Origin of the sequence: Colwellia sp. C2M11 (genome assembly GCF_018860915.1) — a bacterium.
In the GTDB taxonomy this organism is placed as follows: domain Bacteria; phylum Pseudomonadota; class Gammaproteobacteria; order Enterobacterales; family Alteromonadaceae; genus Colwellia.
Window position 1 is genome coordinate 1 of the sequence record NZ_JAHKQD010000053.1, and the last position, 57671, is coordinate 57671.

Sequence of the window (57671 nt, forward strand, 5' to 3'; positions counted from 1 at the left end):
CGAAATTGGTTACGGGAGCCCATATCTTGTGAAAGCGAACTGACGAGCTTAGTTTTATGCTTACTTAGTTTTTACTTAAATGAAATTGGTTGCGGGAGCCCATAGCTTATGAAAGCGAACTGACGACCTTAGTTTTTACTAAATAGATTGGTTGCGGGAGCCAGATTTGAACTGACGACCTTCGGGTTATGAGCCCGACGAGCTACCAGGCTGCTCCATCCCGCGTCCGAATGAACTTCTTAAGAAATAAGAAGAAAGCCTCAATAGTTTTAATTCATATTGAAAGAATGTATTACATGATTCAAACTAACTATTATAATCTTCAAGCAATAAACTCAGAGACTACAAAGTATCTTCATCTAGTAATAGAAGTAGACCATTAACATTATATTTTTAATAATAAAAATTGGTTGCGGGAGCCAGATTTGAACTGACGACCTTCGGGTTATGAGCCCGACGAGCTACCAGGCTGCTCCATCCCGCGTCCGAATGAACTTCTTAAGAAATAAGAAGAAAGCCTCAACAGTTTTAATTCATATTGAAAGAATATAATTTTACATACTCTTTATACTTGAGTAAAGTTGGTTGCGGGAGCCAGATTTGAACTGACGACCTTCGGGTTATGAGCCCGACGAGCTACCAGGCTGCTCCATCCCGCGTCCGAATGACCTTTTCTTTAATAAGATTAGGTAAGCCACAATAGTTTTACTTCATACTGCAAGAAGCTATCAGGATGTTCTCCCTGAATTCGATGCGTATAGTAAGGATCACTCGCCAATAAAGCAAGTGATTTTTTTACAAATCAGCTAAAAATCATCTGTTAGCTTAATTGTTCTTCGTTATGTCCTAATTATAAGCTATTTCGTCACATTAACTGAACTTTTGTTTATGTGTGACTGTACATTCGTTATAATCGCGTCATCGTTTTTTCTGGAACCACACTATGACAGTGCCTATGCAACAATTTTTAGCCCTAACCTCCCCAGGTATCGAGGTATTACTCGCCGATGAAGTAAAAAACCTTGGTGCTGAACAAGTTATTCAAAAGCCAGAAGGTGTCTATTTCTCAGCATCCATGGAGCTTGGCTATAAAATTTGTTTATGGACTCGTTTGGCTACACGCGTCATGTTAAAACTTGGCGAAGGTGAAGCCAAAGACAAAGATGAACTATTTAAAGCTGCAAGCTCTATAAATTGGCTAGAACACTTTAACAGTAATACAACCTTTTCAATTGACTTCGTAGGTTATAGTGAAGAAATTCGAAATAGCCAATTTGGTGGATTAACCATTAAAGATGCGATTGTTGATCAATTTAGAGAGCAAGGTTTTGAACGTCCTGATGTTGATAAAAAATCACCTCAAATCAGTTTTCAAGCGCGACTACTAAAAGATCATGTCAGCATTTATTTAGATTTTTCTGGTCGAGGGTTATTTCAACGTGGTTACCGTGAACATTCAGGTGCAGCGCCATTAAAAGAAAACTTAGCTGCGGCCTTAATTATTCGCTCTAACTGGTTAGACGATACAAGTAAGCCGCTAGTAGATCCTATGTGTGGCTCTGGCACAATATTGATTGAAGCCGTAGCAATGGCAACCAAACAAGCACCTGGAATTCAACGTGCTTCTTGGGGATTTGATGCTTGGTTAAAACACGACGACACTATTTGGCAAGAGCAGCTAAATGATGCAATTGATAGTTCTGAGAATTCATTAGAAAAAGCACAAATCAGTAGTTTAAAAGTATTTGGTATTGATATTGATCCTCGTGTTATTAATACCGCTCAACAAAATTCACGTAATGCAAAAGTACAGCGTTTTATTGAGTTTAAATGTCAAAACACCAATAACATGAATAATGTTTATGGCTCTAGCGCTAAAGGTGTTGCTGGTACTATTTTATTTAATCCTCCTTATGGAGAGCGCATTGGTGAGATACCGGAATTAGTAGAAAACTTTGTATTATTCGGTCAAAAGCTCAAGGCACAATTTATTAATTGGCGAATCGCGATTTTAACCGCCAATATTGAATTACTTGCGATGCTTAAGTTATCAAGCTTTAAACGTTATAAATTTAAAAACGGTCCATTAGATTGTCAACTAGCGCTTTATAATGTTGATGAGAAACAATTAGAAAAAGATGCTGTAAACCCTCAATCATCTTTTGCTGAAGAAGATAGTGATTTTGCTAACCGCTTAAAGAAAAACCGTAAAGGATTAAAAGGCTGGCTTAAATCAAATCAAATTGACTGCTATCGCCTTTATGATGCCGATATTCCTGAATATAATGTTGCCATTGATGTTTATGGTGATTATTTAGTTATTCAAGAATATGCAGCGCCAAAAACAGTTGACGCCGACAAAGCTAAAAGACGCTTACAAGAAGTTATTTATTGGGCCCCTAAAGTATTAGAAGTTCCTACTGATAAAGTCGTACTAAAAACACGTGCTAAACAAAAAGGCAGTAATCAATACCAACGCGTTGATAAATCAAAACAATCAATCACCATTAATGAACATGGCGCACTGCTTAAAATTAATTTATGGGATTATCTTGATACCGGTCTATTTTTAGATCACCGAAAAACACGACAAATTGTTGCTAAAAAAGCGAAAGACAAAACCTTGTTAAATTTATTCGCTTATACTGGTTCTGTGTCATTACAAGCAGCGTTACATGGTGCTAGATCAATTACCACGGTAGATATGTCAAATACTTACCTTAATTGGGCACAAGACAATTTTTCGTTAAACAAACTCAACAGTCATAAATATCAATTTATACAAGCAGACTGCCTTGATTGGCTGAAAAAGAACACAGATAAATATGACTTAATCTTTATTGATCCGCCTACTTTTTCAAACTCAAAACGCATGGAAGATAGTTTCGACGTACAACGAGACCATGTTGCCCTCCTCGCTGATGCCTTAAAATCACTTAACCGTGGTGGGGAAATATTCTTTACTAATAATAAGCGTAATTTCAAAATGGACTTTGAAGGTTTAGAAGCACTAGGATTACAAGCTAAAAATATGTCTGATATTACCAGAGACCAAGATTTTGCTCGTAATAAACATATCCATAATAGTTGGTCAGTTACCCGAAAAGGCTAGCATAGAAAAATATAAGAGCGAATAATGACAATATATAATTTATATGGCAGCGAAGGTTGTCATTTATGTGAAGAAGCTTTAGCACTGTCCTTATCAGTAATACCTAAGGCGCAATTGAATCAAGTAGATATTGTTGACCAAGAAACCGTCGCTCATGAAAGTAAAACGTTAGTAGAATTATACGGTGTACATATTCCCGTATTAGAAAAACTAAACCCAGCGGGTAAAGCTGATAACCAAAAACTATTTTGGCCCTTTACAGCAGAACAAATTATCCAGCTATTAGATTGATAGATAACAGTAAGTGCTCACTAATTAATAAGTGCTGCTGTTTAACAATAAAGAGTTAAAAACTGATGGAATTATTAAGAATAGCTAATGGCGAACTCGCTTTTGGTGAAGACAAAATTTTAAATAAAGCAGACTTAAGTGTTCAAACCGGTGAACGTATTTGTTTAGTTGGCCGTAACGGTGCTGGTAAATCAACATTAATGAAAATATTAATGGGTTTACAAAACTTAGACGATGGCCAAATATTAAAATCTAGCACAATGCAATTAGCAATGTTGGAACAAGATCCACCAGAGTCGTCTGACTTAAGTGTGTTTAGTTATGTTGCGCAAGGCGTTAGTGAAAATGCAGACCTACTGAGTCGCTATCACAAATTAATTCACTTGATTGGCGAAGATCCAAGTGAAAAAAATCTTAATAAGCTATCAAAAGTACAGGATGAACTTGAACAAGCTGGTGCATGGCAAGACGAACAACGCATTGAACAAGCCATGAGTACGTTATCATTAAATCCTGATGCTAAAATTAGTGACTTATCTGGAGGTTGGTTACGTAAATTAGCCCTAGCTAAAGCATTAGTAACTAACCCTGATATTTTATTACTTGATGAGCCAACCAACCATTTAGATATAGAAAGTGTGTTATGGCTTGAGAAATTTTTAAAAGATTTTGGCGGTACCATTATTTTTATCAGCCATGATAGAGCATTTATTCGAGGTTTATCGACTCGAATTCTAGACTTAGACCGTGGCAAGCTAACAAGTTACCCAGGTGATTACGATTTATATATAGAACAAAAACAACATGATTTACAAGTAGAAGAACAACAAAATGCCCTATTTGATAAAAAGTTAGCTGAAGAAGAAGTTTGGATTCGTCAAGGTGTTAAAGCTCGACGTACCCGTAATGAAGGGCGTGTTCGTTCCTTAGAAAAACTCCGTTTAGAGCGTAAAGCGCGTAGAGAAGTACGTAATCAAAGCACAATGAACATTACCCAAGGTGATCGTTCAGGTAAACTCGTATTTGAAGCTGAAGATGTTACTGTAGCTTTTGGTGATAAAGTTATCATTGAAAACCTTAACTTACTTATTACACGTAACGACCGATTAGCCTTCATTGGCGCAAACGGTACAGGCAAATCGACCTTAATAAAGCTTATTATGGAGAAGTTAAAGGCCACTAGCGGTAAAATGCGCTCAGGTGTTAATTTAGAAATTGCTTATTTTGATCAACATCGTGAAGCGCTTGATGTAAACAAAACCGTGCAAGAAATCGTAGGCGAAGGAAAACAAGAAGTCGAAGTTAACGGAAAATCTCGCCATGTACTTGGTTACCTTCAAGATTTTCTATTTAGCCCTAAACGTGCTCGTACGCCAGTTCGCGCTTTGTCCGGTGGAGAGAAGAACCGTTTATTACTCGCTCGACTTTTTTTACGCCCGAGTAATTTACTAATTCTCGATGAGCCTACTAACGACTTAGACATTGAAACGTTAGAGTTATTAGAAGAAGTTGTTGCAAATTATGCAGGAACCGTTATTTTAGTTAGCCATGATCGTGATTTTGTGAATAACTGTGTCAGTAGCTGTCTTTATTTTGATGGTACAGGCCGAATTAATCAAATCGTAGGTGGTTATGATGATGTTGATAGCTATCTAGCGTTAAAAGAAGAAGAGCGCCAACGCCACTTATCAACAATTAATAAAAAAGAAGCAAAGCAAAAGGCAACACCCGCAGTACAAAAAGAAACACCACCAGCGGTGAAAAAGAAGCTTTCTTTTAAAGAAACTAAAGAGCTTGAAGAGCTACCAAAAATAATCGACGAGTTAGAAAATGAAATTACTGATTTACAAGAACAAGTCAATCAAAGTGATTTTTTTAGCCAAGATGAAAAACATACAAAAAAAATATTGAACCAGCTTAGCGAAAAAGAGTCCAAACTCGACACTGCCTATTCAAGATGGCAAGCGTTAGATGAACTTTAACCCCTGCAGTCTGGGATTTATTCCTACAATAAATAAAAGAGTTAAGTAGTAGAATGAGAAAAATAGCAAAGAATATTATCGCCCTAAGCATTAGTAGTGCACTAAGTGTAAGTTTTTTAAATACAGTAAATGCCGCCACATATCAAATTGTTGATGAAAGTGAATCGAGCCAAGCAAAGTATACTTATGCTCAACAACAAAACACTAATGGTGATATGGTTATATCAGGTACTAGTTTGTATGACTTTCCTGTGCAATTTGATTACCTTGATGACTCTGATTTTACTGCCATTCAACTATTTGCAGCCATAAATCACGAAAGTGTTCATGCCTTAAATGACCTTGAAGATATCGATGCTTTAAGAGCTGGAAATCCAACTGCCAATGATTTATCTTGGGTAGTGAGATGGTTACAAGATACATCATCAGGAAAAGGTAATGATATTGAATACCAAAAAGTCGGTGATAGCATCGCCATCACAACCGTTGGCGGTCTACAGCAAGAATATACCTTATTAGACACAAACTTCGACGGAACTGAACAACTAACGCGCTCAACGGTTGATATTGTCGCTGGAATTACTGATACCGGTATTTCCTATGGTAGTGCTACTGCGCCTTATTTACCAAGTGAAACCTTTACTGACGATGAGAATGTCGATCATGTATATTGGCTTAGAGAGCATGGCATGAGAGGCTTCTATTCTTATAATCAAGGTAGTCAAATTCATGAAATAGTTCCTTTAGAAGCAAACTATGGCGGAGGTTTCTCTGCACTAATGGATGTAAATGAAGTCGGTGTTGCTGTAGGGTTTAGTAGTTACAAACTAGTACCAAGTTATTCTGACTTTATTGAAAACGAAGATGGCGGTTGTGCTGATCCAGATGTTGTTCCAGCGGCGATGACACTAGACGCTTGTATTGCACAAGTACAAACTGGTTCAACATCTGCCACATATGACTCTATGGCAATTAAAGCCACATTAAACCCTGATGGTTTACCTATTATTGAAGAGCTAGGTTTATTAGTAACGCCACATGAAGACGATGAACGCTCTTATTCAAGTTACGCTTTAGCAATCAATAGTAACGGCGTCGCAGTTGGTTATGCTGATGGTTTTTATGATCAAGATATAATTACACCAACAGTCGATCAAAGAAGGTTTTATCAATATGCTGTAGCCTATAAAAATGGCAGCGTGATAGATATTAGTGGTGATCATAGCATTAGAGGTACATCTGTTGCTTATGATATTAATGATGCAGGTACTGCCGTAGGTTATGTCACTAATAGTAGCGGCGTACGTAAGTTTTTCTATGTAGACACTAATGCACCTTTAGAAGAAATTGACCTAGTCACTCCTAATGATTTTTTCTCTGGCTCAGACAGCACAGCTAGAGCAATCAATAATAGTGATCTAATCGTTGGTGAAGGCGAAATTGAAACGCATAACGAAAGCACAAGCAACCCGCGTAGAACCGCTGGTTTTGTTTATGATATGAACAATGATGTTTTCACTAACCTCAACTTAGCTATTCCATGTGCTTTACGCTCAACCTATAATATTATCGAAGCACAAGACATTAATGACGATGGTATAATTTCAGCAACAGCAACCATAAAAGTAGAACGTCGTGATGCTTATGGTGAAATAATGTTAGATGATTTTGGTTCACCATTAACAGAAGATGTTTTACGTGCAATCACTCTAGAGCCAACACCTGACACTGGTGAAGTTTGTACATCAGCAGAAGAAGATAAAGTAGTTCGTCAAGGCGCTAGTATAAACGTAGCTGGGCTTTTATCTATCATGGCATTATTTGGCTTACGACGTAAGTTCTTTAGTTAAACATACATCTAACTATTTACAATGTTTACAGCGTTTACAGCGTTTACAGCGTTTATTAAATAATAACAGAGATCTTCGTGATAAGTATCAGTCCTTGTGACTACTAGTAGTCACAAATAAAAAGCACCTAAAGGTGCTTTTTTCATTCATACCAGTTTCATTAATTAAGTGAACAATTTTATACGTAGAAAAAATTGCCAAATACAAGGCATGTATTTCAATAACTAGTTGTTCTAATTATTAAATAAATAACGATGTCGTTGGTGATTTTAGCAAGTAACAATGATCACATAGTTAGTGAGATTGGTATTAGTAACTAAACTCAATATTACCGCGAATCAATGATTTAATTTATTATCGTAAAAACACACCTAATAATATTGCTTTTTCACAGAAGCTTAACTAAATTTGAAAGTGAAGGTAAGAGTGTTCCTATATCAATGATAATAAAGGAGTGTGCATTTATGATGAGAAGGCCAAAACGAGACCACCAATACAGGGCTCATACAGGTAAAAACTTAACAAGTATCTCCTAACGTTCTAAGAACAATGCCCTTACCAATGTACTAGAGTAGACAAGTACAAAAGTACAATATCAATGGTTCAGTGGTTGGCGTGCAGCCATAGAAATAAATAGTAAGGCTTGTATAAATAATCAACTCAGTGATTTATTGTAAATCAAGTTTTAAAAAATGTTTCAGCTCCACCAAAAAGCCCAGCATCTGCTGGGCTTACTTTTAAGCTTCTAGATGTTTATTTATCTTCTTTTTTCGCTAAAGGGTTAACTCTACCACCGGTTGTTTTATCTGCGCGGCCTTCAAGTTTTGCCTTTTCAGCCCTGCGCTTTCTTACTTCTTTAGGGTCGGCAATTAAAGGTCGATAAATCTCAATTCGGTCAAAATCTTCCAAAACTGTTGATAACTTAACCGCTTTATTCCAAATGCCAACTTTATTTTCAGTTAAATCAATCTCAGGGAAAAGCTCAATAATACCCGACTGTTCAATGGCTTCCTCAACAGTTGTTCCTTGCTTAAATGTCAAAGATAACAACTTCTGTGTATGTGCAAGACCGTAAACGACTTCAACTTGAATTTCTTGACTTGAGTTTTCCATATTAAGCTGCTGCTCCGTAAATATCTTTAGCTCGTTGAGTAAATGCTTGTACCATATTGTTAGTTAAATGATTAAATATTCGACCAAAAGCCAAATCAAACATTTTATTAGAAAACTCATATTCAAGCTCTAAACTAACTTTACAAGCATCATCAGACAAAGCAGTTAAAAGCCAACGGCCATATAACTTATTAAACGGCCCATCAACTAACTCTAATTGCACTTGCTGATTGGAAATAAATGTATTCTTCGTTGTAAACCACTTATTCAACCCCGCTTTAGAAACCAATAAAGCAGCGGTAACTGAATTATCATCTTCCGTAATAATTTTACTATTGCTACAATCAGGTAAAAATTGAGGGTAAGCAAGCACATCATTTATTAATTGAAACATTTGATCAACACTGTACATAACCAGTGCACTTCTACTTATGGATGGCATTCTTATTTTGACCCTTACGCTAACTTAGCGATATCATACCAAAACACACAAACAAGCGCATTATTACTTGAATATAAGCAATGAATTTTTACTAAAAAGAAATTTGTTCTATCAAGTCTCTTATTTGTAGGTATAATCATCGCCGATAATAATGGAATTCAAAATGGCAAAGAAAAGTTCAAAAAATAAATCTAACAGTAACACTATCGCTTTAAATAAAAAGGCTAGGCATAACTATACCCTATCCGATAAATTTGAAGGTGGTATGAGTTTACAAGGTTGGGAAATAAAAAGTATTCGCAGTGGTAAAGTAAACATTTCTGACTGTTATGTTCATATAAAAGACAGAGAAGCTTACTTATTAGGCGCAGAAATAATGCCGCTTAAAGAAGCCTCAACACACGTGGTATGTGATCCAAATCGTGATCGCAAGTTACTACTTAACCGCAGAGAGCTTGACGTTTTAGCTGGCGCTGTTGACCGTGAAGGTTACTCAATTATAGCTACAGCTATGTACTGGCGTAAAAACTGGGTAAAACTTGAGTTTTATTTAGGTAAAGGTAAAAAAGATCATGATAAGCGTGCAGATATTAAAGACAGAGAATGGGCTGTTGATAAAGGACGCATACTGAAAAACAAAAATTTGAACAAAGAATAAATAGCGATATTAAAGTAGATACCGTTAAGTTGAACAAAGACTAAGCAATCTATTCAAAATTTATCGATATTTAGCATAATTCAAATTTAGTTACGTTGTGTATCTATCAAATGCGCTGTATACTTCGGTTATAAGCGAAGCTCATTCCCTGTAATGAACTTGTTTATAAAGTAAAAAGAGAAAAAGAAAAAACTTGGGGCTGATTCAGGATTCGACGAGATTCACGAAACCCAAGGTGCATGCCGAGGGGCGGTTGGCCTCGTAAAAAGCCGCAAAACTATAATTGCTAACGACGAAACGTTCGCACTAGCCGCTTAGGCTAGCCATCGCCTCAAAAATTCTTCTGTTGTTTAGAGGATCGATGGTCACATTAAACAGAATAGCGAGGGAAGCATGCTTAAGGCTGAACCGCGAAATAGTATTAAGCTCACCATGACGAAGCCTGTCGATTGGCGTCTAATTGGTTAAATAAATAATCGACTAAGCATGTAGTACCGAGGATGTAGGTTTTTCGGACGCGGGTTCAAATCCCGCCAGCTCCACCAATTTGATAATTAAAGCCGCTTTTTAGCGGCTTTTTTTATGCCTGAAATTTAATAAATAGTAGTGATTAACCTTACTTATACTAAACAAATTAACTAAGACACTCACTTATAAACCTTAACTAAGAAGTTTATGTTGTTCAAGTTGGAGCGACTATCCCTGTTAATTATAAGTCTGAGTTAAAAAGCTTATCTTGTTAATACGACACTAGACATACCTATTCTTCGACCATATTAACTGAAAACAGACCTATAGCATGGGTAGCGAAGCAACTTGACCATGGTGATATAGGTATGACATTAAGTACATATGTTTGATGGATATCATAAATATATTTGATAAGTTAAAATATATCTTGAATTAAAACTCAATAAAACATAGTCTAAGGTAAGGAAAATATAAACAGTAGGATGTTGAATGATATGAAAAAAATAGACTTTCATATACACACAGTAGTAACTCCTAGCGATCAATTTTTTGAATTTTCAATTAATACTTTACAAAATTATATCGAGGTTATGCAACTCGATGCTATAGCTATCACAAATCATAATATATTTGATTTAGAGCAATATAATAATATAACTCAAGATGTAAGCATTCCTGTTTTCCCTGGGATAGAGATTGATGTAGAAAATACTCATATTCTTCTAGTAACAACCAGTGATGATATATACGACTTTAAAATAAAATGTGATACTGTCTCCTCTTTAATTCCTGATAACACAACTTATATCTCAGTTAATAAATTCCAAGAGATATTCCCAGATTTATCAAAATATATAGTAATTCCACACTACAAAAAGAGTCCTGTCATAAGCTCAGGTACTCTCAGTAAACTTAGCTCTTATATCACAGCCGGTGAAGTGAATTCACCCAGAAAATTCCTCGAATCACTAATGACTGATGCAGATCTAGTCCCCGTTTTATTTAGTGATTTAAGAATAAAGCAAAACTTAAAAACCTTCCCTACACGCCAGACATTTTTTGATATTGGAGAAATATCCCTCTCAAGTATCAAGAGTGCTCTAGCCGATAAAAATAAAGTTAGTTTATCTGAAGCTGATGGGAATAAGTTGTTTCCTATACTCAGCTCAGGTCTGAAAGTATCTACTGGATTAAATGTCATTTTAGGTGAGAGATCTAGCGGGAAATCTCACACTTTAAATTTGATCCAACAACGAGATAATGAAGATGAACGAATTAAATATATTAAACAATTCTCACTATTAGGGGATGACGAGAGTTATCATAGTGAAGAAATAAGTAAGAGCTTAAGCCTCAAAGCTGACGAACACTTAAAGGAGTTTAAAACTGTATTAGAAGATATTGCAAATATTGATCTGGAAGTAGATGAACGAAAAGTACAATCATATTTAGATTCATTATTAAGTAACGCAAAAGAACATGCTAGGAGTGATGCTTACTCGAAGTCCAAACTCTATAATGAAACCGCGTTTCCTTTAAAACAATTACAAACCCTAGAGAAACTAATAACCTCTGTTCAGTTACTTATTGAGAACAAGGATTATAAAAACATCATTGAAGCAAGCATTGCTAATTCTCAGTTAAAAGGTTTGATCTTAAATTTAATTAGAGAATATAGAAGTGAATACTTTATAAATCTAAAACTAACAAAAGTGAACCAGATAGTTACCTCTGTAAAAAAAGATTTAAATGCTCGCTCCGTAAGTACTCAAATTGAAGATATCAATTTTTATGATTTACAAATGAATAGAAGAAAAATAGATAAATTTGAAAGTATAGCAACATCCCTTAAAGTAGAAAAAGAATTTTATAGCCATAGCATTCAAGGTTTTAGACGGGTAGCAACTAGAAAAGCCTTTTTTAGAGCAAAAGAACTTAAAGCAACAATAAGAACCACAGCAGCACTAACACCTGCTTTTAATGTCTACTCTAAACCATATGAATACTTAATAAAGCTTAGGGAAATTCAAATAATACCCGCCACTGATTACTATAAGTTATTCACAGAAATAAAATTTCAGATCTTAAATTCTCATGGTTGTGAGGTTTCTGGAGGAGAACGTTCTGAGTATAGGTTATTACAACAAATTAATGACTCAAAAAATTACGATATGCTGCTAATTGATGAACCGGAATCATCTTTTGACAATGTTTTCTTATTGAATAAAGTCAACACACTAATCAAGGATATCTCCCAAGTGTTACCTGTTATTTTAGTTACGCATAATAGTACCGTTGGGGCATCTATTAAACCTAATTATATTATTTACACTCAAAAAAATATTATAGATGGTAAAGCAATATTTGAAACATTCACAGGATTCCCTTCAGATAAAAATCTTGTAGGGCTTTCAGGAAGTAGTGTTGAAAATAGAGTCATTCAGATGAACACGCTTGAAGCCGGAGAGGACTCTTATTTAGATAGAGGGAAAGCATATGAAAATCTTAAAAATTGATAGCGATAAAGGGTATTTTTCAACTGATGGTAAAAATTGGATTGCAATAGATGAAATAACCAAAGAAGGTATTTTATCTCTACTTAATAATATTATAGAAAATGATGTTGAACTAGATGAGTACAATGAATGTTTACTAAAAAATCCCGCTCATAGGATTATTTATGAGAATATTTACAAAAACTTTGAGCCTATCTTAAACAATAAAAGTACTTTCGAGGACGATTGTGCTAATTTGTATAAAGATGCTTTTATTAAGTACCAAGAGCAATCCTAGGTAAAAGGAATTAACAAGGACACTCGCTTATAAACAATAATTGAAAAGTCTGTATATTCCATTAAAGACTGTTCGACAGTGGAATATGAACCGTAGGCAGCGTGAAAAACGTGTCCATTTAAACGGGGTAAAATCATAAAAACTCAAATTATTGAATGAAATATAACCCAATAAAACCTAATGCATTATATTTAAAGCATAAGACCATAATGAATTAAATTTAATGCAAAAAGAAATCAATAAAATTAACGAGGACACTCGCTTATAAAACAATAATTGAAAAGTCTGTATATTCCATTAAAGACTGTTCGCCAGTGGAATATGAACCGTAGGCAGCGTGAAAAAACGTGTCCATTTTAACGGGGTAAAATCATAAAAACTCAAATTATTGAATTAAATGTAACGCAATAAAACCTAATGCCTTATATTTAAAGTATAAAAATTTGAGTGACTGTCCTTTATAATTATTTTTAGGACAACAAATCATACAAAGGATTTATTTTTGAAAAAGTTATTAACAATCATGATCATGTTCACTGTAGGTTTTACTCACGCAGAATCATATATTTCTTTAAAAAGTGACCAAGGAGAATTCATTGGTTCTGGGCAAGAGCATGAATTAACAGGTGACTTTAGTGTTTCCATTGGAGAAAGTCAGATATCAATAAACCATTCAAGTGGGTTTAACTTTTTATTTATTCCTCCAATTGATCGAGATTTAGAACGAGGTGTTTATCTATCAGCAGAAAGAGCCCCTTTTAGAGGGCCTTTAAACCCAAGGATGTCTGTAGGCTCATCAGGTAGAGTTTGTAATACAATTGCAGGTGAGTTTTATATTTATGAGTTGGATTACAGCGGTGATACCCAAATACTTGCAATGGACTTTATCCAATATTGTGATTCTAATTCAGTAAAACTAACGGGTAGCATACGCATAAATTCGGATATTCAAACCCCATATCCGCTACCATTTCCTATTATTTCCAGCAATTCAACTTCTGTCCTTGAAGGAAATAGTTTTGTAATAACAGGCGAAAAATCGGTCTCTAAAGCAAGTAAAATTGAAAGTTACTATTGGGAACAGGTAAGTGGTCCAAAAATCAACATCGCTAGCGTTGTTAACGAAAGCACTGAGGTCGAGGTATTAAATGGCATCGAGCTTGGTGGAGAAGAAATTGTTTTAAAGCTAACCGTGAACGATAATCTGGGGCAATCTGAGTCTATTAAACATACCATTAATGCTAAGAGTAAAAGTGATCCTCGCACATATTTTACTATGGACAGTGAAGCTGGAGACTACATCGGTGCTGATCAAGATTGGTTTTATGATCTTTCAACAAGCTCAATTACAATGTCGAAAAATTATGACAACGGTATCTCTGTTTCAATATCTGGCAGCGAACATTGGTCAGCTCAGTTTGCTGCTCCTGACGAAGTACAATTACAAGTTGGAGAGTATGACTATGCTGAAAGGTTTCCTTTTCAAGATGCTGGTGCTGCAGGTCTAACTATTTCAGGTAACGGCAGAGGGTGTAATAGAAATTACGGCCGCTTCAACGTCACCAAATTAGTGTGGGAAAACGATCAGCCCAAAGCATTCAAAGCGAGCTTTGAGCAGCACTGTGAACAAATGTCGGCACCTTTGTTGTCTGGTGAAGTAGCCGTGAATGCGGTACATGATAGTGTTCCTTATGCAAATGCAGGTGTTGATATTGAAATAAATGAACACGAAGTCGTTAACCTTAATGGATCTGATTCTTTCGACCCTTTAGGTAATATAGTCATTTATAAGTGGAGTACAGCCAATGAAACTGTGACTATAAATAATCCTGGGGAATCACGCGCTAATTTCATAGCTCCTTCATTACCAGATAAAGCTGAAAGTAACGATGTACAAGTATCGTTATTGGTGACAGATGATGAAGGATACAAAGCCATTGATAGTGTTAATGTAAGAGTATTGGCTAACAATAGCTCACCTGTAAGCGTCGATGATTATTTTGAAGTGTTGATTGGTGGAATTGTGCAATTAACACCATTAAATAATGATGATGATAGCGACGGTCAAATAATAATTGATTCCATAGAAGTGATTCAAGAGCCTGCACATGGAACTTTAATTATTAATTCTCAAGGGATTATTGAATATTCACATACAGGAAGTTCTACTACCGAAGATACTATTACGTATTCGGTAAAAGACAATGATGGTGCTATTTCAAATGAAGCTACGATAAAAATACAAATCAAAGAGCAAATCAATGTTCCTGAGCCAGAAGCAAAACAATCATCAGGTGGAGGAACCATGAATTTCTGGCTAATTCTATTTATTTTTGTCTCTTTTGGATATAGGCTAAAGGCGAATCGAATGTTGTCTTAACAAGTCATCAAAGCAGGACAAAAAACAGTTGGTTTTACTTCTTCGTCGTTTATTTTAACCAACTATTATTTGCCTCTTAGCAAGGCATTGAGGCTGTAGAATTTCTCCCAAAAGAGCATTTTATGGTCTTTTTTCAATTAAACTCATTTGTATGAAAAACGTACTTGTACGTGACGTTCGTCTGTGATCTAATAGTTATTATTCGCTCAAAGATAAATATGATGGCTAACTACAAACCTGATTTATCCTGTCAAAGTAAGTTCATTCCGATTGATTTCTCACAGCAAATTATCCCCGGTACATTTGAATACGCACTTTCCCATATTGTTGATAATCACCTTGATTTATCGGGCTTCGAACAGTGGTATCAAAACGACAATGGCGGCGCAGCTGCCTATTCACCGTCTGTGATGTTAAAAATAATTCTCTTTGGTTATTCTCGTGGTTTTATCACTAGTCGCCGCATTGCTAATGCGTGTGAAACTAACATTACCTTTATGAGTTTATCGGGAGATGTGCAACCGCATTACACCTCAATAGCTTCGTTCGTTGCTCGAATGAAAGACCAAATAGCGCCTCTCTTTACGCAAGTTTTAATGATATGTGACAAAGAAGGTTTAATTGGTCGCAATATGTTTGCCATTGATGGCTGTAAGCTAAAATCAAATGCGAGTAAAGAATGGAGCGGCACATTCGACGAGTTAGGTCGTAAAAAAGCAAAGCTAGAGCGCGCGAGTAAACGAATTATAGAACGCCACCAATCTCAAGATGGCCTAAATGAAGCGTTAATAACACAAGACTTAAAACAAAAAGAAAAACTGGATAAAAGTGCAGAGAAAATCACTGAATTTTTAGCCACACATCAAGAAAAAACAGGCAGTAAAGGCAAACCGGTTAAAAGTAATATCACCGACCCAGACAGTGCGAAAATGACAACATCAAAAGGCACAATCCAAGGTTACAATGGTATCGCGATTAATGACGATAAACACCAAATTATACTGCAAGCACAAGCGTGGGGCTCAGTAGGAGAGCAACAAACCTTACAGCCAGCCGTTGCACAATTAAAAAAACAACTTGTTAAACTCAATACAAAAAAAGAAGTAGATAAACACACTATCAAATTCACCGCAGACAGCGGATTTAACAGTGAAGTGAATCTTGAGTTTATGGCACAAAGTGGCTTTGATACTTATATTGCAGATAACCAATTTAGAAAAAGAAATCCGCTATTTAAAGAAAGTGAAACATACGAAACAGCGCAAGAAAAGCGCCGACTAAAACGCAGTAAAGGCAAGCCACGGCTATTTACCTCAGACGATTTTCATTATGATGAAGTAACGCAAACATGTCGATGCCCAGCAGGTAACGACATGTGGCGAAGCGGTATAAATGTAAAAAGTCACAATCAACAATACACGCGATTCTGTGGTTACTTAAAAGACTGCAAAAGTTGCCCACTGCAACAACAATGTATGAGAAAGCGGCCAATAAAAACAGGGCGGCAAGTTCAGTTTAAAAATGATGAATCGTGTAAACAGCTAAGCTATATTGACAAAATGAAGGTTAAAATAGACAGCCCAATCGGTCGACGACAATACAGTAAGCGATTAGGTGCTATCGAGCCAGTGTTTGGCAATATTACCGTCAACAAAGGCATGAATAAATTGACCTTACGCGGGAAGGAAAAAGTAAACAGCCAATGGCAAATGTATTGCCTTGTTCATAATATTGAAAAGTTAAGAAACAACCTGCATTAAGGGTTAAAAGCCCAACTCCACATCATACAAATCGTTATAACACTGAATTATCAGACGTTAATCCACTATTTCGTTAAGTTAACGAAGTAAAAATAAAATCGTCAAAAACGTAAACGTTTTTGATTGTTAAAAGAAAACAATCCGGTTAGAGTATTTTGATTAATAAATAATATAAAAACGAGTTATTCTACAAGCTCATTAGGTTTCTTTTCAGAATGGAGTTATAAATAACATAGAAGCAAATATCAAAATCAGTACCATTATGCGTATTTTAGGAGGGTTAGTTTCAACACTATTTTTAGTCATGGTGCTATTTTCATTCTTTTCTAATGAACCAATACCTATAGATGTTGTAATTTCAGGTTTTTTTTTATTTTATTTGTTGCTCCTATATGCATTTATGGTTACATATCAGGTAAAGCCCTAGATAAGTTACCAACTATCTTAGTAAGTGCTATTAAAGGCCAATCTCTAAAAGGTTAGGAGTCTCAAACCTAATAAGAAATTCAACAGGGCTAAAAAAGCGAGCTGTTCGCTTTGCTCCATTTTAGCCCTCTATTTTTAACCTGTTAATAGGGCCATTAAGGGTTAAAAGCTCAACTCCACATAATACAAATCGTTATAACACTGAATTATCAGACATTAATCCACTATTTCGTTAAGTTAACGATGTAAGAATAAAATCGCCAAAAACGTAAACGTTTTTGATTGTTAAAAAAAACAATCCGGTTAGAGTATTTTGATTAATAAATAATATGAAAACGAGTTATTCTACAAGCTCGTTATTCCTTCCCACTTAATTATGTCTAGCAGTGCCCCATCGCTTTTCTGCTCGTCATTTGTAGAATCCCGAAAAGACCAACCATGACAGCAACAGCGCTAGCTACCAAAACCCCACCGATGGTCGTAATCCATACTCCTGAGATAATTAGCCCTACTGATCCTATTACCCAAATATAATCGCCTGTTGAAAAATACAATATCAATTCTTTTTGTGGCAGAGGAACCCTTGACGCCCAAAGCAGATGAAGGCCATTCAGTATCAATAGAATGCCCAAAATCAGAATGTATGATTGAGGGGCTGGTGACGCGCCACCTAAGAAATTTGCCACTAGGATGGGTTGTAGAGCAAAGAGCATCCCAAAAACTATACAGCTAGTAGCGTTTGCACGCATAATATTTTTTAAACTTAACATAATAGGCCCTCCTATGTATAATTGGTTGACATAGAGCATAAGTGGTGAGGATTTAAATGTCAACTAGGTTTACACATAAGGGAATTCCAATGGTTGAATCTCAGTCGTTGCAGCTCATCCAAAGTGCCCAAAGGCTAAACGATGTGATTACCCAATATATCTCTCAGCGCCTAGTAGAAAAGGGTTATAAGTCGCTAACGCCCTCCCTCCTTTCTTTTCTCAGTGTTCTCGAATGCGGTGTGAACTATGGTTCAGAAATAGCAAGAAATTTGAACGTGACGAGACAGATGGTCGCGAAAACAGTGAAACAGCTCTGCCAGTTAGGATATCTTGAGCAAATAAATGGCGCTGGGAAGCAGAAAGAAATTTGTTTTACAGGGACTGGAGAATACCTAATGTCAGATGCCAGACAATTACTAGCAGAGTTGGATGAAATCCTATTTAAGAATACAAATACTAAAACGCCACAAGCAATTATAGGCGAGCTTAATATAATGATTTGTGCAGTTAATGATCGCCAACACACATAACAAGTTACTGCACTCGGAAAATAAATGACCAAGGAAGAAAATAAAAAAGAAAACACTCTGGCTGACTCTGTGGCAGCAGTCTGCGCTGCTGGATTGACTATTGTGGCAATGGCATTTTTAGGATTATCTAATCCACCCGAGGAAACAGGCTTTTTTCTTCCTCAGGCGCTACTTTACGGGTGCATTTTTACGGTTTTCAATTTCTTTACTTCTAGATTTTTCAAATGGCTATATTCTTAATTTGTTAGGCTAAGAGTTTGATAGAATAATGACACATAACAAGCCAAGTCAGCGGGCATTTTACTCGCTGAAAAACACTCATAAAATCCCCTTCTTGGGGCGTTATATTACTAAAAAAAGTAGAGTTTATTGCAATCATGAAAGTTAAACTATTTACTAAATCATTAAAACCAAAATTAAACTTTTGGATGAAACCTATTGGAAATCAAGATGGTGGATTAGAGGCAAAAATTAACCTTTGGCTTGCATCAAATCCTGATATTGAAATAAAAAATATTACTCAAACTCAAAGTGGCGGTTCATGGATGCCAGCGACAGTTGTGATAACTGTTTGGTACCAGTAGTAACATAACAAGCTAATAAACAAGGGCAAAAAACAGTTTGCTATTTTTTGCCCTTGTTTATTATGGGGTTAAGTCTCTTAAGGAGTTTCGTGTCAACGGAAATAGAATTCCTAAATGATGACTTTGATAGGGCTGATTACCTTCAGAGTATAGTTTTAACAAAAGCTACAGGTGGTGAGCTTGAAAAACAGCATTATAGTCAAATGCGTAATCACTTTATGGTTAACCCTACTTATTCAAAATTGATACACAAGTTTAAAATTTAAAAATAGTAACAGAAAAATTAACAAGGAAATATGACTAAAGAGACGCTTGCAATGAGTGGTTGAATTCAATAAAGGATAATAATGACGATAACTTGCACGTCAACAGAATAAGAGCTAAAGCTATTTTTAGTTAATTACAAACGCAAACAACTGATAGCGCCTACACAAAAAATGATCATAGTTATTTGAGCTATTATTTACTTTTTATGATTTTATAGCCTCGTTTATCACTATAAGTTAGTTTGAATACCTGTTTAACAGGATCATTATATTGAATATGACTAGCAACAATTTCATAACCTGATTTTTTACAGTTTATTTCCTCCATGAACCAGTTATCATCGAGCAATTCCGTGATAAGAATTTCTCCGTTGATACTTAACTCATGAATTATATGCTTAAAACCTTTTGCCTCAAGCACCAAATGATAATCAAGGTACTTACAATCAAACCTGCTTGTTGAGGCAGAAGAATAAAAAGAAACGAATAATAACGTAAATAATAAAGCAGACCGTAAAATTTTCATACAAACTCCAATCATATAGAATTTTATTAATAAGTCATCAATGGTTGATTTAAGTGAATAGTAAAGCTAAAAAATCAACCATTTATTGTTCGTCAAAGCGTCGAGTTAACTATTTAGCATTAATATGCAACTTTAGCCTTATTCTTTAACTTATCTTTAAAAACAGGATAAAGGTTATAAGTTGGATAAAATTCCACGGTAAAAGCTTTCCAAGCGCTTTGCTCTACTGCCAAGTTAACCTCTCTAAGCTTGTGTGCAGGTACTTCTAATGTAACTACCTGGCCAATGCCCATCATCACATACCAGCTTACAACCGTTACTCCTTTGGGCGGGAATTTATCAAAGAATTTCTGCTCTTCTAAAATTTTTTGATACTCTTCAAAACTATTGCTTTGGTCATGTTTTAACAAAACGGTAAGGAGTATTGAGTCTTCCGGCTGTGTCTCAGCTACAGGCGCAGCGATAGACATCAGGCTAGTTAAAAGCAGTACAAAAACTATATATAATTTAAACATAAAATTTCCCAATTGTTAGGCGAATTAACACTTAACAACTTACGATGGTGATTTATTTATAACATCCATGCATTCATAGACCTTATTTAAAATAACTTTTCTATGACGGTACTAATCCGCCATACGTTTTTCCAAGCCACTGACAAATAGCACGTCCGTCATTAATATAAGCTCTGTTAGTTTTTTCTGATAAGTTAATATTTTTCGGTTGCTCACCTTCAGGAAATATCAGTGCGGGACTATTCTGTAGGTCTTCACCAAGTAGTTTAACCAAGTCATGACGTGGTCTATCAAAATCAATTAATTTAATATCAACATGTTCACGCATTTGTGGTTGATAATCAAAGTATCCCATGACCAAGGCGCAGTCAGGACAAAATTGATCCGCGGCTTTACCATAGCCTGGCTTTAGTAAAAATAGTTGTGGTTTTTTCATGATATTCATCCCAATTTTATATAATTATTATTTTAAAATTCAAAAGATTACGTTTTTAACAAAGAATAATTAAAACAACTAAATCAATGCTAAATACTTAGCGAGTTAGTTTTTTAATCCTTCTATGATTCAACACATATCCAAGTAATATAACACTTTGAATGACGATGGCATAGAAACTATACCGGAGTCATTATCTCTAATACAATATCGCTAACGGACTTCACCCAAAACATTGTTTTATATGTATTTATTTGATAGTTGAAATGAGTTTGAATAAACATCATCAATAACGGTAGTAAATTAATTTTAGGTGTTAGTTAATAATACGCTGGTTTGATAAAAACCAGCGTATTCACTCATTTTAGAAACTAGCTTTAAGACCAGTAAAGATATATCTACCTTGTGCATCGTAGATTTGTGGATATGTATTTCCTCGACCAGATGTTTCTGAACCGCCAAAACCTGCAATAGAAGTTAATGGTGGATCTTGATCAAGAATATTATTTATACCAAACCTTAATTCAATGTTATCGTTAATTCTATAGTTTGCAGATAAATCAACGTAACTTGTTGCCTCTAACTCATCAATAATAGGACTAGTATTACTACCATATTGTTTAACAGTTCCTATATGACGCCATGTTAGCGTCATCGCTAACGCATCTTGGTTCCAACCAATAGACGCCCAGTGTCTATATTCTGGTCTTGGTGTTCCACAAGAGCCGCCATAATAACCTGCGCAATCGAATGCATCTTCACCAGGTAAAGACTCTTCTTCGAATTCATTAAGCAACGTGGCAAGGTAATTTAGTTTTAATGAACCATATGAACCGATATCGATTGAGTATTCTGCTCCTAAATCAATACCTTTAGTAGAAAGGCTACCTGTATTGATGTTGGTTGCTTGAATATAACTTTCATCGTCAGTTAGCCAAAGAGTACCTGCTTCATCACGATTTATTAAACCACAAAAGAATGAGTCTCCACTATCCAAGCATTTCGTCAAAGCAAGCTCAGGAGGAACAGTACCAACAAAACCTTCTACTGTAATATCAAAATAGTCAACGGTAATACTTAAGTCAGGAATCGCTTCAGGTGTAATAACAATACCTACCGTAACAGTATCAGACTTTTCAGGTTGAAGGTTTACATTACCCCCTGTTAAAGTTGAATATTCACCAGTAGAGCTATTTAATATTTGTCCATAAGTATCTGCTGTAACACCCGTTAGCATACATTCCGCAAGTTCTCTAGCTGGCTCTGGCGTTGATGTTGCAGGCTCAAAGTCACCGGCACAAGGGTCAGTTAAGCCATTCGTACCTGCAGACATAGAAAATCGACCATTCGCTTGTGAGCTGAACAATTCTACTGGGTTAGGTGAACGCGTAGCACGTTGGTACTGTGCACGAATAAGTACATCTGATGTAGGTACCCAGGTTAAGCCTGAAGAATAAGTATCCTGTGAACCTGTGGTATCGTAATCAGAGTAACGGTATGCACCATTTAATACTAATTCCTTAAACCCCTTTTTGCCTTCAACTAATGGAATTTGAAATTCAGTAAAAAATTCGGTTACCGAAACTTCGCCCTCCACAGGCTCTCTAACAACTGTTGTGCTACTGCTTGTGTCTGGTGTTAGTTCAAGCGAGTCTTTACGGTATTCGAAACCGAAGACTATTTGCATTGCACTATCAGCTGCTGGGCTCATCAAACCAAAACGCTCTAAATCACCGGAAATACTAGCGCCAAGTACTTGCTGTGTTGTTGAGCCAGTTCGTATGCTTGGTGCGGTTAAAAAATCAGTAGCTGCAGGATCAATTGCACCGGGCTGGAATATATTCCAAGGTAGGCAGTCAGGCTCTTCACCCGACAACGCTGAACGACAAATAGGCTCGCCTGTTGCAGGGTCGGTAACAACATCAATAGCTAATTCTGCTTTCTCTGACAATACATCATTGACCAGTATTTCCGTATAATCAACATTTGAGTACTGACCAAAAATTTCATAATCAAAATCTTCAAATACAACGCCTCTTACACCTGTAATCATACGGTTTGTAATCAAGGTTGACTCTGTAGCACGAGCGCCACCTTCAATATTACGTCGTCCAATAGTAAGCGGTGCTCTTAATACACCATCCGCATCGGTATAGGTAACACTTGAATCACAAAAAACAGCGTTTTGATCATCACTTAGTAATGGATTATCACAATTTATACTTGTCGTTCTGCCTAATGATAAACCCCCTGGCGCAATTTGAGCTGTCGTATTATTTCGTGTGAAGGAATAATCCATAAACCATTCAGCTTCCGATGAAATGTCGTAACGTACAAAAGTACCAAAGGTTTGACGCTCGCGTGGGCGTTGTAAATAATTTCCACCAACATAATTGTAGGCATCAGTTTCACCAGAGTAATTTCGTAGTAAACCCGTTTGTTGATCAACAGCAAGGTTAAAAGCACCTTCACCAATTCGGCTAAATACAGTATTCTCTGGCTGAGTTCCTGATCCTGCACAACTAAATTCAGTGCCGCTATTAGTTAGTCCTAATGGACACGAAGAAATATCTCTATCTTCCCAACGCACTTCTCTGTCTCGTGAGTAACCCGCATAGGCAGTAATATTACCTTTACCATTATTTAAATCACCACCTGCAATGATATTAAAGTCGACACTTGCCCCATCAAACTTTGAGCCAGGATTAGGCTCATCGTAGCTTTCTAATAACTGCCCCATTGCACTATTATCATTTTCAGCATAATAAGTGCTCGCTTGAGTGTTAATTTCAACCCCTTCAAAGTCCCGCTTCATAACAAAGTTAACAACGCCAGCAATAGCATCGGCACCATAAACGGCTGAAGCTCCACCTGTTAATACTTCTACACGCTCAATTAGTTGTGAAGGAATTTGATTAAGATCTGCGGCAACAGAGGTTGGAGAGCCAAAAGGCAGACGTTTACCATCTACTAATACTAATGTTCGATCAGCACCTAAACCTCGTAGGTTTACCGTTGCTGTCCCCGTGCCTATTCCCGATGAAGAGCTTTGTGCTGATAATGCTTGCGGAAGGGTGTTAATTAAATCTTCGGCTCGAGTAATACCACGAATTTGTACTTCTTCACTACCAACAACCGTCACAGGGCTGCTTGATGTTAGGTTTGTATTTTTAATTCTAGAGCCAGTAATAACAATTTTTTCTACCGCAGTAGCTTGAGATACCTGACTATCATCTTCTGGAACACTTTGTGCTCCGGCATTAACGCTAACAGCAGCGACTAATGCACTCAACACACCGTTACGAACAGCAATGTTTTTTTTATTTTTCATGTCTTCTATTTCCTCATTATTATTTTTTTGATGGCTATTAACAGGAACATAAATTTTAATAGCACCATTTTTGGTATAGCTACTCGCTAAGCCAGAGTCTTTTAGAAGGATCGTAATTGCTTGCTCTAACAGGTAATTGCCAACCACAGCATTCGCCTGTACAGCTTTTGTTTCTTTGTAGGGAAATAACAAGACAGTACCTGTCTGAAATACTAACTCGTTCAGCGCATCAGCAGCATTCATTGCTGGAACATTGATACTGAAAACTTGCTCACTTGAATTAGCACCAATCACAGTAGTTGAGCAACAAATAGCGACAACACTTATCAAGTTCCTTACAAAGCTCAATACGACCACTTTAACGCTAACTAGCACTGTAGCCTCCAATTAATGAAGACAAAATAATGTGGCAAAACCGGACTTTTTATTTTATTTATTTTATTTATTTTTTTTATTAAGATAAATAAAGCAGATACTTTCATTAAAACTCCTCAGGAGCGCTAACAACCTGTACATGGTTATAATTTAAGTGCTTTATTTTCAACCCCAAATTAGCTTCCAAAGCTTTGAACATTGAGTCAGTATCCCCCACTTTTATCTGCCCTCCAATTTGTATGTGACGTAATTCAGGGTTAACTATTTCAATTGAGACTGGAATGTAACGGCTAATTTCTTCTATAACTTCTTCAAGTGACTCCCCAGAAAATATTAATAAACCCTTGCGCCATGCAAGTTGCTTTCTTTTCTTATCATTTTCGCCAATGGGTACTAACTTAATTAACGGCTTTTTATTTGATAAATCATTAACATCGCTAGAGGATACTGTATCAAGTTTTTTCATCGTAACCCCCTCTCCTGCTGTTACTACTCCTAAGCCATTAACAGCACTAGCATTATCTCTATTACTGTCAGACATTCTCTTTGCTGGTCTACCAATGGTTGGAGGCGCTTGGTTTAAGTCATCATAGCTTAAATCATTTTGCTTATTACTTTGCGAAAGGTTTAGTGAGATAGGTAGAATAGAGGCAAGTTCGACACTTCCTTCAGTAACAAGTACATCAACATCGCCTTTATTAATATAAACATTAAAAGCTGTACCTACTGCTTGTACACGCCCATTACCAGCATAAACTCTAAAAGGTTTTTGTTTATCTTTAGCGACTTCAAAGTGGACTTCGCCTTGCAACAAACGAATATCACGAAATTCATCACTATAATTGACTTGAATTTGACTATTGGTATTTAGTTGTACTCGCGAACCATCTGCAAGCATAATCATTTCTTGTTGGCCGACAGCAGTCGAATATAATCCATTACTATTGGTAATATTTTGATAACTAAACCAATAACTAAAGACAACACTCAATACGACTATCATAGCCATAATCTGAGCTTTATAACGAATAGAGTGTTCAATATAAGATAACAGGCGATTTCTACAAAGTTGTGTAATGCTTTTAGGCTTAGCCAGCTTGCCTAAAACATTACAATGTGTCCAAAAAGCATTCAAACTTTTAAGCGCTTCTCGATGTACTGGGCTTCGTGCTAACCATTCTTCTAATGCCAGCTCTTCTTGTTCACTTAAAGGCTTATCACTGTCTAACCTAACGAGCCAAACTAATGCTTCTTCATCGATAATTTCGCGATCGGGAAATTCTATAATATTTTTCATCATATCACCTAGCTTGCGATCCTTTCTTTACTGAGCTTTGTTCCGTTTGATTATCTGGCTGATTAGCCTGACGAATATAATCTCGGCAACTCCTTGTGCCATTACGTAAGTGTTTTTCAACGGCACTGATAGTGATGCCAAGATGTTCAGCTATTTCCTTATGGCTCATACCATTAACCTTACGTAATAAAAATACCCGACGACACTTATTTGGCAATGCATTAGCAGCTTTATAATATAACATCACTGATTGCTGAGCTTCTAGCTCATCTTCAAGCGTATCTTTACCATCGACAGGAATCGAGGCAAGTCTATCTTCAATGTAAACTGTCATCTGCCTAGATTTTCGATTTAGTTCATTAAGTGCTACATTTTTAGCGACTCTGAATAAATAAGCTTTAGGATTATTAATACTACTTTTATTTTCAATGTTAACAGCTTTTAAATAAGCCTCTTGAGTCACATCCTCAATATCTTCATCTTTGGATAAAAACCGTTTTAAGAAATTCTTTAAAAAATCTATATTCTCGATAAAAGTACTAGAGACTCCTGTATTTTTCGAGCTCTGCGTCCGATATTCATTTTTTACAGAAGAATCTCGTTTAATTTTTGTCATTATAAAACACCTGTTCCGCAACTAATTGCTGAATTGATAAAACCTCGTAATTAAAAGTTCAAAACTTAGACATAATTTTCAATAAATTATATTTATTACAGATACACATAGATAAAAAAGCATAAAAATCGAGTTTACTTTATTTTCTATTAGCCCCTAGCTATATGCTTTATTCTTTTCATCAATTATTAACCCTTATAACAACCAAATTAATACCCGTTTGAAAACACAGTTCATTAAAGATATGTGTATTGATGTAAAAAGGTTATACGTTGGATAATTTTGATACATTTCAAAACTATTGTTTTGGTTATACTTTAATAAAATAGTAAGAAGTATTCAGTCTTCCGGATGTGTCTCATTTATCCAGGATACTCGTTTATAAAACATCTTAAAATAATAATACAAGTTAAATTGTGACTAAAAACAAGTAGAATAATAACTTATCTACCTGATTCAAATCATTTACGAAGTAATTAATTTAAAAGAAGAGGTGTTTTTATATGTGCAAAGTATTAACTATGGTAGTAAGTATATATTCACGATAAAAATTAGCCTAACTTATTATCGTGAATGAGAAAAGTTATATCGATTAATCACTAATAATATTTAAGCTCACAACGGATTTATCACTGTTTTTAGCCTGTGAACGTTTAATTAAATCATATAAATTATGCTGCGAACTTAACATACAATAAATAGCTTTAAAGTAATCTCTTTTATACAGCTCTTGTACTTGTTCAGGTTGAAGGTTATTCAATACATCTTCATTAATCGCATATATACCTCCAGCCTGATGTTTTTCACCTGTAGCAAAGACAAACTCAAATTTTATCGCTTTAATTAAGTTTTGCTGCGTAAGAAAGTCAATAAAACTCACCGTTGCTGCTTTTTGTTGTGAATTGCTCACTAATTCTTTCGTGATGGTATTAAATAGTTCGCTCGGTTTACCTAATGTGAATAATGCATCGCCTTCGGTTTCACTTAAGTAATCACTTGTTGTATCTGCTGCTACATGCCACTTTTTTTTCTCTGGATCAGTAACAACTAATGAAAAAGGCCAAGTTCTCATCGCTAAAGGAACATAAGAAGCTTGCCACTCTTGGGGGGAATAATACAAATTTTCATTTTGTATCAAACCAAACAATGCAATAGAAAACAATTGACCATTATTTTTATTTTTTATAAAGAATAATGGAAAACAACTACTTGCAGCAGGGAATTCATGCATATTAATCGGTACTAATTGTTCAGATTGAACATGAGGGAAGTGATGGTTTTTTATTTTTTTTAAATCACCATGTACTTCAATAGTTAACTTTTCGATAGATGTGTTCATCTTAAATCCTTGAGAATCCATATTGCTTAATGCGATTAATCAATGCGCGATGTTGAGGTAAATTAGTACATAAATTGTCTTGTTCTTTCATTTTCATTGCTATCACTTTATCTGCTCTACTTGTCTCATTATACAAATGACCACTATTCGTAAAATCAGTTTGAAAGCCCATGCCATATAGTACATATTGATAACTCGCTGCACGAAAAACGTCAAATTGACTTGGAAAATCATAGTCAGACGGGGCTTCATATTGCCACGCTTCAAGGCGATTTTTAAGTGATGTTGACATAGAGTTCGGAGCACGATTATCAACCCAAAAAGGTTCATCCCTTTTGCTTAATACATAATGTAATTTTATAAAGTCGATCACGCCGTTCCAGCGTTCAATAAATGCGTTGTTAAAACGTTGAGCCGTATTTTTTATTGCATTATTATTTGCAGGAAATTGATCCGCTAACATTGCTGCCGATGTTTCAATAAACATTAATGCTGAAGCTTCTAATGGCTCAATAAAGCCCGCAGCTAGACCTATGGCAACACAATTTTTTTTCCAAAAAATTTCTCTGTGTCCGGTTTTAAACGTAATTTTTCTTGGTGTTAATTTTTCAGACTGCTCACCTAAATAATGGTTTAACGTTTTTTCTGCTATAGAGTCCGTTGTATGGTGGCTAGAAAATACATAACCAATACCACGTCTATTAGATAAACCGATATCCCAAATCCAACCACTTTCTTGAGCAGTAGATTGCGTATAACAAGGAATAGGACTATCTGGATCAGAATAAGGTTTTTGTAACACTAAGGCACTATCACAAAATATTTGATTACTTTTATCTACAAAATCAACATCCATAGCTTTACCCAGTAAAAGGCTATTGAAACCACTACAATCAACAAAAAAATCACCTTTAATTTCACCTGACTCATAACACAGTAAACTTTGAATATTACCCGTATTATCTTTAATAACGTCTTTCATATCATCTTGAATATACCGAACGTTCAAATTTTCAGTACAGTGTTTTTTTAGCAAAGCACAGAATTTTTTTGCATCGAGGTGATAACCATAATTGGCTATATCTTTGTATTCGGCTGTATTTAATGTTTTTGGCGCGAGTCCATGCTCACATACAGCCTCTTGACAGCTTACAGTAGATGAAAATGATTTTTCACTCCACTTTTCTGACTGCCAGTAAGGAGCTAAATTAATGTGGGGGTAAGCTTTTGGTGTGTTAAATGGGTGGTAATAGAAATCTTGGTTTGAATTATTTGTCCAAGAAACAAATTTGCTAGCTTGCTTAAATGTAGCATCACATTGGGTAATAAGATCGTTTTCACTTATCCCTATTTTCTTCAAGGTTGCCCGCATAGTTGGCCATGTGCCTTCACCTACGCCTATGGTGCCAACCGCTTTTGATTCAATAAGCGTTATAGTGTTACTTGTCGATGATGGACTAAGTTTATTTGCTAATACCCCTGCACTTATCCACCCCGCGGCACCGCCACCAAGAATCACTATATCTTTAATAGCTTTTGGCATTTGTTGTTCCCCACTTACTTCGCTATTAATAGTTAACCTCAACTCAATTTATTTAAACTCAGTTCAACTAATGTAAGCTTTAATAAGTTTATTCTTGAAAATTGAGTTGAGGTTGGTTAGCTTCAAAGCGCACATCACGCTTTGAAGCTATGCCCACTAAAACGTATAACGAGCGCCAAATTTAATGGTACGGCCATAAATTTGAATTGAACCTGGTAAATCACTACGACCTTGGAAAGTGCGATTTTGCTCATTTAACAGGTTATTACCTTCAAGGAACAATTGAGCATTATCACTTAGGTTATAATTAAACGATGCAGTTACCATAGAAACGGCTTCTCCAGTCGTTTGATAATCATCACCTAATGGACTATAAGGGTCAACAACATAATCACCCGTATAATCTAGTGCAATTTGTGTACTAATTTTGTCTTTTTCATAAATTAATGATAATGAATAAGACGTATCAGCAACACCCGTTAATGGACCCGCTTTTTCACCGTTAACAATAGTACTCGAATCAGTGTACGCATAACTTGCTGTAACACCAAAACCATTCTCGAAGAATTTTTGTATTGCTATCTCAATCCCTTCCACTTCTGCTGAATCACCATTAATTGGCTGTGTAACAGTAAAAGATTCACCTGCGATTGTGACATTGGTCGTATTTGATGTAATAAAACCATCTAAATCTTTTCTAAATGCTGATGCACTCAATAAACTATTTTCGGCAAAGTACCACTCAATCGCGATATCAAACTGATCAGCAAAAACAGGTTCTATATTAGCATTACCACTTATGTCCATTGTAAATAGACCTGATTGCGCATTATCAGTAGTAAGTGGAGCCATTTGATCCAGTGTTGGACGAGACAATGATTGCCCAGCACCAAGCCTCAACAGTAAGTCTTCTTGAAGGTAGATACCAAAGTTGGCAGCTGGCAATAATTTACTATAATCACCTTTAGCTAATTGAGCTGCACTATCTGAATACTCAACATCCCATGAAGGGTTAGCTGCATTTGGATCCACGATTTGAATAGATAATATTTCGTTATATGAATAACCCGCTGATACATCAGTACTTATATACCTAACACCAACATTACCAAACCAACCTTCGCCTTCAAAGTTAGCTTGGAAGTAAGCTGCGGTTGTGTTTTCTTCAATATCATATGAATTTACAGGATTAATTACTGGCTCCCATAATGCAGATTCATTCTCACCAAAGGTTCGTGTGTTACCAGCATAATCAGTAATCGTTTGACCGTCAGATGCAGCTAAACCAGCAGCATAATCAGGGATACTAAAAATAGGGAAAGAGCGTGGTATATCAGCACTGTCACCTTCAAAAAAATTATCAAAAGGAAAATCTCGTACTACATCAGCCCCTACCTCACCAAATGTGAAAGGATAACCACAATAGTTACAAGCACCTGTTTCATAGTTATTATATGCTGTGTTAGTTTTATTTCTGCTGGTGTAAGCTGCACCAAAATCAACACTAGTCAGGTACTCACCATCGAGTTCCCATTCAGCATCCATAGTATAACCAGTTACGGTATCTTCAATGTCACTACCGTCACGAGCAGCCCAATGTGGAGAAAAGTCGTCATTACCAAAATCATCAGAAGTACGACCTTCTGTCCAATTTGGAATATAATCAGGTAGTCCTCCTTCATTTAATTGATATCGTCCTGAATGAGCCCCTGGTGAACCCGCTACCACGAATGTATTTTTACCACCTGAATCACGAGAGGAGTTTGAACGATATACATCGGCTTTTATCGTCAATTCATCTGTTAACAGGTATTCTGCATTTAACGCATACATACTAGTATCTACGGTACGATGCTCATCTAATGTAACGACTTCCATGGTTACATCAGCAATATCCATCCCTGTTACTACATTGCCATCTAATGTGATATTAGATAAGCGATCTTGTGCTTCACTCTCATCAACCATATAAAATGATTGAGCAAAACCCGTTTTATCAGCTTCTAACTTTGTAATTAAAATATCAGCTGTTAACGATAAACGATCGGTTGGTCGCCATTGTAGAGTAGAAGTAATACCATTACGTTTAAAGTCAGTTTCATATGCACCTATGCCATAGGAGCCTGGCATAACCAAATTTTGTTCATTTTCCGTAATAACACCATCTTCATTAACATCGTATTCAATACCATCGTTAACACCGAAAATATAATTATCAAACATATCATCAGATCTTTCTGTGCCTGAAGACGAACTGAAGCCAACAATAAAGCCAAAGGTTTCATCATCGTTGGTATTACTGAACACGCCATTAAATTTTTTACCAATCTCTTCTGAAAAATCGTTATAATCTCCAGTAATAGATACCGCACCATGCATGCCTGGGTTAGTAAACGGTCGTGCTGACTTAAGGTTAACAGCGCCACCAATACTACCTTCAAGGTTCTTACCTTGAACTGTCTTCCATACATCGGCACCACTTATCATTTCAGATGGGATAACATCAAAAGCAAAGTTTCTGCCTCCATCATCTGTTGCCAGAATACGGTTATTTAAAGTAACGATAGTAAACTCAGGGCCTAAACCTCGAATATTAACATATTGAGCTTCCCCACCTCTTGTTCTACTAACCGTAATACCTGGAATATGCGATAAAGAATCAGCTACGTTATCATCAGGAAAACGACCTAATTCTTCCGCAGCAATTGAATCAACAAGTGAATTTGCATCTTTTTTATTAGCCAGTGATTCAGCTAAACTACTTCTTACACCGGTAACAACAATAACTTCAGATTCTTCATCTGCAGTTTCTTGTGCACTAACATTAGCTGTCGCAAGTATTGCTGCGACAGCTATAGACAGCGTTGTTTTAGTAAATTGATTTTCTTTTTTATTTTTCATGACGTGTACCTTCCCTACTATTATGTTTTTTTTATAGTTCACTTAATGTTAATTCCGCCCTAACACCGAAGCAAAACGAAATCAACATCAAAGCTTACAAAAACAATACTGAAGTAAAATGAAACCACTGTCAAGCATGAATACGCACAATAAGAAAGGCAATGAAAGCAATCAAAGATAAATATTCGTAATAATAAGTCAGTGACTATTATTATGTGATATAGATTAAGTAATGAAGCAGAAAACTTGCGGTAATTGAATTAACGAAATGATATGGCTTTGCCATTAATTTAGAATAATAAATCAATAGCAAAGCCAGTAATAAGACCCCTACTCCAGTTATACATTTTATGTTCAGAAAATACAGCTCTGCTATAGACGCATGAACTTGGTACAACTTATTCTGCCTTAGAATAAAAATTAAATCATGATTTACGCAATCAGTTACCCTTACAACACTAACAGCAGTTACGAAAGTGGATTTTCATGAAGTATCGACGGTTAATATTCACCACTCTTTATAAAACTAACAATTCGTTGCTATTCTATTTTTAGCCGTATTTAAATTTTGATAAATAACCTTTTGATATACATCCAGTAACAGATCCCCCAAAGTACAGCCCATACTAATGCACTCGTAAGCACCTCGGTAGTAAACTGACCTGTCCAAGAAAATAATGCGTAAGTAAATGGATGCAGTATACTCTCAATAAGATCCGCCCCACCTACATGTGCAAAAAGATAAATAAAAATAGAATTCATACTCACAACGCCAAAGAACAGCGGCCATCGCTTGTTAAACTTTTTAATATCAACAATCCAGTATAAAAAAGCCAATGTTAGTATTGACCACCCCCCACTTACGATAACGAACGAAGACGTTGCTATTCGTTTGATAATAGGCGTAATTGGATTTAATAAATACCCTAATATTACAAGCGCACCTCCAATAACAATCATCTTTATAAGCTTATTAGTAGCGGATTTATCTTCCATCAATAACTTACCAATGACCACTCCCCAAATAGTATGAGCAGAAGTAGGTATCATATTAAAAGACACCCAACCACCATTAGAGTCACCACCATAAAGTTGATCTAGCCATGACCCAAAATTTTGATTCATCACAAAAGCATGGTTATATCCTTCAACAGAAAAAAATCGATATAAAGCTTCAGTCAGTAATAAAAGACTTATAGAAAAAAGCACTTGGAACCTAATAGAGCGATTTAAAACAAGGTAGGCTATAGAATATGCCCCACCAATTTGTACTAACACATTTTGAAAATAGAAAGTAATTTCACCTGAAGGTATGCAATACAGTACCCATCCCATCACAACGAGTGTTAACGCTCGCTGATGAGTATGCCTTGCAATTCTCTGACTTGTATCTCCCTTCTTTATACGGCTTTGAATCGCATAAGGCAGAGAAAGACCAACAATAAACATAAAGTAAGGCTGAATAAGATCCCAGAAACGTAAGCCATGCCATGGATGATGATGAAATTGGATATTAATTGCAGTGACGAGGTCATTACCAAAAACTTCAGGGGTGAAGTAATTGTATATATTAACAAACTCACCAAGCAGCAAAAACATTGTTAACCCACGAAATATATCTATTGATAATATTCTATCTACGGACTTATTTTCAGCTTGCATTCCACACCTCAACTTCAATCACTATTAATGAGTAGCTCAACTTTATAAAGATTGCTTATTCCAATGACGAACCTTATGCCCTTTCAATGCATAAAATAAAATAAATAAATAACAAGGCAGCATTACCATATATGAACTTTGGGAATTACTCGTCACTTCAGTTAAAGCACCATAAGCCAAAGGTAATATTGCTCCCCCCGAAATCCCCATAATCAATAGAGCTGAGCCTGTTTCTATATGCTTACCTAAACCACTTAAAGCCATTGGCCAGACTGCCGGCCAAACTAATGCATTAGCAAAACCGAGCAAAGCAACATATAAAACTACATCAGGCAAATAACCTACTTCTTGCCAAAAAATTAAACTAGACCAAACAACTGCACTATCTTTTGGTGTAATCATAATGAGAAAAGTGAGTAGCAAACCTAATACGGCTGACAGCATTAGAGCTGATTCCTGTTTTATAAATCGAGGAATACTGAACATACCAACAATGTAAGCGAGTACCATAAATGCCATGGTATATGAGGTAAGTTGACCAAAATTTTCAACACCAAGTTCTTGACCAAATAAACCGATAGTATCACCAGCGATAACTTCAACACCGACATATAAAAATAATGTAACAACACCTAAAATAAGTTGCGGATAAGCAAAGATAGAATCATTATCATTGTCTTGTTTGCCATCTTGTTTTTTTTCTGTTGAATTCATTGCAGGCAAAGGTGATAGTTTGATAAAAATAGCTAATACAATAAGCGTTGCTGCCATAATCAAATAAGGGTCTGCTAATCGCTGGGCAAGCTCATTTAATTGAATATTGCGCTCAATATCATTGAGTGCTGCTAATTGGTTTTCATCAAATTGCCCCATATTACCTAAAATAAAAGCGGTAAAAATAATCGGTGCAACAACACCCGCACCTTTATTTAGCAAGCCCATAATACTAATTCTAACCGCAGCCGACTCCTCTGGTCCTAAAAGTACAATGTAAGGGTTAGCAGCTGTTTGTAAAATAGTTAGTCCTGTACCCAACATAAACAAACCAAATAAGAATATGCTAAACATGCGTTCATTAGCTGCAGGAATAAATATTAGTGAACCAATTGCCATCACTAATAAACCTAACATCATGCCATTTTTATAACCAGTACGCTTCAATACAAAAGCCATGGGTAATGCCATTACGGTGTAAGCGATATAAAAAGCCATGGTAACAAAGTAAGCCTCCATATGATTTAGCTCACAAGCAATTTTTAAAAACGGAATTAAAGAGCCGTTTAACCATGTAACAAAGCCAAAAACAAAGAATAACGTTCCTATAATGAACATTGGTATCACACTAACACTTTGTCGTATATTTGAATGATTAGTAGCATCCATATTGATTTACCTTATCAAGTTGTATTAATTTCATTGTTACACAAAAAAAAACACTTTGAAAGACCATGAAAGCATTTGAAATTAAATACAACAAAAAAAACAGGTAAGAAAGCAATAGTAAGGAGGTGCATCAGTATATGCGTAGAAATGAAAAATAATGTAAACATGCAAAACCTTCCTAGGTAACTAAATACTTCGTTAGAACGTTAAACAAGGACACTAAATCAATGGTGAAATGTTGTTAATTGCTATTGAGAAAATTTATAGCCGAAACGATAAATGATAAATGATAAATGATAAATTAAGGTGGAAATCTCAAACAAAATATTCTCATCATCACGGTTTTAATGGCTTGATCTCGAAATTACCAACAGAGTTACTGGCTTATTATCTTTAGAAAAATAAGCCAGTTCTTACTATTAATAATGCACAGAAGGACTATATATGTTGTGCTTAATTGCTTTTAAGTTGCTTCATCATGCTCAATAATTACTTTCTTAAACATGATCACCAATCATTCTTGCTTTAGTAAGCTTAATGAGTATCCGATTGGTGCTAGATGAGCGAATTAAATTAGTATACTTGCTTGCCTGAAATCCATGTTTGTTCAACTGACAAAGAATTGCTCAAAACAACAAAATCAGCCTGACAACCTTCAAATAATCGACCTCTGATAGATTGTTGATTTACATAATTTGCAGGGTAAGCGGTAGCCATATTAATTGCTTCACCTAACTCTATATTAAGAATTTGATGAGTGTTTTTTATCGCAGTAGCCATATCTAAAACTGAACCCGCAAGCCCACCAGTTGGTGAAGTTAACTTACCTCCGTCAAGAATAACTTTCCGGTCAAATAACATAAACTCTTTATCATCGGTACCTAGAGGGGGCATAGCATCAGTAACAAGAAATAGTTTACCTTGAGGTTTCGTTTTAATAGCTAATAGACATGATGCAAAATCAACATGATGACCATCGACGATTAAGCCACAACTGGCCTTATCATTAAGCAGTGCAGAGCCCACGACTCCTGGCTCTCTTCCTTGTAATGGAGACATAGCATTAAATAAGTGAGTAAAACCGTCAGCACCAGCATCAATGGCTTTTTGCGCAGTTTCAAAGTCAGCATTAGTATGACCCAGACAAACTTTAATTCCCATATCAACCATACGTTTAATATCTTCAACGGAAACATTTTCAGGAGCTAAAGTGACTAATATTTGCCCTATGTCTTTACGGCTCAATACTTGCCATTCTTCATCAGTGATTTTTCTAATATATTCCTCACTGTGAGCACCTTTTTTAGCAACTGACAAATGCGGACCTTCAAAGTGTATACCGATAATTCCCATCACATTATTATTAATAGCTTCAGCAATAGCATCTGCTGCTTGCTGCATTACCGATACTTTGTCAGTAATTAATGTCGGTAACATTGCTGTTGTGCCAAACTTTATATGAGCCTGCATTATTTTTTCAATGCCAGCGGCTGTTGGCGTGCTATTCAATAAAACGCCTCCCCCACCATTAACCTGCAAGTCAATGAAACCAGGAACCACCAGACCCGACAGGACCTCATCACTTTTTGATATGTCGTTATCAATTGCTACAATTTTTCCTTTTGAAAGTGTAAAGACTTTATTTTCAATAAAATTTTCACCATCAAAATATTTTTCTACATGTAAACGTTTATTAGTCATTTCAATACCTTCAATAAAATATTAATTAATAGGGTCGATAAAACAGCGACAAGTGTCATAATGCTTATTTTTCAAACTCATGGTTTTTTCCTAAAATAGCAGCACCACGTACACCACTAGAATCGCCAAAAACAGCGCGTGAAATAATAGGAGATTCGATCCCTGTAAATAAATGTTTATTAATCGCAGCTGGAAGCCCCTCAATGATCTCATCGATTTTAGACAAACCACCGCCAACAACGATCATATCTGGATCATAAGATAAAACTAACGTGCTGAATGCTGAACCTAAAAACTCCATATAACAATCAAATGTTTTAATCGCTATTGGATTATTATCACGTAAATCAGTGACAAACTGAGTCGTGCTATTACTATCGCTACCAAAATGTTGATACAACCAACCTAACCCTGGGCCTGCAATATAAGTTTCACTGCAGCCAATTAAGCCACAACCACATTGTCGTGGTTTTATATTATATTTATTTAACAAAGCACCTGATGCCGGTAAATGTCCATACTCACCAGCAGTATTATTTGTACTTTTATACAACTCACCATCGATGCATAAACCGCCTCCAGCACCAGTGCCAATAATTGCCCCATAAACAATAGGCAAATTACGACCTGCTCCTTGATTACTTTCTGACAATGCAAATAATCGACAATCATTAGCAACAGCGACATTTCGTCCTAAAATATTCTCTAAATCTTCTACAATTAACTTACCTGTTGCACAACGGATGTTCGCTGATTTAACCCGTTTATTTTTATCGATAATACCAGGCATCCCAATACCAATACTACCTTGTTGACCTGTACGTTTATCTGCTTCATTAATCAATGTTGTAATTGTATAAAGAAATTCATGATAATTTTCAGTTGGCGTTGGCACTCGCCAACTATCAATCATTTTCATTTCATGATCGAAAAGTCCAATTTCAATTTTGGTCCCTCCAATATCCAAACCATAGGCTATGTTGTTTATAGCTGACATAATATCGTTTTATTTTCCTGAAAATGGGTAGGAAATAGCTATTTCCACCACTAAATTAAGTGAGTTTACTAAGTGTGAATCAAATGGTAACTTTTCTTAAGGTAAGTAATCAATAAGGTGATTAACACTGCTTTCAATTTGGTTTTATTTACTTTTTTTGTACATTAAAAAAAGTGCTTTTATTTCTATTAAAGAGCGAAGAGATCACCTTCAATAAAAAGTAAAAGCACGTAAATATCTATTAGGTCATAATTTAGCTGACAATACCTAACGGTTTAGCTACTTTCCACATACCACGAGTAAAATCAGGTATATCTTTACTGTTGCTACGATCGGCAACAGAAGCCATGCTTTGTGGAAAAATAGATGACCATGCCGCTGCGTCATACACATCTTGATCTAAAGGCTCACCATTACGTAAACAATAAACAATACGATACATCATTAAGAAATCCATACCTCCATGACCACCATTTCGTTTAGCTTCCGCTCCCATACGAACATATAGAGGGTGCTCATATGACTCATACCATTTACTCATATCTTTATCCCAATGATGGAAGCTTGCTTTAGTCGGCTCTTCGCCTTTTTTACCTCCAGCTTTCCATTTGGCTAAATTGTCTTGATATTCTTTTTCATAAATAGCAGCAATAGCTTCAGGCGGTTTTTCTAAGGCAATACGATCAGGGAAACCACCAAAAGTACCATTGGTACCTTGAATCAAATTATGACGTGTATAAGGACGAGGACTTGTTGTATCGTGCTGTACCATGATAGTACGGCCTTTTACTGTTTTTATGATGCTGGTGTTCATGTCCCCAGCAATAAAATTTAATTTATTACGCGCATGATCTTTTGGAAATTCTCGTTGGGCATAAGCAGCACGACCAAGTGCAGGAGAGCTAACAGAAGTAACATAATCAAACCTATCACCACGATTAATATTCATATATTGAGATACAGGACCTAAACCGTGTGTTGGGTACAAATTACCATTATGAGTTGTATGCCAAAGTGTACGCCAAGATCCTGTTTTGCGATCTATTTCTTTCATTTGCCAACGTAGATCGTGAATATAGGCTGCTTCACCATGGAGTAAATCGCCAAAAACACCTTGGCGAACCATGTTCAAGACCATCAGCTCTTCTCGGCCATAGTTAACATTTTCCATCATCATACAGTTTTTTTGTGTACGCTCGGCGGTATTAACTAATTGCCAACATTCTTCTAAACTGGTTGCTGCAGGTACTTCAACAAAAGCATGCTTACCGCTTTCCATCGTTTCAACAGACATAGGTGTGTGCCATTCCCATGGTGTTGAAATAATAACAATATCAATATCATTTCGAGCAAGTAGTTCGCGGTAGCTATACTTAGATCCAGTATAAACATCAGGTGCTTTAAAACCTTGTTGAGTTACATAATCAACAGAAGGACCAATGACAACAGGATCGGTATCACAGATAGCTTTAATTTCAACACCATCTAAATGACAATAATGTTTAACGTGGCCAGCACCTCGTTGACCAATACCAATAAAACCAACTCGAACAACATCCATTTTAGGCGTAACTAAACCTATTACAGATTTACCTTGTGCTTTTGGTGATGATAATTGACTCGCGTCTGCCGCACAGGCAGAAATAACTGCAGTAGAGCCTAAAATAGCAACAGATTGTGCTGCAGTTTTGAGAAAATCACGACGTTTTAAATCTTTCATTAACTGTTCTAACCTTCATTATTGTATTTCATTTGCTTACACTTTACCCATAATTAAACATAAAAACAATAATAAAAATAAAAGAAGTGTAAGCTTTATTAATATACACATCTTTAAATATCTATCTAAACTAATAATAAAGGCCATATAAGAGACTTCATGAATGTAAATATATCGTCAATAGAAAACCAATAAAAAAAGGTAGTGAAAGAGATAAAGTAAATAGCTGAAGATTATGTATTGCCAAAGCAATATAAAAGGGATTATTCAATAATTATAAAGGTTAGTCTCAAGCAATATTCGTAAAGAAAACCTAAGATGCACATAATATACTTTAAACAACTGATATTACTGCAATAATTTATACTTTTTTCAATTTACTTATACTAAAAATGACAATAAATACATATTCATTCACAAAATAGTTATATAAATAACTAGCAACTAAAAATTAGTCAGCTGTACAATGGTAAGATGAAAATAAACTTTATTAATAATATAAATAAAATCAGCCCAGAATATTGGCAAAAATTAAATAGTTCATCTTGCCCTTTTCTTGATTATGATTTTTTTAATGCACTTGAAGAAAGTCAATGTGTTAATAGCACACAAGGTTGGCAGCCTCATCATTTAGTTTCAACAACGAGCAATGATCTAGCTGCTATTATGCCAATGTATTTAAAAAACCACTCTTGGGGTGAATACGTTTTTGATTGGGATTGGGCTGAAGCTTTTAAACGTTATAACCTAGATTACTATCCTAAACTGGTAGCGACAATTCCTTTTACCCCTGTTACTAGCGATAAGTTACTTACTTCAACTCACCAAATAAGCGATTTCTTTACGCCATTAATAGAGCATTGCCACGAAGAAGACATTAATAGCTGGCACATTTTATACTGCGATAAAGTAACAACAGAATTACCAGACGATGTTTACCAACGTAATACGGTACAATTTCATTGGTTTAACCGAGATTACAAGACTTTTGATGATTTTATCAATACATTCTCTTCACGTAAAAGAAAGAATACACGTAAAGAAAGGTTGTCTATTATTGAGCAAGGTATTGATATACGTTTACTAAAAAAAAATGAAATTACATCAAAAGATCTCGATTTTTTTTATTTAACTTATCAACTTACTTATTTAAAGCGTGGCCACCAGCCTCACTTAAACATTGAGTTTTTTAAGCAAGTAATATCTAAAAAATCCGATAATGTGTTACTAGTTATTGCTAGCCATGAACAAGAAGATATTGCTTGTGCGTTATTCTTTTATGATGATTATCAATTATATGGAAGGTATTGGGGCTGCACTAAACAAGTTAATAATTTGCATTTTGAGCTCTGTTACTATCAAGGTATCGAGTTTTGTCTCAAACATAACCTACAAATGTTCAATCCGGGCACGCAAGGCGAGCACAAAATACAAAGAGGCTTCGAGCCAGTGTTAACATACTCTTATCACTGGATAAAACATCCTGCTTTTAAAGAGATAATTAAAAACTTTTGTCAACAAGAGCGATCGCATATGCTAACTTACCAAAAGCAATGTCAGCAGATGCTACCCTTTAGAAAATCAAATTAATGAGTTAAAAATACAATGAATAAACCTTTTTCACAAGCATCCGAAAACAATAAACAGCCTATTTTAGCTATTTTAACAAATGTACTTTCAAATAATACGCATGTTTTAGAGATTGGCTCTGGTACTGGACAACATGCTACTTACTTTGGACAGCATCTACCACATTTAACCTGGCAAACCAGTGACTTACCTGTTAATCATCCAGGTATTCACTCATGGTTAGATGAAGCAGCATTAACGAATGTATTAAAGCCTATCGTGATTGATTTAAATGAAAATTGGCCAATAAGTGATACAACTATAGATGCAATTTACACAGCAAATACATTACATATAATAAGCTGGGCACTTGTCGTTAAGTTTTTTGAAGGTATTGCTAATAATTTAAAATCTGGCGCTAATGTTTGTATCTATGGTCCATTTAATTACCAAGGAAAGTTCACTAGCGAAAGTAATGCTAACTTTGATTTATGGTTAAAAGAAAGAGATAAAAATAGTGGTATAAGAGATATTGAAGCAATATTAGCGTTAGCCAGCTCAGCAGGCCTTAACTTAGTAGACGATCATACGATGCCAGCGAATAATCGTCTACTAGTGTTCAAAAAACAGTAAAATATTTTTAATCTGAAGGTAGTAACGTAACATTTAGCGCTTTTAAAGACTTAGCAATATCTTCTGCAGCAGTAGCAGGCTTAACATTTTCATCTATTTTTAATATTTTTCCTTCTTTAGATATATAGAAGGTCACTCGGCTTGCTACTTTAAAAACATTAAGTACATCATACGCTTTAGCCGTTGCTTTTGTTGGATCACTTAACATAGGGAAGTCTGCCGAAGTTTTCTTAGCAAAGTCTAAATTATCATTTAATGGATCAACACTAGCCATAACATAGCGCACATCGTATTCTCTAATGAGATGGCCTTGTTCTACTAAAGATTTACATTCAATTGTACACCCACGAGTATTCGCCATTGGGTACCAAGCTAAAACCACCGCTTGTTTACCTTGATAATCGCTGAGTTGAAAGTATCCCCCTGTAGTAGCTTGTAATCTAAAATTTGGCGCTTGCTCACCAACTTGTAAACTTGTGGCGAATAAATTAAAACTCAATAAAACAGCAATACAAGCACTTATTATTTTTGACAATTTTTTCATAAAACTCCCTCTTTTATATTTACGTCAACAAAAAATTAAACATGATATATATTTTTTATTTTTTATTTTCAAATACAGCTAATACGGTTAACGCCTCATTAAGCAATATTAATGAGTTATCATCAAGTTGATAAAAAACAGTATCATTTAAAACATTAAAGTAGGTTTGTTCATTTATTTCAACATTCATGCAAGCCATTTTTGTTGAGGCTATGTTATTAAATTTTAGTTTACCAAGCCCATTAACCAAATCTTCAGCAACAAAGCGTCCAAAAAAACGATTACACCCAGCAAAACCAGTTACACTATTATCGTTAACATGCAGAGTCATACTTTTTACTGGCATTTCATTTTGCGCTATATTTTCTTTCACGCCATTAAGCTCCCCTAACGTCCAATTTGTAGAAGTAAGCGCAATAGCTGACATAGTGACCTGCTCCATACTTTTTAAATCCTTGTTGTATTGACACCCCATCAATACAACAAGTGAAACGATAAAAGTTAGCACTAATTTTTTCATTGTTATTTTCCTAGTAAATGAATCACCATATTGACATATATAGTGAAATAAAACGATCAAATATTAAGCAGCTTGATAGAGCTCTAATTAATTAGCAATAAAGATTACTTCATAATACTGTTAACAATACGTGATTTTTATAAAGCCGATTTAAAAACAGATAATACCAACCTCACTAACTATGTGATCATTTCTACTTGTTAAAATCACCAACTACATCGTTATTTATTTAATAACTAGTTGTTCACTTAATTAATGAAACTGGTATAAAAATGACTCTGAAAGGCTTTATCAAATATATAAGTGTCTCTTGATAATTTACAATAAAAAAAGGGTGAATAATTTAATATTCACCCTTTTTTCATCAACTTTCTTTACAAGGAAAGTAGCTTGAAGCTTAACTTTTAAAAAGTTACTTCTTAGCCAATTTCTCTTTGATACGTGCAGATTTACCTGAACGTTCACGAAGATAGTAAAGTTTCGCTTGACGAACGTCACCGCGACGTTTCACTTCAATTGAATCAACAATTGGGCTATGTGTCTGGAATACACGCTCTACACCAACACCGTTCGAGATTTTACGAACAGTGAACGCAGAATGTAAGCCACGGTTTTTAACAGCAATAACAACACCTTCAAATGCTTGAAGACGTGATTTATCACCTTCAGTAACTTTTACTTGAACTACAACAGTATCGCCTGGAGCGTAATCTGGTAGGTCTTTTTTTAATTGCTCTTGTTCGAGCATTTCAATAATTTTACTCATAATACCTTCTTCCTAGTATGCACAGTCTAAGTGGAACTTATGCGTTTCTTAATAGAAACTAACATTTTATCCTGCTCATCTGTCAGAGCTAGGTTAGTTAATAATTCTGGTCTTCTGGTCCATGTTCTCAATAGAGACTGTTCTTGGCGCCATAAGCGTATGTGTTCATGATTACCACTTAACAAAACTTTTGGTACTGACATTTCATCCCCCGAAGCGGTAGTCAGTACTTCTGGCCTAGTATAATGAGGACAATCTAATAAACCGTTAGAGAAGGAGTCCTGCTCTGCTGATTCTTTATGTCCCAATACACCAGGCACTAATCGTGCTACAGCATCAATTACATTCATCGCAGGCAGTTCCCCACCACTTAAAATGTAATCGCCAACCGACCATTCTTCGTCAATATCTGACGCTAATAATCGCTCGTCTATGCCTTCATAACGACCTGCTATAAATATCAGGCAGTCATCTTGTGCTAATTCACTTACACCTGCTTGGTCCAGTTTTCGTCCCTGCGGCGACAAATAAATAACCTTCGCTTTTCTACCATTTTCTTCTGCTGCTTTACGCGCAAAATTAATAGCATCACGTAGTGGTTGTACCATCATCAACATACCTGGACCACCGCCATAAGGACGATCATCAACGGTACGATGTCGATCATGGGTAAAGTCTCTTGGGTTCCATTTATGAAACTCAATTAACCCACCACGTATCGCTCGGCCTGTCACCCCATACTCAGTGATAGCGTCAAACATTTCGGGAAAAAGGCTTATCACCCCTATCCACATTTTGCTTTTCTTCAATGAAGAATCAACACTAGTCACAAGCTAGAAACCTGGGTCCCAGTCAACACAAATTTGTTTATTTTCAATGCTTACCGATTCAACTACTTGTTCAAAAAGATAAGGGATTAACCGCTCTTTTTTACTAAAGCCATCGTTAAGGTTCGCTTTCACAACCAGTACATCATTAGCGCCAGTTTCCAACATGTCAGATACCACACCAAGATCGTAACCTTGAGTAGTAACAACAGACATGCCGATTAAGTCACGCCAGTAATAATCACCTTGCGATAATTCTGGCAATGAACTCTCATTGATTAATATCTCAGAACCGACCAATGCTTGCGCATCATCTCTGTCATCAATACCAGCAACTTTTACGACTAAGCCTTTGTTGTGCTTGCGCCAATCAGTAATATCTACTGTTCGCGTATTATTTCCTAATTTTAATGACCAAGGAAAATAGTCAAGTATGGCATCGCTTTCATCTGTGAATGAATGAATTCTCAACCAACCTTTGATACCGTAAACAGCGCCTACTTTACCTAAGGTAATTTGATCTTGTGTACTCATAACAACTCACTAATTTCTACTATTGCCTACTAAGTTTGCTATTAAGCTGCTACTTGAGCATCTTTAACTAACTTAGCCACACGATCAGATAAACCAGCACCTTGACCAACCCAATGGTTGATACGGTCTAGGTCTAAGCGTAATTTTTCAGCTTGACCTTGTGCTGTTGGGTTGAAGAAACCAACTTTCTCGATGAAACGACCATCGCGAGAGTTACGGCTATCTGCAACAACAACCTGATAGAATGGACGCTTTTTAGCGCCACCACGAGCTAAACGAATGGTAACCATATCGCCCTCTTATATTTTAGTGTTAAAACGGATTTTCCAGACACTTCCTGTCTATAGGCGACAGAAAAGCTCGCGTATTATACGCTTTTGAGGATAAAAGACAATCCTTATTTGAGTAACAAGCAAAGCTTATAATAAGTATTACCTTACATTCTTCGCTTTTTCATTAAGTTTATGAGCTAACAATACGGCAATGAATAAATCAAGGCAAGTCGCTCAGTTGAGCAATAGCGGGCTATTAGTATTAAGAGCACCACGCTGTAAAACATTTTAATTAGTTCAAGTAAGTAATAACTGAATAAAACGAGTATTAATATAAGAACAAATATTAATATAAAAATAAAAAATTATTTTCTCCTCACATTTTCTTCACATTCTCTATGGTGTAATTACTCTATCTTTTAAACACGATAAGAAACAACCATGAAAAAAACTTACCTATACCTACTTGCCTTATGTACGCCACTTACTACCTTAGCTAATACTTACATTGGTGCAGGTATTCAAACGAATAACCCAAGCATTCAAGATAATGCGATGAAATCTACGTCGGTGAATAACGTAACACTCAATTTACAAAAAGAAGGTACAAGCAGCGACTTTCATATATTTGCTGGATATAAGTTTGATAACAATTGGGGAGTAGAGCTTGCTTTTACAGCATTTGAACAAAGCACAGAGCTTGAAACAGTCATTGATTATACACAGGAAGAAGAATGGGAAGCTGATGCTGACTATACGCAAATATCAATAGCAGCAACCTATTTATATCCTCTTAACGATAATTTAAAATTAGTTGGTGCTGTTGGTATTTTACATCATGATGCAGACTTTAATGCGAGTTATAAAATTGACGTTGAAAATGGACCTGACATTAATCACATTAATGTTCAACAAAGTGATACCAGTATTGGTGGTCTTGCAGCGATAGGCCTTCAGTATCAAGTCTATAAAAATATTGATATAACAGCTAAAGCTCAATATGCGAGATCAAGCTTAGTAGGTAATGCCTCGTTAATGCTTAGTGCAAGCTATACCTTTTAACTTAATACTATCATTAGGAAAGATCACATGAAAAAAGTAATAATGTTAATCGCCTTAGGCCTTTTACTCTTAACAACGTTAAAACCTGTATTTGCTGAAAGTTTTGGTTATAACCTACATGTAAATACTGATATTGCTTCTATTTTAGAAGACCCTGTTGATGATCAAGATGTAAAGTTAACCGGTTACTTAATAAAAAAAGTCAGTAGTGATAAATACATTTTTAAAAGCGGTGATAAACAAATACGTGTAGAAATAGACAATCATGTGTTTCCTAAACAGCAATTTGATGAAAACACGCTCATTACAATATTAGGTGAAGTAGAAAAAGATTTCTTACAATCACCCGAAATAGACGTAGATGTGATTGAAATTACTAATCCCTAATCAATACGAGTACACTTCAAGCGTATAATGATGCTTGAAGTGTACCGATTATTTTTAATTTTGAGATATGAATGAAAATACTGATTGTAGAAGACGACATAGCGATAATGGAAACCATTGTTGACTACTTAGATTTGCATGGTCATATTGTTGATTGCGCATACAACGGTGTAGCGGCAATCAGTCAAATAAAAACACAATCATTTGATGTTATTATTATGGACATCATGATGCCAAAGTTAAACGGTATAGCGACTGTTGAACGTTTACGAAATGAGTATTTAATTAATACCCCTATTCTCTTTTTAACAGCCAGAGATAGTTTAGAAGATAAAAGAAAGGCATTTAATGTCGGGGGCGATGATTACTTAGTTAAGCCATTTGCCTTAGAAGAGCTTTTGCTTCGTATTGACTCACTTGGAAAACGTGGACAAAGTGGCAATAAGCAAGCATTAACGGTAGGCGATTTATATTATAATTTACAAACAAATTCACTCTATAGAAATAATGAACCAATTAAACTGAGTAAAATACAGCATCAAATGATGCGTTTATTAATGCAAAAATTTCCAACGGTTGTATCTAGGCAACAAATGATTGAACAAATATGGGGAGATGAAGAGCCACCAAGCGATGCGCTTCGCAGTCACATCTATGCATTACGCAAAGTTCTTAATAAAGGCATCAATACCAACAGTGTAGAAACCTTACACGGTCAAGGATTTAAACTTGTCAACTAAGCCTAAATTATTTAATCGCTTAATTTTAATTTACAGCGCAACAGCCGCCCTTTTTATTGCATTATTTAGCCTAATTATTATTGTGGCTGAAGATCAAATGGAAATAATTAGTTTACAGCATTGGTTGGATGCCGAAGCTAACGTTTATATTCAAAGTGTTAAATCTCTTCATGCCCTCCCTAATAACTCTACTCCGAATATGCCCGTGTTACCTAATCAATATGAATTTGATTTTTATGACAAGGTCGAAAATCTTCCAGAATGGCTAACCTCGTATCAACACCCAGGGTTTTATGAACATCATTTAGGACCGGAAGATAAGCACTTTTTAGTGAGAGAGCACCCTAACGGGAAAGACTTATTTTATATTGTATTTAAAGACAATGCTGATGATTATTTAGATGAATATGAAACTAAACTACTTATATTTTCACTCATATTTGGTACCGCATTACTTGCTGTAATGATAGCTTTAGGTTTTTACTTGGTGAGGCTAATCGCAGTTCCCCTCGTTAAGGTTCAACAAAAAATAGCCCAAATGGCACCCGCTAACCCGCTGTTTGACGTTGATGCTGATTATCAAGAAATAGCGATTATTGAACAAGCACTATTAGATAGTAAGGTACGCATTGCTCAATTTTTTAAACGTGAACAAGAATTTAGCCACTTTGCGGCACATGAAATAAGAACACCACTTATGGTGTTGAAAGGATCTGGCGAAATGCTAACAAGCATTGAATTTAATAATCAATTAGCCACCAAAGCTACACAACGTATTATTCAAGCAAGCAACGACATTAGTTTATTAACAAATACCTTTCTACTGTTGGGAAAAGAACAAATAGACAAACATCACTTTGAAGATATTTCACTTGATCAATTACTTCAGCAAAAAATAGAACAGTTACAGGTACAACTTCTTCGACGAGAATTAACGTTAGGCATTGAAATTGAAAACGATATACATATATTTGCACCACTAGATATGGTGCAAGTGGTGATCAATAATTTATTTAAAAATGCACTTAATTACTCACTCAGTCCAGTAACAGAAAATATTTCTAACATTGATAATGACGTTAAAGCTAATAATAACGTTAAAACTGCAGATCAGATGACAAGTATCAACGTTAAGCTTACAGCTAATAAACTAACGCTATCAAATTTATATGATGCTTCGGATATTGAACCAGGTTTTGGTTATGGTCTTGTCATTATTGAACGTATTTGTGAGCATTTAAACTGGCAACTATGTGTTGATAAAAGCACAACTGTTTTTAACGTTTCCGTCATATTTAATACAGCTAAATGATGGATGATAGGTGATAAATAATAGGATATAAAAAAACCGCTGTAATTGACGATACAACTACAACGGCTTTAGTATTTTATTGCTAAGCTAATCTCAGTGCTAAGCTAAGTTAGGGCTAAAGTTAAATTTTAGGCTAACTAAACTTCAACTCTTTTTTTAAACTTAGTTGCATGCACTATAGCAAGTCCAATTAAAACAATAATAGCGGTAACAGCCCCAATTGGCTTACCAAAATCACTTGATATGTTGAAACCTATTGACGCTGTCATAATATACGACAATGTCACTGCTGTTGCGATTACTGCTGGTATACTAGCAATCCAATGGAATGTGCCACGGTCGAATAAATATTTGGTTGCAAGCCACAATACACTGGTAGAAAGCAGCATATTTGAGAAGGCAAAATAACGCCAAATAAGCGAAAAATCTAACTTAGTCATGAAGTAGGCAATTGTTAAAATAGGCACAGCAAGTAATAATCTATTACGTAAACTTTGTGGAATATTAAAAGCATCAACAACCGTTAAGCGTAATGAACGGAATGCAGTATCACCAGAAGTAATAGGGAAAACAGCTACAGCAACTATCGCCATAATACCGCCAAATACACCAAGATAACTGTTTGCTACATGGTTAACCACTAAACCAGGACCACCTTGATCAAGCAATACTTTTAAACCTGCATAACCTTCTGGAAACGCAGCAATACCGGCTAAAGCCCAAACACAACCAACTATACCTTCACATACCATTGCACCATAATAAACTGGACGAACGTGCTTTTCGTTCGTCAAACAGCGAGCAATAATTGGCGCTTGAGTAGAATGAAAGCCACTAATAGCACCGCAAGTAATGGTAATAAACAGCAATGGCCAAGTAGGTAAACCATCCGGATTTGGCTCTAAAAAGTCATGAGCATGATCAGCTTCAAAGTATGCTAAAAAGTCACCAGCTACCGGTAAGTGCGGCGCGTTAATTAATAATGCGATAGCAACACATGTTGTCATTACAATCATTAATAATCCAAAAAATGGATAAAATTTAGTAATTATTTTATCAATAGGTAATAAGGTTGCAAAAAAGTAATACGCTAAAATAGTTAATACCCAAAAAGTATTATTGGCTAAAATAGTGCCCTCAAAAAAATCTAAATTACTCAGTAAACCTGCCGGGCTCATAATAAAGACTACGCCAACAAAAAATAGTAACATGGCAGTAAATAACAGCATAAAGCCTTTAAACACCACGTTATAATATTTTCCGGCTATCTCAGGTAAACTTTTACCATCTTCTTTTATACTCATAACGCCTGAGAAAAAATCGTGTACCGCCCCACCTAATACATTACCTAAGACAATCCATACTAAGGCAACAGGACCATATAAAGCCCCGAGTATTGGACCAAAAATGGGGCCAACTCCAGCGATATTTAGAAATTGAATTAAAAAAGCACGTACCGGATGAATAGCAACATAGTCAACACCTTCACTAAAGCGTTTTTGTGGTGTATCAATGGTTGAGTCCAAGCCAGCTTGCTTTTCTACAAAAGGACTATAAAACTTGTAGCCCAATATTAGAATAGTAAGACAGATAAAAAAGATGATCATAAAGTACGTTTCTCTTTGTGTATTTGAATATAGAACTGAACGAAAAGGAACGAGGAAATAATTACCGTTCATTTTCAATTTGGAATTAAGCGGCGGACTCTAACAAAAGCAAACTAGCTAAACAATAAGACCTTTAGCTAAGGTTTTGTTTAATAATAAACCACTTCATAATAATAGTTGGCTAATACAGAAGTAACGGCTATTAGCCCTATTAGGTAAGGCCCCACCTACTAATGGCTTTGATAACAGTTATTTAAATTATTAGTAGCTCTATTTTACTAATAACTGCGACTTTAAATCGATAGTCGTCTGAAAGATCCTAGCATCATTAATCTTTTCCATCATGGCCGGATCAGGTAAACAATCTTCATCAACATAATCCGCAAAGTCGCTATCAGGATCAAATACGAGAATATCTAAGGCTAACCTATCCATACCATATAGACCACGATGTATCATATCGGCAGAAAACACTAATAAATCGCCAGCGGCTAATTTAATTTTTTTACCTAATGAAAGTTCATCGCTACTGACTTTCCCTTGCTCTTCTTGTCGAACATTAAACTCTTCATCATTATCCCACCGTCTATGCGTTTCAGGAACAAGCTCAATGCCTAATTCATCAAACAAAGGCACTCTAAGGTGTACTACTTGGGTATTTTTGATAGCTTGCTTTTGCCCTTCAATATCATGATCATATTGACAATCTCTATGCCAAAAATCTTTTTGTGCTGGATTGACCGGATTGAAAAATAATTGAGTATTCATAAAGGCAGGACTAATAGGGATCAACGATTCCACCATCGCCATAACTTTAGGTGAGCTAATAAAGTTAAACAGTAATACCCTATCGTCAAATGATAAATATTGACTACCGGTAATTAACGAAGAGTTAAACGCCTCTTCTTGATAGAATGTTTCGTTGTCTTTTTTCCATAATTCATGAAACGTTAAAATGGTTTCTCTTAATTGCGAAATTTCAATATCACTAAAGTAATTTCGAATAACAAAATAACCTTTATCGTTATATTTATCTTTTAATTGGCTTTGATTAACAAGCATTAATAACTATTACCTTGCTTAACTACAAAAAAAATCCCCGCTAGCAATAACGAGGATTTCTCTTCTTAATTTATGAAAGCTAACTTATGAGAGTTAACCTATAAAAATCAACTTATAAAATATTTACTTAAAAGATCCTGGCCATTCAGCAGCGATATAAGTAAACACAGTCCATGCCGCTACATTTTGACGCATATGCTCAGGATTCACTTTATCAAAAGTATCATCAGGTGTGTGATGTAAATCAAAATAATCAGTACCATCTTGCATTAATTTTAATGCTGGAACACCGAGCTTAGACAATGGAATCATATCTGGACCACCAGTGGTATCGCCACTACGACGACTAACACCTAAAGTCCCCATTAAACTAGCCATGGTATCAATTACATGTAATGCGTTATCAGAAACATTACTAGACGACTGAAGTCCATAGATAGGACCAGCACCAAAATCAGATTCAGAGCCAATCACATGGTTAACAATAGTGCCATCTTCTTGTCTAGCTTTGGCATAAGCACGCGCGCCAATTAATCCAAGCTCTTCTGCACCCCAAAGTATGACACGAATAGTGCGACGAGGACGTTCCTTAGTATTATTTTTTATCAAAGCAGCTGTCGCCATAGCAATAGCAACACCAGCGCCATCATCAACAGCACCAGTACCTAAGTCCCAGCTATCAAGATGACCACCAATAACGACAACTTCATCAGGAAATTCGCGCCCCGTAATTTCACCGATAACATTTTTAGTCACAATAGGACCAAGATCCTGAGTTTGAACATTTAAGCGAATTTTAGGGGTGTGGCCATAATCAAGTAAACGTATTAATTGATCAGCATCTGGGTTTGATAAAGCAATAGCCGGTACTGCGGTATACCCCATAGCTACGTTAGTAGAGCCGGTATGTGGATTACGATGATCATCGGTACCGATAGAGCGAATTAATAAAGCTTCAGCACCTTTTTGGGCTGCAAGTTCATGACCTTTAGAGCGAGCAATAACCGCTGGACCGTAACCAGCTCCGTCTTTAAACTTCTCCATACGTTTGCTGATAAAAGCTATTTTACCTTTTAAACTACCATCGGTTGCTTTTTCAAGATCAGCATAGCTTTTAAAATGTACAATCTCAGCTTCTAATCCACCTTTAGGTGTTGATTTTGAACGGCCAAGTGTTGTTATAACCATTTTTTGATAAGAAGGTAGTAAAATTTCCGCCGTTTCAGTGCCACGAAGCCAGCCATTCATTTTCACATCTTCGGTATAAACTTTATCAAACCCTAAAGTTTTTAGTTTATTAACTCCCCATTCAATCCCTGCCTTTTCACCTGGTGTTCCAGGATGACGAGCCCCTACTTCAGTGGTAAGTGACTTTAATATTTCATAAGCACTATCATCTTTTATGGCTTTATCACGAAGATTAACAGTGGTATCTTTAATCTCTTGTGATACGGGGATAATACTTTCATTACCAAAAGCGGATGTGGTAAATGTGATAGCAGCAACAGCTGCTAATGTAATCAGTTTCATAGAAATCCAGTTTCAAGCTATATTTTAAAGATATAGGTTATAATATTTCAGCCTTTTGTCCAATAATTCATTAATAAAAATTAAATTTTCTATCACCTCACTATACTTACTTCTTAATATTCACGTTAAAATCACAATAGATAAAATTATAAATTAAGGTGATAATGAACGCTTAGACGATTTAACTACCTTCAACAAGCAGAAATAAGAATTTTTATATGAATATGACACAAAATATCATTGCCAGTCTTTGTTTAATTTTAACGTTAACCGCTTGTTGCGGCCCAGATCCGGCAATAAAAAAAATAAATGAAGTTATCAAAGCTGTAGATAAATCAGACGCAAGTTGGAAAACTAAGCTAAACAAGCCTCCTTTGCTTACCTTTACCCCTGAAAAAGATTATTTTTGGGAACTAGAAACAAACCAAGGTAACCTCACCATTAAACTATTTCCAGACACAGCTCCTATGCATGTTTCCAGTACCATTTACTTAACTAAGCTAGGTTTTTATGATGATCTAACTTTTCACCGTGTCATTCCTGGCTTTATGGCACAAGGTGGTGATCCGCTAGGTAATGGAACGGGTAACCCTGGTTATAAATATGATGGAGAGTTTGATAATGAGATGAGTCATAGTGAACCAGGTATTTTAAGTATGGCTAACTCTGGTCCAGGTACTGATGGTAGTCAATTTTTCATTACTTTTATTCCTACTCCTTTTTTAGATGGTAAACATACAATTTTTGGTAAAGTAGTCAAAGGTTTAGATGATAGTTTAGCTAAAATACAAACATTAGGTAGTAGACGAGGCAGAACAAAAGAAGAAATTAAAATTATTAAGGCATCAATCCGTGTTGCCAAAATAAATAAAGCGATCTAAACCGAATAACCAAACGTTATAGTTTTAATGTTATCAAACGATGAATAAATCATACGTTAAACAATCATACAGGAGTACCCACTAAAACAAGTTTTCAAAGGAAACCCTGAATGGTCAATATGTTACAACGATATGGTTGGTTAAGTTTTATTGTCATACTTGCCATATGGTTACCAACCAACGCCATAGCCCATGGTGTTGATGATGATACTCGACGGTTTTTAGAACAAAATTCTGGCGTACAAATCATTCCATTTTTGTATATTGGTGCTAAGCATATGGTAACGGGATACGACCATTTATTATTTTTAGTCGGTGTGCTGTTTTTTTTATATAAAAGTCGTGATATTTTATTGTATGTCAGTATGTTTACATTTGGGCATAGCTTAACCTTATTGTTTGGTGTGCTCAGTGATATTCAAATTAATGCTTATTTAATCGATGCTATTATTGGTTTTTCTGTTGTCTATAAAGGCTTTGATAATTTAGGTGGTTTTAATCACTTCTTTGGTAAGTCTCCCAATACCAAACTAGCAATATTGATCTTTGGTCTTTTTCACGGTTTTGGATTAGCAACTAAGTTAAAAGAGCTTCAATTAGCAGATAATGGATTAATCAGTAATTTAATAGCCTTTAATGTTGGAGTTGAATTGGGGCAATTTACTGCATTAGCCACTATTATTTTAATCATAAACTTTTGGCGTAAACACAGTATTTTTTTACAATTTGCCACTATCACAAATAGTTTACTAATGAGCGCAGGATTTATGTTGATAGGCTTTCAGTTAACTGGTTATTTAATTAGCTAACGCCAATTCTATTACATTGATCCCCTATTCGAATAAAATTTAATTATTAAAGAGATAATAATGTCACAAACACCTCCAAAAAAAATATCATTAGCGAAAAGTGCTCTATTTATGTACTCAGTATACAGTCTAGTATTTGCCATAGCTGTATTGGTTATCGTAATTTTACCTGCTGAATATAATATTGATCCTACCGGTATAGGAAAAAAACTCGGGCTAACTGTTTTTAATGACGTAAATGCAAAAACAACTAAAAAGTCAGAGCGTGCAGGCGAAACAATGACAATAATAGTACCAGCAGGACGAGGGGTAGAATACAAATTCACGATGGAACAATATCAAAAACTTAATTATGAATGGACTACGGATGGCACCCCATTATATTTTGATTTACATGGTGAGCCTACAGGCGATACTAGCGGTTATTTTGAAAGCTATGCGATTGCAACGGCCCATAATATGAAAGGAAGTTTTACCACTCCTTTTGCGGGATCACATGGCTGGTATTGGAAAAACACCACAAATTATCCTATAACTGTTAAGTTAACAGTAAAAGGTGAATATACGAAGCATGGTCTTAAATAGTTAACATAAATTACGTTCAAAAATAAAATTAACAACGTATTAAAAAATATAGAGGTGCTTCTTGACTAGCATTACACCAGAATTAAACGAATCTATGCAACGTGATGCTGCAACATTGCTCTACGGCAATGCAGTTGCAGGTATAACCATCAGCGCTATCACCTCTAGTTTTTTGGCATTTGCTTTTAATAATCCTGACACTTCCACATTTCAGCTCATCTGGTGGTGTGGCATGAGTTTGTTGCTCACGGCTAGGATGGCGGATGTAATTTGGTGGAAAACCAAATTACATAACACTAAATTCGATGGTCAAAAAGCCGTTAATCGCTTTATTCTAGGTGTAAACCCTACCGCTATCATGTGGTCAATATATTTAGTTTATATGACGATATATAATAACGGCATTGAATTAACAACTTCAATTATTGCTGTTGGTTCAATGGCTGGTGGCTCTGCGACGGTTCTATCGGGTCATAAAAAAACAGCATTATTCTATTCCTTTATATTACTCGCGCCTGGCTCTTTAGGGTTGATAGTATCCGATATTTTTGCTCTAAAAATACTTGGTATTCTTGGTTTTTCCTTTTGTATCGTTATGATACTCATCTCAAAAAAATCTGCTGATTTTACACTTAATACTATAATGTTAAAAAATGAAAACTTGGCATTAATTCAAGAGATGGAAGAAAAAGTTAAACAACGAACACAAAAAATTTACGAACTTTCTAATCTTGACCCTCTGACCGGACTATACAATCGAGCCGCTTTTTTAAGTCATTTAAAAGCTATTATTGAGCAATCTTCTAAAAAGTCAGCTGAACACCCCCAAAAAAATATTGCTCTATTATTTATTGATTTAGATAACTTTAAAAATATCAATGATTCCATTGGTCATAAAGCAGGTGACCAAATTTTAAGAGAAACTTCCGGACGCCTAAAACAAGAAAACCTTAATAACGCTCTTGTTTGCCGCTGGGGTGGAGATGAGTTTCTTATTGCCCTCCCTAATACAGGAGAGGAAAGTGCCATTAAGCAGTCATTACAGTTAATAAAAGAGCTTTCAGCACCCCACTGTATTGATAATAGTATTTTAACTGTTGGAGCAACTATAGGTATCGCACTATATCCGGATCATGCCACAACGGAAGATAGTCTTATTCAATCAGCCGATATGGCGATGTACTTTCAAAAGAAAAAAGCTCGTTCAACTGTCGGTGTATTTTCAGAACAAATGGAAAAACTTTACTCACACGAACTTTATTTAAAAAATGAACTTACTAAGGCTATTGATAATCAACAACTACGCTTGGTTTTTCAACCTTTAGTTTTATCGAGTAATCATCATATTTTTGCCTTTGAAGCGCTTTTACGCTGGCAAGTAAAAGGCGAGAATATCACGCCGGATGAATTTATTCCGATTGCAGAGCAATATGGTTTAATACATGAAATAGGTGCATGGGTACTTCAACACGCTTGTATGGAAGCGAGTCGATGGGAGAGAAAACTACAACTAGCTATTTCAGTTAATGTTTCAGTCATTCAGTTTAAAGATGATAACTTTATAAATATTGTTGAAAATGCTCTTTCAACGAGTAAGTTGCCAGCAGAATTGTTGCATATAGAAATTACCGAATCCGTTTTTTCGGCAGATACCAACTCTATTTTGAATCAAATAAAACGTCTTCAAGCGCTCGGAATTAAAGTCTCGATTGATGACTTTGGCACAGGATATTCTTCGCTTTCTGTTATGCAAGATTTAGCGGTAAACACAGTTAAAATTGATCGATCATTTGTAAACAACTTGAATGGTAATGGCCATGCTATCATTTCAGCAGTAATGGATATCGCTTCCTCATTAAATTTCTTAGTTGTTGCTGAAGGTGTTGAAACCGAAGAACAAGCACAAGAACTTACTAAATTAGGTGTCCACTTTCTTCAAGGTTTCTACTTTTCTAAACCCATTGAAACTGTAGATATTCTCGATTTTTTAAATAGTAAGATGAAAGGATTAACCCCTCTACCTTTACCGTAACTTTTACTAACTTTACCTTTTTTAGCTTGTGTGAATAGATATTACTTACTCACATCATAAAACATGGCCTAATCAGTAACTTTTATTATTTTAGGGAAGTAAATATCAAATCGAGTGCCAGTACCAATTTCACTTGTACATAATATTCTTCCTTGCAATTTATCAGTCACAAGATTATGCAGTATATGAAGTCCTAAACCTGTACCACCTTCACCTCTTTTGGTAGTAA

The 57671-nt window shown here is 35.6% G+C and carries 50 protein-coding genes, 3 tRNA genes and 1 other RNA gene (1 of these 54 running past the window's edge); 24 read left to right on the top strand and 30 right to left on the bottom strand.

The features are described 5' to 3' along the window. Positions 1-148 precede the first annotated feature (148 nt). The 3 genes from KO509_RS16200 to KO509_RS16210 all read right to left on the bottom strand — a co-directional run bounded on the left by KO509_RS16200 (position 149) and on the right by KO509_RS16210 (position 659). Positions 149-225: transfer RNA gene (locus tag KO509_RS16200), tRNA-Met, on the bottom strand. 182 nt (positions 226-407) lie between these two features. Continuing rightward, positions 408-484, bottom strand: a tRNA-Met gene (locus tag KO509_RS16205). Between the two features lie 98 nt (positions 485-582). Beyond that, positions 583-659: transfer RNA gene (locus tag KO509_RS16210), tRNA-Met, on the bottom strand. A 296-nt stretch (positions 660-955) separates the two neighbouring features. On the opposite strand from KO509_RS16210, the gene rlmKL reads away from it, so the two are divergent. The 4 genes from rlmKL to KO509_RS16230 all read left to right on the top strand — a co-directional run bounded on the left by rlmKL (position 956) and on the right by KO509_RS16230 (position 7235). Beyond that, positions 956-3112 (top strand): bifunctional 23S rRNA (guanine(2069)-N(7))-methyltransferase RlmK/23S rRNA (guanine(2445)-N(2))-methyltransferase RlmL, encoded by a 2157-nt coding sequence (rlmKL, locus tag KO509_RS16215; protein WP_215974448.1) that lies wholly within the window; start codon positions 956-958, stop codon positions 3110-3112. A gap of 24 nt (positions 3113-3136) precedes the next feature. Beyond that, positions 3137-3403, top strand: coding sequence for a glutaredoxin family protein (locus KO509_RS16220; RefSeq protein ID WP_215974312.1), 267 nt, complete (start codon positions 3137-3139; stop codon positions 3401-3403). A gap of 65 nt (positions 3404-3468) precedes the next feature. Next, positions 3469-5385: an ATP-binding cassette domain-containing protein gene (locus KO509_RS16225; protein WP_215974313.1), complete on the top strand. Its 1917-nt coding sequence runs from the start codon at positions 3469-3471 to the stop codon at positions 5383-5385. 53 nt (positions 5386-5438) lie between these two features. Continuing rightward, positions 5439-7235 (top strand): DUF3466 family protein, encoded by a 1797-nt coding sequence (locus tag KO509_RS16230; protein WP_215974314.1) that lies wholly within the window; start codon positions 5439-5441, stop codon positions 7233-7235. Positions 7236-7988: 753 nt separating this feature from the next. Here KO509_RS16230 and KO509_RS16235 read toward each other — a convergent pair. Beyond that, on the bottom strand, positions 7989-8348 hold the full coding sequence (locus tag KO509_RS16235; RefSeq protein WP_215974315.1) for an RnfH family protein: 360 nt from the start codon (positions 8346-8348) through the stop codon (positions 7989-7991). A 1-nt stretch (position 8349) separates the two neighbouring features. Beyond that, positions 8350-8790 (bottom strand): type II toxin-antitoxin system RatA family toxin, encoded by a 441-nt coding sequence (locus KO509_RS16240; protein ID WP_215974316.1) that lies wholly within the window; start codon positions 8788-8790, stop codon positions 8350-8352. Positions 8791-8953: 163 nt separating this feature from the next. Between KO509_RS16240 and smpB the strand changes: the two genes are divergently transcribed. The 6 genes from smpB to KO509_RS16270 all read left to right on the top strand — a co-directional run bounded on the left by smpB (position 8954) and on the right by KO509_RS16270 (position 16852). Further along, positions 8954-9448, top strand: coding sequence for an SsrA-binding protein SmpB (gene smpB / locus KO509_RS16245; RefSeq protein ID WP_215974317.1), 495 nt, complete (start codon positions 8954-8956; stop codon positions 9446-9448). A gap of 195 nt (positions 9449-9643) precedes the next feature. Next, positions 9644-9993: a transfer-messenger RNA gene (gene ssrA, locus KO509_RS16250) on the top strand. A gap of 420 nt (positions 9994-10413) precedes the next feature. Continuing rightward, on the top strand, positions 10414-12435 hold the full coding sequence (locus KO509_RS16255; protein WP_215974318.1) for a histidinol phosphatase: 2022 nt from the start codon (positions 10414-10416) through the stop codon (positions 12433-12435). Beyond that, positions 12416-12712 (top strand): hypothetical protein, encoded by a 297-nt coding sequence (locus KO509_RS16260; protein ID WP_215974319.1) that lies wholly within the window; start codon positions 12416-12418, stop codon positions 12710-12712. The genes KO509_RS16255 and KO509_RS16260 overlap by 20 nt, the downstream gene beginning before the upstream one ends. A 502-nt stretch (positions 12713-13214) precedes the next feature. Then, positions 13215-15092 (top strand): Ig-like domain-containing protein, encoded by a 1878-nt coding sequence (locus tag KO509_RS16265; protein WP_215974320.1) that lies wholly within the window; start codon positions 13215-13217, stop codon positions 15090-15092. Between the two features lie 221 nt (positions 15093-15313). Then, positions 15314-16852 (top strand): transposase, encoded by a 1539-nt coding sequence (locus KO509_RS16270; RefSeq protein WP_215974449.1) that lies wholly within the window; start codon positions 15314-15316, stop codon positions 16850-16852. 806 nt (positions 16853-17658) lie between these two features. On the opposite strand, the gene KO509_RS16275 is transcribed toward KO509_RS16270, so the two are convergent. Further along, a complete protein-coding gene (locus tag KO509_RS16275; protein WP_215974321.1) occupies positions 17659-18048 on the bottom strand; it encodes a hypothetical protein in 390 nt (129 codons plus the stop codon). Between the two features lie 89 nt (positions 18049-18137). Between KO509_RS16275 and KO509_RS16280 the strand changes: the two genes are divergently transcribed. The 4 genes from KO509_RS16280 to KO509_RS16295 all read left to right on the top strand — a co-directional run bounded on the left by KO509_RS16280 (position 18138) and on the right by KO509_RS16295 (position 19428). Beyond that, positions 18138-18578, top strand: a complete 441-nt coding sequence (locus tag KO509_RS16280) for a MarR family transcriptional regulator (RefSeq protein WP_215974322.1) — start codon at positions 18138-18140, stop codon at positions 18576-18578. Positions 18579-18602: 24 nt separating this feature from the next. Next, positions 18603-18818 (top strand): hypothetical protein, encoded by a 216-nt coding sequence (locus tag KO509_RS16285; RefSeq protein ID WP_215974323.1) that lies wholly within the window; start codon positions 18603-18605, stop codon positions 18816-18818. A 137-nt stretch (positions 18819-18955) separates the two neighbouring features. After that, the gene (locus tag KO509_RS16290) at positions 18956-19162 is read left to right on the top strand and encodes a hypothetical protein (RefSeq protein ID WP_215974324.1); all 207 of its coding nucleotides are present in this window, start codon (positions 18956-18958) and stop codon (positions 19160-19162) included. A gap of 89 nt (positions 19163-19251) precedes the next feature. After that, on the top strand, positions 19252-19428 hold the full coding sequence (locus tag KO509_RS16295) for a hypothetical protein (RefSeq protein WP_215974325.1): 177 nt from the start codon (positions 19252-19254) through the stop codon (positions 19426-19428). A 193-nt stretch (positions 19429-19621) separates the two neighbouring features. Here KO509_RS16295 and KO509_RS16300 read toward each other — a convergent pair whose 3' ends face one another. The 14 genes from KO509_RS16300 to KO509_RS16365 form a co-directional block, all read right to left on the bottom strand. Further along, the gene (locus KO509_RS16300; protein WP_215974326.1) at positions 19622-19954 is read right to left on the bottom strand and encodes a hypothetical protein; all 333 of its coding nucleotides are present in this window, start codon (positions 19952-19954) and stop codon (positions 19622-19624) included. Between the two features lie 119 nt (positions 19955-20073). Further along, positions 20074-20469: a hypothetical protein gene (locus tag KO509_RS16305; RefSeq protein ID WP_215974327.1), complete on the bottom strand. Its 396-nt coding sequence runs from the start codon at positions 20467-20469 to the stop codon at positions 20074-20076. 100 nt (positions 20470-20569) lie between these two features. After that, positions 20570-20905: a DUF3088 family protein gene (locus KO509_RS16310; protein ID WP_215974328.1), complete on the bottom strand. Its 336-nt coding sequence runs from the start codon at positions 20903-20905 to the stop codon at positions 20570-20572. A 364-nt stretch (positions 20906-21269) separates the two neighbouring features. Next, complete coding sequence (locus tag KO509_RS16315; protein ID WP_215974329.1) at positions 21270-24611, bottom strand: TonB-dependent receptor; 3342 nt, start codon at positions 24609-24611, stop codon at positions 21270-21272. A gap of 106 nt (positions 24612-24717) precedes the next feature. After that, the gene (locus KO509_RS16320) at positions 24718-25908 is read right to left on the bottom strand and encodes a FecR domain-containing protein (protein WP_215974330.1); all 1191 of its coding nucleotides are present in this window, start codon (positions 25906-25908) and stop codon (positions 24718-24720) included. Between the two features lie 4 nt (positions 25909-25912). Next, positions 25913-26524, bottom strand: coding sequence for an RNA polymerase sigma factor (locus tag KO509_RS16325; protein ID WP_215974331.1), 612 nt, complete (start codon positions 26522-26524; stop codon positions 25913-25915). A gap of 592 nt (positions 26525-27116) precedes the next feature. Then, complete coding sequence (locus KO509_RS16330; protein WP_215974332.1) at positions 27117-27863, bottom strand: SapC family protein; 747 nt, start codon at positions 27861-27863, stop codon at positions 27117-27119. A gap of 1 nt (position 27864) precedes the next feature. Next, positions 27865-29406 (bottom strand): tryptophan halogenase family protein, encoded by a 1542-nt coding sequence (locus tag KO509_RS16335; RefSeq protein ID WP_215974333.1) that lies wholly within the window; start codon positions 29404-29406, stop codon positions 27865-27867. Positions 29407-29562: 156 nt separating this feature from the next. Then, positions 29563-32307: a TonB-dependent receptor gene (locus tag KO509_RS16340; protein ID WP_215974334.1), complete on the bottom strand. Its 2745-nt coding sequence runs from the start codon at positions 32305-32307 to the stop codon at positions 29563-29565. A gap of 561 nt (positions 32308-32868) precedes the next feature. Beyond that, positions 32869-33969 carry a hypothetical protein gene (locus tag KO509_RS16345; RefSeq protein WP_215974335.1) on the bottom strand — a complete coding sequence of 367 codons (1101 nt, stop codon included), beginning with the start codon at positions 33967-33969 and terminating at the stop codon, positions 32869-32871. A 42-nt stretch (positions 33970-34011) separates the two neighbouring features. After that, positions 34012-35352, bottom strand: a complete 1341-nt coding sequence (locus KO509_RS16350; protein WP_252727663.1) for a sugar MFS transporter — start codon at positions 35350-35352, stop codon at positions 34012-34014. 573 nt (positions 35353-35925) lie between these two features. Continuing rightward, entirely contained in the window at positions 35926-37053 is a 1128-nt protein-coding gene (nagA, locus tag KO509_RS16355; RefSeq protein ID WP_215974336.1) for an N-acetylglucosamine-6-phosphate deacetylase, read from the bottom strand. A 64-nt stretch (positions 37054-37117) separates the two neighbouring features. Beyond that, on the bottom strand, positions 37118-38050 hold the full coding sequence (locus tag KO509_RS16360; protein ID WP_252727664.1) for an ROK family protein: 933 nt from the start codon (positions 38048-38050) through the stop codon (positions 37118-37120). A 253-nt stretch (positions 38051-38303) separates the two neighbouring features. Continuing rightward, on the bottom strand, positions 38304-39770 hold the full coding sequence (locus KO509_RS16365; protein ID WP_215974337.1) for a Gfo/Idh/MocA family oxidoreductase: 1467 nt from the start codon (positions 39768-39770) through the stop codon (positions 38304-38306). A 474-nt stretch (positions 39771-40244) separates the two neighbouring features. Here KO509_RS16365 and KO509_RS16370 point away from each other — a divergent pair, with 474 nt between their 5' ends. Continuing rightward, the gene (locus KO509_RS16370; RefSeq protein WP_215974338.1) at positions 40245-41360 is read left to right on the top strand and encodes a peptidogalycan biosysnthesis protein; all 1116 of its coding nucleotides are present in this window, start codon (positions 40245-40247) and stop codon (positions 41358-41360) included. 15 nt (positions 41361-41375) lie between these two features. After that, positions 41376-41972: a DUF938 domain-containing protein gene (locus tag KO509_RS16375; RefSeq protein ID WP_215974339.1), complete on the top strand. Its 597-nt coding sequence runs from the start codon at positions 41376-41378 to the stop codon at positions 41970-41972. Between the two features lie 7 nt (positions 41973-41979). Here KO509_RS16375 and KO509_RS16380 read toward each other — a convergent pair whose 3' ends face one another. From KO509_RS16380 to rpsP, 6 genes are all read right to left on the bottom strand, one after another. Next, on the bottom strand, positions 41980-42516 hold the full coding sequence (locus KO509_RS16380; RefSeq protein ID WP_215974340.1) for a redoxin domain-containing protein: 537 nt from the start codon (positions 42514-42516) through the stop codon (positions 41980-41982). A gap of 55 nt (positions 42517-42571) precedes the next feature. After that, complete coding sequence (locus KO509_RS16385; RefSeq protein WP_215974341.1) at positions 42572-43036, bottom strand: META domain-containing protein; 465 nt, start codon at positions 43034-43036, stop codon at positions 42572-42574. A gap of 412 nt (positions 43037-43448) precedes the next feature. Then, complete coding sequence (gene rplS, locus KO509_RS16390) at positions 43449-43802, bottom strand: 50S ribosomal protein L19 (protein ID WP_215974342.1); 354 nt, start codon at positions 43800-43802, stop codon at positions 43449-43451. Positions 43803-43828: 26 nt separating this feature from the next. Further along, a complete protein-coding gene (gene trmD, locus KO509_RS16395) occupies positions 43829-44596 on the bottom strand; it encodes a tRNA (guanosine(37)-N1)-methyltransferase TrmD (RefSeq protein ID WP_215974452.1) in 768 nt (255 codons plus the stop codon). A gap of 39 nt (positions 44597-44635) precedes the next feature. Beyond that, positions 44636-45163, bottom strand: a complete 528-nt coding sequence (gene rimM / locus KO509_RS16400; protein ID WP_215974343.1) for a ribosome maturation factor RimM — start codon at positions 45161-45163, stop codon at positions 44636-44638. Positions 45164-45204: 41 nt separating this feature from the next. Continuing rightward, on the bottom strand, positions 45205-45453 hold the full coding sequence (gene rpsP, locus KO509_RS16405; protein WP_076420269.1) for a 30S ribosomal protein S16: 249 nt from the start codon (positions 45451-45453) through the stop codon (positions 45205-45207). Positions 45454-45876: 423 nt separating this feature from the next. Here rpsP and KO509_RS16410 point away from each other — a divergent pair, with 423 nt between their 5' ends. The 4 genes from KO509_RS16410 (at position 45877) to KO509_RS16425 (ending at position 48936) form a co-directional block, all read left to right on the top strand. Beyond that, positions 45877-46497 (top strand): AcfA family outer membrane beta-barrel protein, encoded by a 621-nt coding sequence (locus KO509_RS16410; protein ID WP_159819046.1) that lies wholly within the window; start codon positions 45877-45879, stop codon positions 46495-46497. 27 nt (positions 46498-46524) lie between these two features. Further along, positions 46525-46884: a NirD/YgiW/YdeI family stress tolerance protein gene (locus tag KO509_RS16415; RefSeq protein WP_215974344.1), complete on the top strand. Its 360-nt coding sequence runs from the start codon at positions 46525-46527 to the stop codon at positions 46882-46884. A 71-nt stretch (positions 46885-46955) separates the two neighbouring features. After that, positions 46956-47624, top strand: a complete 669-nt coding sequence (locus KO509_RS16420) for a response regulator transcription factor (protein WP_215974345.1) — start codon at positions 46956-46958, stop codon at positions 47622-47624. Continuing rightward, positions 47614-48936, top strand: coding sequence for a HAMP domain-containing sensor histidine kinase (locus KO509_RS16425; RefSeq protein ID WP_215974346.1), 1323 nt, complete (start codon positions 47614-47616; stop codon positions 48934-48936). Before KO509_RS16420 ends, KO509_RS16425 begins: the two co-directional genes overlap by 11 nt. A 137-nt stretch (positions 48937-49073) precedes the next feature. On the opposite strand, the gene KO509_RS16430 is transcribed toward KO509_RS16425, so the two are convergent. From KO509_RS16430 to KO509_RS16440, 3 genes are all read right to left on the bottom strand, one after another. Next, positions 49074-50543 carry a carbon starvation CstA family protein gene (locus KO509_RS16430; protein ID WP_215974347.1) on the bottom strand — a complete coding sequence of 490 codons (1470 nt, stop codon included), beginning with the start codon at positions 50541-50543 and terminating at the stop codon, positions 49074-49076. Between the two features lie 270 nt (positions 50544-50813). Beyond that, complete coding sequence (locus KO509_RS16435; protein WP_215974348.1) at positions 50814-51605, bottom strand: phytanoyl-CoA dioxygenase family protein; 792 nt, start codon at positions 51603-51605, stop codon at positions 50814-50816. 123 nt (positions 51606-51728) lie between these two features. Further along, positions 51729-53135, bottom strand: a complete 1407-nt coding sequence (locus tag KO509_RS16440) for a M20/M25/M40 family metallo-hydrolase (protein WP_215974349.1) — start codon at positions 53133-53135, stop codon at positions 51729-51731. Between the two features lie 218 nt (positions 53136-53353). On the opposite strand from KO509_RS16440, the gene KO509_RS16445 reads away from it, so the two are divergent. From KO509_RS16445 to KO509_RS16460, 4 genes are all read left to right on the top strand, one after another. Next, positions 53354-54016, top strand: a complete 663-nt coding sequence (locus KO509_RS16445; RefSeq protein WP_215974350.1) for a peptidylprolyl isomerase — start codon at positions 53354-53356, stop codon at positions 54014-54016. Positions 54017-54135: 119 nt separating this feature from the next. Next, the gene (locus KO509_RS16450; RefSeq protein WP_252727685.1) at positions 54136-54825 is read left to right on the top strand and encodes a HupE/UreJ family protein; all 690 of its coding nucleotides are present in this window, start codon (positions 54136-54138) and stop codon (positions 54823-54825) included. A 111-nt stretch (positions 54826-54936) separates the two neighbouring features. Beyond that, a complete protein-coding gene (locus KO509_RS16455; protein ID WP_215974453.1) occupies positions 54937-55410 on the top strand; it encodes a hypothetical protein in 474 nt (157 codons plus the stop codon). A gap of 61 nt (positions 55411-55471) precedes the next feature. Then, the gene (locus KO509_RS16460; RefSeq protein WP_252727666.1) at positions 55472-57442 is read left to right on the top strand and encodes an EAL domain-containing protein; all 1971 of its coding nucleotides are present in this window, start codon (positions 55472-55474) and stop codon (positions 57440-57442) included. Positions 57443-57510: 68 nt separating this feature from the next. On the opposite strand, the gene KO509_RS16465 is transcribed toward KO509_RS16460, so the two are convergent. Beyond that, positions 57511-57671: the end of a HAMP domain-containing sensor histidine kinase gene (locus KO509_RS16465; protein ID WP_215974352.1), read on the bottom strand. Its footprint extends 1288 nt past the window's final position; the window shows 161 of its 1449 coding nt (coding positions 1289-1449); its start codon lies beyond the right edge, outside the window; its stop codon occupies positions 57511-57513.

What these genes read in the sequence shown, in the direction of transcription:
- KO509_RS16380 (WP_215974340.1), bottom strand. Translation starts at nt 42,516, where the DNA reads ATGAAAAAATTGTCAAAAATAATAAGTGCTTGTATTGCTGTTTTATTG.
- KO509_RS16345 (WP_215974335.1), bottom strand. Translation starts at nt 33,969, where the DNA reads ATGCAAGCTGAAAATAAGTCCGTAGATAGAATATTATCAATAGATATA.
- KO509_RS16375 (WP_215974339.1), top strand. Translation starts at nt 41,376, where the DNA reads ATGAATAAACCTTTTTCACAAGCATCCGAAAACAATAAACAGCCTATT.
- KO509_RS16340 (WP_215974334.1), bottom strand. Translation starts at nt 32,307, where the DNA reads ATGAAAAATAAAAAAGAAAATCAATTTACTAAAACAACGCTGTCTATA.
- KO509_RS16385 (WP_215974341.1), bottom strand. Translation starts at nt 43,036, where the DNA reads ATGAAAAAATTAGTGCTAACTTTTATCGTTTCACTTGTTGTATTGATG.
- KO509_RS16240 (WP_215974316.1), bottom strand. Translation starts at nt 8,790, where the DNA reads ATGCCATCCATAAGTAGAAGTGCACTGGTTATGTACAGTGTTGATCAA.
- KO509_RS16370 (WP_215974338.1), top strand. Translation starts at nt 40,245, where the DNA reads ATGAAAATAAACTTTATTAATAATATAAATAAAATCAGCCCAGAATAT.
- rpsP (WP_076420269.1), bottom strand. Translation starts at nt 45,453, where the DNA reads ATGGTTACCATTCGTTTAGCTCGTGGTGGCGCTAAAAAGCGTCCATTC.
- KO509_RS16270 (WP_215974449.1), top strand. Translation starts at nt 15,314, where the DNA reads ATGGCTAACTACAAACCTGATTTATCCTGTCAAAGTAAGTTCATTCCG.
- smpB (WP_215974317.1), top strand. Translation starts at nt 8,954, where the DNA reads ATGGCAAAGAAAAGTTCAAAAAATAAATCTAACAGTAACACTATCGCT.
- KO509_RS16325 (WP_215974331.1), bottom strand. Translation starts at nt 26,524, where the DNA reads ATGACAAAAATTAAACGAGATTCTTCTGTAAAAAATGAATATCGGACG.
- KO509_RS16305 (WP_215974327.1), bottom strand. Translation starts at nt 20,469, where the DNA reads ATGTTTAAATTATATATAGTTTTTGTACTGCTTTTAACTAGCCTGATG.
- KO509_RS16225 (WP_215974313.1), top strand. Translation starts at nt 3,469, where the DNA reads ATGGAATTATTAAGAATAGCTAATGGCGAACTCGCTTTTGGTGAAGAC.
- KO509_RS16230 (WP_215974314.1), top strand. Translation starts at nt 5,439, where the DNA reads ATGAGAAAAATAGCAAAGAATATTATCGCCCTAAGCATTAGTAGTGCA.
- KO509_RS16360 (WP_252727664.1), bottom strand. Translation starts at nt 38,050, where the DNA reads ATGTCAGCTATAAACAACATAGCCTATGGTTTGGATATTGGAGGGACC.
- KO509_RS16350 (WP_252727663.1), bottom strand. Translation starts at nt 35,352, where the DNA reads ATGGATGCTACTAATCATTCAAATATACGACAAAGTGTTAGTGTGATA.
- rplS (WP_215974342.1), bottom strand. Translation starts at nt 43,802, where the DNA reads ATGAGTAAAATTATTGAAATGCTCGAACAAGAGCAATTAAAAAAAGAC.
- KO509_RS16435 (WP_215974348.1), bottom strand. Translation starts at nt 51,605, where the DNA reads ATGCTTGTTAATCAAAGCCAATTAAAAGATAAATATAACGATAAAGGT.
- KO509_RS16275 (WP_215974321.1), bottom strand. Translation starts at nt 18,048, where the DNA reads ATGTTAAGTTTAAAAAATATTATGCGTGCAAACGCTACTAGCTGTATA.
- KO509_RS16365 (WP_215974337.1), bottom strand. Translation starts at nt 39,770, where the DNA reads ATGAAAGATTTAAAACGTCGTGATTTTCTCAAAACTGCAGCACAATCT.
- rlmKL (WP_215974448.1), top strand. Translation starts at nt 956, where the DNA reads ATGCAACAATTTTTAGCCCTAACCTCCCCAGGTATCGAGGTATTACTC.
- KO509_RS16260 (WP_215974319.1), top strand. Translation starts at nt 12,416, where the DNA reads ATGAAAATCTTAAAAATTGATAGCGATAAAGGGTATTTTTCAACTGAT.
- KO509_RS16220 (WP_215974312.1), top strand. Translation starts at nt 3,137, where the DNA reads ATGACAATATATAATTTATATGGCAGCGAAGGTTGTCATTTATGTGAA.
- KO509_RS16455 (WP_215974453.1), top strand. Translation starts at nt 54,937, where the DNA reads ATGTACTCAGTATACAGTCTAGTATTTGCCATAGCTGTATTGGTTATC.
- trmD (WP_215974452.1), bottom strand. Translation starts at nt 44,596, where the DNA reads ATGTGGATAGGGGTGATAAGCCTTTTTCCCGAAATGTTTGACGCTATC.
- KO509_RS16445 (WP_215974350.1), top strand. Translation starts at nt 53,354, where the DNA reads ATGAATATGACACAAAATATCATTGCCAGTCTTTGTTTAATTTTAACG.
- KO509_RS16335 (WP_215974333.1), bottom strand. Translation starts at nt 29,406, where the DNA reads ATGCCAAAAGCTATTAAAGATATAGTGATTCTTGGTGGCGGTGCCGCG.
- KO509_RS16330 (WP_215974332.1), bottom strand. Translation starts at nt 27,863, where the DNA reads ATGAACACATCTATCGAAAAGTTAACTATTGAAGTACATGGTGATTTA.
- KO509_RS16300 (WP_215974326.1), bottom strand. Translation starts at nt 19,954, where the DNA reads ATGAAAATTTTACGGTCTGCTTTATTATTTACGTTATTATTCGTTTCT.
- KO509_RS16235 (WP_215974315.1), bottom strand. Translation starts at nt 8,348, where the DNA reads ATGGAAAACTCAAGTCAAGAAATTCAAGTTGAAGTCGTTTACGGTCTT.
- KO509_RS16415 (WP_215974344.1), top strand. Translation starts at nt 46,525, where the DNA reads ATGAAAAAAGTAATAATGTTAATCGCCTTAGGCCTTTTACTCTTAACA.
- KO509_RS16285 (WP_215974323.1), top strand. Translation starts at nt 18,603, where the DNA reads ATGACCAAGGAAGAAAATAAAAAAGAAAACACTCTGGCTGACTCTGTG.
- KO509_RS16450 (WP_252727685.1), top strand. Translation starts at nt 54,136, where the DNA reads ATGTTACAACGATATGGTTGGTTAAGTTTTATTGTCATACTTGCCATA.
- KO509_RS16280 (WP_215974322.1), top strand. Translation starts at nt 18,138, where the DNA reads ATGGTTGAATCTCAGTCGTTGCAGCTCATCCAAAGTGCCCAAAGGCTA.
- KO509_RS16440 (WP_215974349.1), bottom strand. Translation starts at nt 53,135, where the DNA reads ATGAAACTGATTACATTAGCAGCTGTTGCTGCTATCACATTTACCACA.
- KO509_RS16320 (WP_215974330.1), bottom strand. Translation starts at nt 25,908, where the DNA reads ATGAAAAATATTATAGAATTTCCCGATCGCGAAATTATCGATGAAGAA.
- nagA (WP_215974336.1), bottom strand. Translation starts at nt 37,053, where the DNA reads ATGACTAATAAACGTTTACATGTAGAAAAATATTTTGATGGTGAAAAT.
- KO509_RS16290 (WP_215974324.1), top strand. Translation starts at nt 18,956, where the DNA reads ATGAAAGTTAAACTATTTACTAAATCATTAAAACCAAAATTAAACTTT.
- KO509_RS16430 (WP_215974347.1), bottom strand. Translation starts at nt 50,543, where the DNA reads ATGATCATCTTTTTTATCTGTCTTACTATTCTAATATTGGGCTACAAG.
- KO509_RS16255 (WP_215974318.1), top strand. Translation starts at nt 10,414, where the DNA reads ATGAAAAAAATAGACTTTCATATACACACAGTAGTAACTCCTAGCGAT.
- KO509_RS16420 (WP_215974345.1), top strand. Translation starts at nt 46,956, where the DNA reads ATGAAAATACTGATTGTAGAAGACGACATAGCGATAATGGAAACCATT.
- KO509_RS16410 (WP_159819046.1), top strand. Translation starts at nt 45,877, where the DNA reads ATGAAAAAAACTTACCTATACCTACTTGCCTTATGTACGCCACTTACT.
- KO509_RS16310 (WP_215974328.1), bottom strand. Translation starts at nt 20,905, where the DNA reads ATGAAAAAACCACAACTATTTTTACTAAAGCCAGGCTATGGTAAAGCC.
- rimM (WP_215974343.1), bottom strand. Translation starts at nt 45,163, where the DNA reads ATGAGTACACAAGATCAAATTACCTTAGGTAAAGTAGGCGCTGTTTAC.